The 55,685-nt window shown below is 55.3% G+C and carries 55 protein-coding genes and 1 riboswitch (1 of these 56 running past the window's edge); of the genes, 33 read left to right on the top strand and 22 right to left on the bottom strand.

Annotated elements, in window-relative coordinates:
- The 3 genes from galE to modE all read right to left on the bottom strand — a co-directional run.
- Nucleotides 1-153, bottom strand: the start of a protein-coding gene (gene galE / locus WFK85_RS21745; RefSeq protein ID WP_336709354.1) for a UDP-glucose 4-epimerase GalE. 864 nt of this gene lie to the left of the window's left edge; 153 of the gene's 1,017 nt are visible here — the first part of the coding sequence; its start codon is at nt 151-153; its stop codon lies beyond the left edge, outside the window.
- A gap of 209 nt (nt 154-362) precedes the next feature.
- Nucleotides 363-1,841, bottom strand: coding sequence for a molybdate ABC transporter ATP-binding protein ModF (modF, locus tag WFK85_RS21740; RefSeq protein ID WP_008456204.1), 1,479 nt, complete (start codon nt 1,839-1,841; stop codon nt 363-365).
- A 75-nt stretch (nt 1,842-1,916) separates the two neighbouring features.
- Nucleotides 1,917-2,708: a molybdenum-dependent transcriptional regulator gene (gene modE / locus WFK85_RS21735; RefSeq protein WP_166995320.1), complete on the bottom strand. Its 792-nt coding sequence runs from the start codon at nt 2,706-2,708 to the stop codon at nt 1,917-1,919.
- Between the two features lie 299 nt (nt 2,709-3,007).
- Here modE and WFK85_RS21730 point away from each other — a divergent pair, with 299 nt between their 5' ends.
- The 5 genes from WFK85_RS21730 to modC all read left to right on the top strand — a co-directional run bounded on the left by WFK85_RS21730 (nt 3,008) and on the right by modC (nt 7,525).
- Nucleotides 3,008-4,570 (top strand): AbgT family transporter, encoded by a 1,563-nt coding sequence (locus tag WFK85_RS21730; RefSeq protein ID WP_336709356.1) that lies wholly within the window; start codon nt 3,008-3,010, stop codon nt 4,568-4,570.
- A gap of 91 nt (nt 4,571-4,661) precedes the next feature.
- The gene (locus WFK85_RS21725) at nt 4,662-4,814 is read left to right on the top strand and encodes an AcrZ family multidrug efflux pump-associated protein (RefSeq protein ID WP_166995324.1); all 153 of its coding nucleotides are present in this window, start codon (nt 4,662-4,664) and stop codon (nt 4,812-4,814) included.
- Between the two features lie 187 nt (nt 4,815-5,001).
- Entirely contained in the window at nt 5,002-5,778 is a 777-nt protein-coding gene (gene modA, locus WFK85_RS21720; RefSeq protein WP_166995326.1) for a molybdate ABC transporter substrate-binding protein, read from the top strand.
- Nucleotides 5,775-6,467, top strand: coding sequence for a molybdate ABC transporter permease subunit (gene modB / locus WFK85_RS21715; RefSeq protein WP_008456216.1), 693 nt, complete (start codon nt 5,775-5,777; stop codon nt 6,465-6,467). Before modA ends, modB begins: the two co-directional genes overlap by 4 nt.
- Nucleotides 6,467-7,525 carry a molybdenum ABC transporter ATP-binding protein ModC gene (modC, locus tag WFK85_RS21710; protein ID WP_336709390.1) on the top strand — a complete coding sequence of 353 codons (1,059 nt, stop codon included), beginning with the start codon at nt 6,467-6,469 and terminating at the stop codon, nt 7,523-7,525. Before modB ends, modC begins: the two co-directional genes overlap by 1 nt.
- Here the strand turns inward: modC and WFK85_RS21705 are convergent, their stop codons facing one another.
- Complete coding sequence (locus WFK85_RS21705) at nt 7,526-8,356, bottom strand: pyridoxal phosphatase (protein WP_166995328.1); 831 nt, start codon at nt 8,354-8,356, stop codon at nt 7,526-7,528.
- Nucleotides 8,357-8,484: 128 nt separating this feature from the next.
- Here WFK85_RS21705 and pgl point away from each other — a divergent pair, with 128 nt between their 5' ends.
- Entirely contained in the window at nt 8,485-9,483 is a 999-nt protein-coding gene (pgl, locus tag WFK85_RS21700; protein ID WP_008456226.1) for a 6-phosphogluconolactonase, read from the top strand.
- A 56-nt stretch (nt 9,484-9,539) separates the two neighbouring features.
- Here the strand turns inward: pgl and WFK85_RS21695 are convergent, their stop codons facing one another.
- The 3 genes from WFK85_RS21695 to bioA all read right to left on the bottom strand — a co-directional run bounded on the left by WFK85_RS21695 (nt 9,540) and on the right by bioA (nt 12,643).
- A complete protein-coding gene (locus WFK85_RS21695) occupies nt 9,540-10,808 on the bottom strand; it encodes a putative acyl-CoA thioester hydrolase (RefSeq protein ID WP_008456229.1) in 1,269 nt (422 codons plus the stop codon).
- Between the two features lie 145 nt (nt 10,809-10,953).
- Nucleotides 10,954-11,193: a hypothetical protein gene (locus WFK85_RS21690; protein ID WP_008456230.1), complete on the bottom strand. Its 240-nt coding sequence runs from the start codon at nt 11,191-11,193 to the stop codon at nt 10,954-10,956.
- 163 nt (nt 11,194-11,356) lie between these two features.
- A complete protein-coding gene (gene bioA / locus WFK85_RS21685) occupies nt 11,357-12,643 on the bottom strand; it encodes an adenosylmethionine--8-amino-7-oxononanoate transaminase (protein WP_336709361.1) in 1,287 nt (428 codons plus the stop codon).
- Nucleotides 12,644-12,732: 89 nt separating this feature from the next.
- Between bioA and bioB the strand changes: the two genes are divergently transcribed.
- From bioB to WFK85_RS21655, 6 genes are all read left to right on the top strand, one after another.
- Nucleotides 12,733-13,773: a biotin synthase BioB gene (bioB, locus tag WFK85_RS21680; protein ID WP_166995334.1), complete on the top strand. Its 1,041-nt coding sequence runs from the start codon at nt 12,733-12,735 to the stop codon at nt 13,771-13,773.
- Nucleotides 13,770-14,921, top strand: a complete 1,152-nt coding sequence (gene bioF, locus WFK85_RS21675; protein WP_336709363.1) for an 8-amino-7-oxononanoate synthase — start codon at nt 13,770-13,772, stop codon at nt 14,919-14,921. The genes bioB and bioF overlap by 4 nt, the downstream gene beginning before the upstream one ends.
- Nucleotides 14,905-15,663, top strand: coding sequence for a malonyl-ACP O-methyltransferase BioC (bioC, locus tag WFK85_RS21670; protein WP_166875736.1), 759 nt, complete (start codon nt 14,905-14,907; stop codon nt 15,661-15,663). Before bioF ends, bioC begins: the two co-directional genes overlap by 17 nt.
- Nucleotides 15,656-16,339 carry a dethiobiotin synthase gene (gene bioD, locus WFK85_RS21665; protein WP_008456251.1) on the top strand — a complete coding sequence of 228 codons (684 nt, stop codon included), beginning with the start codon at nt 15,656-15,658 and terminating at the stop codon, nt 16,337-16,339. The genes bioC and bioD overlap by 8 nt, the downstream gene beginning before the upstream one ends.
- A 177-nt stretch (nt 16,340-16,516) precedes the next feature.
- Nucleotides 16,517-16,777, top strand: a complete 261-nt coding sequence (locus tag WFK85_RS21660; RefSeq protein ID WP_166995340.1) for a hypothetical protein — start codon at nt 16,517-16,519, stop codon at nt 16,775-16,777.
- A gap of 15 nt (nt 16,778-16,792) precedes the next feature.
- Nucleotides 16,793-17,311, top strand: a complete 519-nt coding sequence (locus WFK85_RS21655; protein WP_166995342.1) for a helix-turn-helix domain-containing protein — start codon at nt 16,793-16,795, stop codon at nt 17,309-17,311.
- A 12-nt stretch (nt 17,312-17,323) separates the two neighbouring features.
- On the opposite strand, the gene WFK85_RS21650 is transcribed toward WFK85_RS21655, so the two are convergent.
- Nucleotides 17,324-18,034, bottom strand: a complete 711-nt coding sequence (locus tag WFK85_RS21650; RefSeq protein ID WP_166995344.1) for an ABC transporter ATP-binding protein — start codon at nt 18,032-18,034, stop codon at nt 17,324-17,326.
- A 791-nt stretch (nt 18,035-18,825) separates the two neighbouring features.
- On the opposite strand from WFK85_RS21650, the gene uvrB reads away from it, so the two are divergent.
- Nucleotides 18,826-20,841: an excinuclease ABC subunit UvrB gene (gene uvrB, locus WFK85_RS21645; protein WP_166995346.1), complete on the top strand. Its 2,016-nt coding sequence runs from the start codon at nt 18,826-18,828 to the stop codon at nt 20,839-20,841.
- Between the two features lie 10 nt (nt 20,842-20,851).
- On the opposite strand, the gene yvcK is transcribed toward uvrB, so the two are convergent.
- The gene (yvcK, locus tag WFK85_RS21640) at nt 20,852-21,760 is read right to left on the bottom strand and encodes a uridine diphosphate-N-acetylglucosamine-binding protein YvcK (protein ID WP_336709366.1); all 909 of its coding nucleotides are present in this window, start codon (nt 21,758-21,760) and stop codon (nt 20,852-20,854) included.
- Between the two features lie 208 nt (nt 21,761-21,968).
- A riboswitch (molybdenum cofactor riboswitch) is annotated at nt 21,969-22,103 on the top strand.
- On the opposite strand from yvcK, the gene moaA reads away from it, so the two are divergent.
- The 7 genes from moaA (at nt 22,059) to WFK85_RS21605 (ending at nt 26,193) form a co-directional block, all read left to right on the top strand.
- Nucleotides 22,059-23,081 carry a GTP 3',8-cyclase MoaA gene (gene moaA, locus WFK85_RS21635; RefSeq protein ID WP_166995348.1) on the top strand — a complete coding sequence of 341 codons (1,023 nt, stop codon included), beginning with the start codon at nt 22,059-22,061 and terminating at the stop codon, nt 23,079-23,081. Its footprint overlaps the riboswitch before it by 45 nt.
- Nucleotides 23,082-23,105: 24 nt before the next feature.
- Complete coding sequence (gene moaB, locus WFK85_RS21630) at nt 23,106-23,618, top strand: molybdenum cofactor biosynthesis protein B (protein ID WP_008456265.1); 513 nt, start codon at nt 23,106-23,108, stop codon at nt 23,616-23,618.
- 3 nt (nt 23,619-23,621) lie between these two features.
- Nucleotides 23,622-24,107, top strand: a complete 486-nt coding sequence (gene moaC, locus WFK85_RS21625; RefSeq protein WP_008456267.1) for a cyclic pyranopterin monophosphate synthase MoaC — start codon at nt 23,622-23,624, stop codon at nt 24,105-24,107.
- Nucleotides 24,100-24,345 carry a molybdopterin synthase sulfur carrier subunit gene (moaD, locus tag WFK85_RS21620; protein ID WP_008456269.1) on the top strand — a complete coding sequence of 82 codons (246 nt, stop codon included), beginning with the start codon at nt 24,100-24,102 and terminating at the stop codon, nt 24,343-24,345. Before moaC ends, moaD begins: the two co-directional genes overlap by 8 nt.
- Entirely contained in the window at nt 24,346-24,798 is a 453-nt protein-coding gene (moaE, locus tag WFK85_RS21615) for a molybdopterin synthase catalytic subunit MoaE (RefSeq protein ID WP_008456271.1), read from the top strand.
- A 90-nt stretch (nt 24,799-24,888) separates the two neighbouring features.
- Nucleotides 24,889-25,599, top strand: coding sequence for a Bax inhibitor-1/YccA family protein (locus tag WFK85_RS21610; RefSeq protein ID WP_008456273.1), 711 nt, complete (start codon nt 24,889-24,891; stop codon nt 25,597-25,599).
- 186 nt (nt 25,600-25,785) lie between these two features.
- Complete coding sequence (locus WFK85_RS21605) at nt 25,786-26,193, top strand: YbhQ family protein (RefSeq protein ID WP_008456275.1); 408 nt, start codon at nt 25,786-25,788, stop codon at nt 26,191-26,193.
- Here WFK85_RS21605 and WFK85_RS21600 read toward each other — a convergent pair.
- From WFK85_RS21600 to cecR, 5 genes are read right to left on the bottom strand one after another with little or no spacing between them, the layout of a single operon-like run.
- Nucleotides 26,155-27,261 (bottom strand): ABC transporter permease, encoded by a 1,107-nt coding sequence (locus tag WFK85_RS21600; RefSeq protein WP_166995351.1) that lies wholly within the window; start codon nt 27,259-27,261, stop codon nt 26,155-26,157. The genes WFK85_RS21605 and WFK85_RS21600 overlap by 39 nt on opposite strands.
- A gap of 10 nt (nt 27,262-27,271) precedes the next feature.
- Nucleotides 27,272-28,411: an ABC transporter permease gene (locus tag WFK85_RS21595; RefSeq protein ID WP_166995354.1), complete on the bottom strand. Its 1,140-nt coding sequence runs from the start codon at nt 28,409-28,411 to the stop codon at nt 27,272-27,274.
- Nucleotides 28,398-30,146 carry an ATP-binding cassette domain-containing protein gene (locus tag WFK85_RS21590; protein WP_166995355.1) on the bottom strand — a complete coding sequence of 583 codons (1,749 nt, stop codon included), beginning with the start codon at nt 30,144-30,146 and terminating at the stop codon, nt 28,398-28,400. The genes WFK85_RS21595 and WFK85_RS21590 overlap by 14 nt, the downstream gene beginning before the upstream one ends.
- Nucleotides 30,133-31,140, bottom strand: coding sequence for a secretion protein HlyD (gene hlyD / locus WFK85_RS21585; protein WP_166995356.1), 1,008 nt, complete (start codon nt 31,138-31,140; stop codon nt 30,133-30,135). The genes WFK85_RS21590 and hlyD overlap by 14 nt, the downstream gene beginning before the upstream one ends.
- Entirely contained in the window at nt 31,130-31,825 is a 696-nt protein-coding gene (cecR, locus tag WFK85_RS21580) for a transcriptional regulator CecR (RefSeq protein WP_166995357.1), read from the bottom strand. Before cecR ends, hlyD begins: the two co-directional genes overlap by 11 nt.
- A gap of 253 nt (nt 31,826-32,078) precedes the next feature.
- Between cecR and rhlE the strand changes: the two genes are divergently transcribed.
- From rhlE to WFK85_RS21545, 7 genes are all read left to right on the top strand, one after another.
- Nucleotides 32,079-33,476 (top strand): ATP-dependent RNA helicase RhlE, encoded by a 1,398-nt coding sequence (gene rhlE / locus WFK85_RS21575; protein WP_166995359.1) that lies wholly within the window; start codon nt 32,079-32,081, stop codon nt 33,474-33,476.
- 174 nt (nt 33,477-33,650) lie between these two features.
- Nucleotides 33,651-34,586 (top strand): tRNA dihydrouridine(16) synthase DusC, encoded by a 936-nt coding sequence (gene dusC, locus WFK85_RS21570; RefSeq protein WP_166995361.1) that lies wholly within the window; start codon nt 33,651-33,653, stop codon nt 34,584-34,586.
- Nucleotides 34,587-34,865: 279 nt separating this feature from the next.
- A complete protein-coding gene (locus WFK85_RS21565) occupies nt 34,866-36,194 on the top strand; it encodes an OprD family outer membrane porin (protein WP_336709369.1) in 1,329 nt (442 codons plus the stop codon).
- 24 nt (nt 36,195-36,218) lie between these two features.
- Complete coding sequence (surE, locus tag WFK85_RS21560; RefSeq protein ID WP_008456293.1) at nt 36,219-37,109, top strand: 5'/3'-nucleotidase SurE; 891 nt, start codon at nt 36,219-36,221, stop codon at nt 37,107-37,109.
- Between the two features lie 161 nt (nt 37,110-37,270).
- Nucleotides 37,271-38,110: a BglG family transcription antiterminator LicT gene (licT, locus tag WFK85_RS21555; RefSeq protein WP_008456295.1), complete on the top strand. Its 840-nt coding sequence runs from the start codon at nt 37,271-37,273 to the stop codon at nt 38,108-38,110.
- A gap of 136 nt (nt 38,111-38,246) precedes the next feature.
- On the top strand, nt 38,247-40,094 hold the full coding sequence (gene bglF / locus WFK85_RS21550) for a PTS beta-glucoside transporter subunit IIABC (RefSeq protein WP_336709371.1): 1,848 nt from the start codon (nt 38,247-38,249) through the stop codon (nt 40,092-40,094).
- A 15-nt stretch (nt 40,095-40,109) separates the two neighbouring features.
- A complete protein-coding gene (locus WFK85_RS21545; RefSeq protein WP_336709373.1) occupies nt 40,110-41,504 on the top strand; it encodes a glycoside hydrolase family 1 protein in 1,395 nt (464 codons plus the stop codon).
- A gap of 75 nt (nt 41,505-41,579) precedes the next feature.
- Here WFK85_RS21545 and WFK85_RS21540 read toward each other — a convergent pair whose 3' ends face one another.
- Nucleotides 41,580-42,500: a LysR family transcriptional regulator gene (locus WFK85_RS21540; RefSeq protein WP_336709392.1), complete on the bottom strand. Its 921-nt coding sequence runs from the start codon at nt 42,498-42,500 to the stop codon at nt 41,580-41,582.
- Between the two features lie 78 nt (nt 42,501-42,578).
- Here WFK85_RS21540 and WFK85_RS21535 point away from each other — a divergent pair, with 78 nt between their 5' ends.
- Complete coding sequence (locus WFK85_RS21535; protein WP_336709374.1) at nt 42,579-43,532, top strand: MBL fold metallo-hydrolase; 954 nt, start codon at nt 42,579-42,581, stop codon at nt 43,530-43,532.
- Between the two features lie 38 nt (nt 43,533-43,570).
- On the opposite strand, the gene yohP is transcribed toward WFK85_RS21535, so the two are convergent.
- From yohP to WFK85_RS21520, 3 genes are all read right to left on the bottom strand, one after another.
- On the bottom strand, nt 43,571-43,654 hold the full coding sequence (yohP, locus tag WFK85_RS21530) for a small membrane protein YohP (protein ID WP_008456306.1): 84 nt from the start codon (nt 43,652-43,654) through the stop codon (nt 43,571-43,573).
- Nucleotides 43,655-43,765: 111 nt separating this feature from the next.
- Nucleotides 43,766-44,503 (bottom strand): methyltransferase domain-containing protein, encoded by a 738-nt coding sequence (locus WFK85_RS21525; protein WP_166995373.1) that lies wholly within the window; start codon nt 44,501-44,503, stop codon nt 43,766-43,768.
- A 91-nt stretch (nt 44,504-44,594) separates the two neighbouring features.
- Nucleotides 44,595-45,062, bottom strand: a complete 468-nt coding sequence (locus WFK85_RS21520; RefSeq protein WP_166995375.1) for a nuclear transport factor 2 family protein — start codon at nt 45,060-45,062, stop codon at nt 44,595-44,597.
- 105 nt (nt 45,063-45,167) lie between these two features.
- Between WFK85_RS21520 and WFK85_RS21515 the strand changes: the two genes are divergently transcribed.
- The gene (locus WFK85_RS21515; RefSeq protein ID WP_336709376.1) at nt 45,168-45,737 is read left to right on the top strand and encodes a TetR/AcrR family transcriptional regulator; all 570 of its coding nucleotides are present in this window, start codon (nt 45,168-45,170) and stop codon (nt 45,735-45,737) included.
- Here the strand turns inward: WFK85_RS21515 and WFK85_RS21510 are convergent.
- The gene (locus WFK85_RS21510) at nt 45,734-46,297 is read right to left on the bottom strand and encodes a DedA family protein (RefSeq protein ID WP_008456314.1); all 564 of its coding nucleotides are present in this window, start codon (nt 46,295-46,297) and stop codon (nt 45,734-45,736) included. The two genes, WFK85_RS21515 and WFK85_RS21510, sit on opposite strands and share 4 nt — an antisense overlap.
- Before the next feature lie 356 nt (nt 46,298-46,653).
- Here WFK85_RS21510 and WFK85_RS21505 point away from each other — a divergent pair, with 356 nt between their 5' ends.
- Together WFK85_RS21505 and pbpG are read left to right on the top strand one after the other, a co-directional pair.
- The gene (locus WFK85_RS21505; protein ID WP_008456316.1) at nt 46,654-47,241 is read left to right on the top strand and encodes a Yip1 family protein; all 588 of its coding nucleotides are present in this window, start codon (nt 46,654-46,656) and stop codon (nt 47,239-47,241) included.
- Nucleotides 47,242-47,402: 161 nt separating this feature from the next.
- Nucleotides 47,403-48,344 carry a D-alanyl-D-alanine endopeptidase gene (gene pbpG / locus WFK85_RS21500; protein ID WP_336709378.1) on the top strand — a complete coding sequence of 314 codons (942 nt, stop codon included), beginning with the start codon at nt 47,403-47,405 and terminating at the stop codon, nt 48,342-48,344.
- On the opposite strand, the gene WFK85_RS21495 is transcribed toward pbpG, so the two are convergent.
- Together WFK85_RS21495 and dld are read right to left on the bottom strand one after the other, a co-directional pair.
- Nucleotides 48,345-48,899, bottom strand: coding sequence for a GNAT family N-acetyltransferase (locus tag WFK85_RS21495; protein WP_336709380.1), 555 nt, complete (start codon nt 48,897-48,899; stop codon nt 48,345-48,347). It lies immediately after the preceding gene.
- 113 nt (nt 48,900-49,012) lie between these two features.
- On the bottom strand, nt 49,013-50,746 hold the full coding sequence (gene dld / locus WFK85_RS21490; RefSeq protein ID WP_336709382.1) for a D-lactate dehydrogenase: 1,734 nt from the start codon (nt 50,744-50,746) through the stop codon (nt 49,013-49,015).
- A 176-nt stretch (nt 50,747-50,922) separates the two neighbouring features.
- On the opposite strand from dld, the gene bglX reads away from it, so the two are divergent.
- Nucleotides 50,923-53,220, top strand: coding sequence for a beta-glucosidase BglX (gene bglX / locus WFK85_RS21485; protein ID WP_336709383.1), 2,298 nt, complete (start codon nt 50,923-50,925; stop codon nt 53,218-53,220).
- Between the two features lie 75 nt (nt 53,221-53,295).
- Here the strand turns inward: bglX and folC are convergent, their stop codons facing one another.
- The gene (gene folC / locus WFK85_RS21480; RefSeq protein WP_336709385.1) at nt 53,296-54,579 is read right to left on the bottom strand and encodes a bifunctional tetrahydrofolate synthase/dihydrofolate synthase; all 1,284 of its coding nucleotides are present in this window, start codon (nt 54,577-54,579) and stop codon (nt 53,296-53,298) included.
- A gap of 279 nt (nt 54,580-54,858) precedes the next feature.
- Here folC and WFK85_RS21475 point away from each other — a divergent pair, with 279 nt between their 5' ends.
- Nucleotides 54,859-55,434: a YceI family protein gene (locus WFK85_RS21475; protein WP_336709387.1), complete on the top strand. Its 576-nt coding sequence runs from the start codon at nt 54,859-54,861 to the stop codon at nt 55,432-55,434.
- Nucleotides 55,435-55,685 lie beyond the last annotated feature (251 nt).

Below are 55,685 nucleotides of genomic sequence, written 5' to 3'. Positions count from 1 at the left end.
ATGCTTGCCGCCCAGACGTTCAATTTCTGGCAGTACGCTGCGTTTGCTGTTGCAGAGGTTATCGAGGATCACCACGTCATGACCGTTTTGCAGCAATTGTACGCAGGTATGACTTCCAATGTAACCGCTACCACCTGTGACCAAAACTCTCATTTTTCGCTCCATATAGCCTATGGGTTAAGATAACCATAGCATAACAGATGGCTGAAAAATGTGATATGCACCAGATTAGTGGTATCGTTTACACTAAGTCAATAATATGGCTAAAGCAGTATATAAGGCATTGTAAAACAGAGAGATAGAATAAAAGCGTACGGCTATTCCGAAAGTCAGGTCAGGAATAGCCGCCGCGTGTTGCGAGATTATGCGGGAAGAATTTTTTCCAGCTGGTAGCCGTATTTGTCGCCGTCGGGTATGAAGGTCAGCCGATGGGTAATGCACTGCGGCGCATCTTCGGCGTGGTGGGACACAAACAGCAGCTGCGTTTCTCCCTCGCCAATCAAAATATCGACAAAGCGGCGTATCAGCTGCCGGTTGAGCGGATCCAGCCCTTGCAGAGGCTCATCGAGGATCAGCAATGTGGGGTGCTTAACCAGCGCGCGGGCGATTAACGCCAGGCGCTGCTGCCCCCAGGACAAACTATGGAATGGCGCATCGGCGGTGGCGTTATCCATCCCTAACATATGCAGCCATTCGCGGGTCAGCTTCTGTTGACGATCCGAAACGGCCTGGTAGATCCCAATGGAGTCAAAATAGCCCGACAGAATAACGTTTCGTACGGTGGTGCTCACGCGGTAATCCAGATGCAGGCTGCTGCTGACGTACCCAATGTGCTTTTTAATATCCCAGATTGTCTCGCCGCTGCCCCGGCGGCGGCCAAACAGCGTTAGGTCGTTGCTGTAGCCCTGCGGATGATCGCCAGTGATCAGGCTGAGTAGCGTTGATTTTCCTGCGCCGTTAGGGCCGACAATTTGCCAGTGCTCGCCGGGGTTCACTGACCAGCTAAGTTTGTGCAGGATAGGGCGATCGTTGTATTCCACCACGCCATCGTTAAGCACAATACGAGGCTGGTTTTCCGGCAGCGTATAGCGAGCGGACGGATCGTCAGCTTCCGGGAGCGCCACGCCCGCCAGCTTCTCGCTGTGGGCCAACTGAGCGATGAGCGCCTGCTCAAGTAGCGCCTGCTTTTTACCACTTTCTGTCAGCGTGCAGTCCGCCAGCACGCCGGCAAATTGCACAAAATCCGGGATTTCATCGAATCGGTTCAGGACCAGAACCAGGGTGTAGCCCTGGGCGCTAAGCTGCTCGAGAAGGCTTGCCAACTGCTGGCGGGATTTCACGTCCAGCCCGTCGAACGGCTCATCCAGGATCAGCAGTTCTGGCTCTGACATCAACGCCTGGCAAAGCAGCGTTTTGCGCGTTTCCCCCGTCGACAGGTATTTAAAGCGGCGAGTGAGCAAATGTTCAATGCCAAACAGCGCGGCCAGTTCGCCGCAACGAGCCTCATCGACCACCTCTTCCTGTATAATTTCTGCGGTGGTGCGACCGGTGTCGTCTTCGTCGGCGCTGAGCATATCGGTGTTATTACGCTGCCATTCGTCGCTGACCAGCTTTTGCAACTGTTCAAAAGAGAGATGAGCAATGCGGGTGAAGCCGCAGTGGCGTTCGCCCTTCATGATGGGCAGGCTACCGGCCAGCGCACGGGCAAGAGCGGATTTGCCGCTGCCGTTCGCCCCAACAAAGGCCCAGCTTTCTCCGGCGCGAAGGGTAAGGTCGTTCAGGGTAAGGGTTTTTATGTCGCTAAGGTGAAACGTACCTTGCGAAATTTGCAACGCAGACATATTTTATCCCATTTTTTGCAGCGATGAGGCTAGAAATACGGCGTGTCTGCGCTGATGTCAATGAGAAGCGGACTTTTAGCAGAGTGTCGCGACAATCACCCTGTCTGCATTGAAATATGCTGTGACCTTAGCACCTTCTGCCAGCGCCTGTTGTTCTACGTGGATATTCGGCAGGGTGGCGCACAGCGTCTGGCCATCCGCCAACTGAACCAGCACTTCACTTTGTTCTTTGCCCTGCTCAATGCTGCTGATTTTGCCCGGCAACTGGTTATCGGCATTGCCCGCCGCATTAGCATCAGTGGTGACGTCTATCCACGGCGCTTTGATAAGCACCAATACTTCTTTGCCTTCGTCCAGCCCAAGCCGCTCTGCGCTTTGGCGGGTAATCGCCGCTTTCAGACGAGTTTCACCGTCAGCCAGCAGAATATCGACGTGCTGCTGAACCTGTTCGTCATCGCGTTTAAGTACCGTACCAAACAGCTGATTGCGGGCGCTTGTTTGCAGCGAAAAGCGGGAAATGGCGGCGAGCAGACTGTCTAAAGGCAGGGCATCATCCTGCAGAACATCAAAGGCCTTTTGTTGAATTTGCGCGAGCAGATCGTAAAGCTGAATAAGGCGCTCGCCGTACCGTGTCAGAACGGCACCGCCGCCGCCTTTGCCGCCGGTGGCGCGATCAACCAGGTTTGATTCTGCCAACTGGTTCATTTCGTTAATGGCATCCCAGGCGCTTTTGTAACTGATACCCGCCAGTTTTGCACCCTGGCTAATGGAGCCCGTGTGGCGAATTTGTTTAAGCAGCGCAATGCGTCGCGGGTCGGCGAACAGCCGTTGCTGGAGTTTCAGCGTTAATAAAATTTCAGCCTGCATAGTTTCTCCGCGCCGCAAACCGGCTCAGCGTTTCCCTTTGTAATCATGGGGAAAATTATATCAGCTCGCCGCCAGGGGACAAATCGTTCCTGATTGAGCACAGCAATTTCATGGTTACTGTTCGATTATATCGAATTAATAACCAGTTTTTGTCTGTTTATTAGATTTTAATTTTTATTAACCCGGTCTTATTCAGAGATTAATTTCATTAAAAGAATAGTTTCATCGTGTCATTACCTTTATTATCCCTGCCGTACATTGGATGACAGCACAGACATTTGTCGGGATTGGGGGCAACTATGAGTACGTCGACAACAAAAGGAAATGAGGCAAAAGATAACCGCTTACTGAACGGTTTTCTTAATGCCATCGAAAAAGCTGGTAACCGACTGCCGGAACCCGCGCTGATTTTCTTCTATTTTTTACTGGTTGTGATGGGGCTATCCGCCGTGCTGTCACAGCTGGAGTTTGACATCGTTAATCCGGTAACGCAGCAGGCCGTGCAGGTCAATAACCTGCTTTCCGCCGAGGCGTTAACGCTTACGCTTTCTACGATGGTGACCACTTTTACCAGCTTTGCTCCTTTAGGCATTGTTCTGGTGGCGATGCTGGGCGTCGGCGTTGCCGAAAGCTCCGGCTTTATTAACGTTGCGCTGAAAAAAATGCTGCGCGTTACGCCGAAAAAACTGCTGACGCCGATGCTGATTTTTGTCGCTATGTTTAGCCACGTCGCGGCGGATGCGGGATATGTGCTGGTGATCCCTCTCGGTGCCATTATTTTTATGTCTGCCGGGCGCCATCCTTTGGTGGGGATCGCGGCGGCATTTTCCGGCGTATCCGGTGGCTTTGCGGCCAATATGGTGCCAACCGGGAACGACGCGCTGCTGCAAGGTTTCACCCAGGCCGCGGCTCAACTGCTCGACTCAACGTATACCGTGAACACGCTGTGTAATCTGTTCTTCGGGATCGGCTCAACAATATTGATTACTCTCGTTGGCTGGTGGGTGACGGAGAAAATCGTCGAGCCCCGGGTCAGTAAAATGGCGGTTGATGGCGACTTTAAGCATGATGAAGATATGTCCAGCGTCACGCCAGAAGAGAGCCGGGCATTCCGTCGTGCGGGGCTGGTGATGCTCCTTAGTTTGCTGGGGCTTGCCGCTGTTGCCTGGCCTGAAAGCTCAACGCTGCGCAGCCCTGAAGGCGCGTTAACCGACTTCGGCGCGCCTATCATGAAGTCAATCGTGCCGCTTATCTTCCTTATTTTTATCCTGCCGGGCATTGTCTATGGTTTTGCGGCAGGTACCTTTAAATCGGGGAAAGACGTCATTGGGGCAATGAACGACTCAATGAGCAAAATGGGTTCTTATATGGTGATGGCGTTTTTCTGTGCGCTGTTTATCAAAGCCTTCAGCGATTCGAATATTGGTACGCTGGTGGCGCTGGCGGGGGCGGACGGCCTGAAAGCCATGGCGCTGCCGGGAGAGGCGACAATCATCGGTATGGTGCTGCTGACGGCGCTGGTTAATCTGCTGATTGGTTCGGCTTCGGCAAAATGGGCGCTGCTGTCGCCTATTATGGTACCGATGCTTATGGCCGTTGGGATATCGCCAGAGCTTACGCAGGCGGCATTCCGCATCGGTGATTCTTCCACAAACATTATCACGCCGATGATGGTGTTCTTCCCGCTGATCGTGATTTACTGCCAGCGCTATGTGAAAGGCGCTGGCGTGGGCACGCTGGTGTCGATGATGATGCCTTATTCTATCGCCTTCCTGGTGAGCTGGAGCCTCTTCCTGCTGGTATGGTGGGGGCTTGAAATGCCGCTTGGTATTGCGGCACCTTATACCTGGTCAGCCGTATAAGCCGAGGCGGTCGGGCAAATGGCACAAAAGGAGAGTGCGTTTTTCTCAACTGACGCTAGAATAATCACTCTCGCTTTTGCCGGAGGCAACTATGTTCGAGTTATTGAAAAGCCTGGTGTTTGCCGTGATCATGGTGCCGGTTGTGATGGCAGTGATCCTCGGTCTTATCTACGGATTGGGTGAAGTGTTTAACGTCTTTTCAAAAGTCGGTCATCGCGACCAACAGCCGAAACAGCATCACTGATTCCCTGAAGGCCCGGCATTTGCCGGGTTTTCTCTTTCTGCCGCCTTAGTGCCCTCTACATACGCTCTTTCCGTTGATCTCCGTCAAGAACTTTAAAGCCCTTCTTCTTTCTGCCGATAAATTCTGTATCTTCCGCATTGCAATCGTTATATTTCACGTTACATAACGAAACAAACGGAGTGAAAACATGAATCAACGTTGGGTTCGCCTCGCCCTGGGTGCGGCATTATCTGTTTCTCTGGCAGGCCAGGCACTGGCTGAAAGTAGTAAAATTACCGTCTTTGCGGCGGCGTCGTTAACCAATGCGATGCAGGATATTGCCACGCAATATCAGAAAGAGAAGAAAGTTGAGATTGCTTCTTCTTTTGCCTCTTCTTCCACGCTCGCTCGCCAGATTGAAGCGGGGGCGCCGGCAGATCTGTTTATTTCTGCCGATCAGAAATGGATGGATTATGCTGTTGAGAAAGACACCATCAAAACGGACACTCGCGAAACGCTACTGGGTAACAGCCTGGTTGTCGTCGCGCCAACCGCCAGCAAGCAGGGCGACATCACCATTGATGCGAAAACCGACTGGGCATCGCTGCTGAAAGGTGGCCGTCTGGCCGTGGGCGATCCCGATCATGTTCCTGCGGGGATTTACGCCAAAGAGGCGCTGCAAAAGCTGGGCGCATGGGACAGTTTATCCAGTAAACTTGCTCCGGCGGAAGATGTCCGTGGTGCGCTGGCGCTGGTTGAGCGCGACGAAGCGCCGCTGGGCATCGTTTACGGTTCTGACGCCGTCGCTGGAAAAGGCGTAAAAGTCGTGGGCACCTTCCCGGAAGATTCCCACAAGAAAGTGGAATACCCGATTGCGATTGTGAAAGGCCACGATAACCCGTCAGTGACCGCGTTCTATAGCTATCTGAAAGGACCGGAAGCGGCGAAAGTCTTCCAAAAATACGGATTTACGACGAAACAATGATATTGAGCGATCCCGAGTGGCAGGCGGTACTGCTAAGCCTAAAAGTCTCATCTATTGCGGTACTCTTCAGCCTTCCTGTCGGGATCTTCTTTGCCTGGGTGCTGGTTCGTTGCCGCTTCCCGGGCAAAGCCTTGCTCGATAGCCTGATTCATCTTCCCTTAGTCCTGCCGCCGGTGGTGGTGGGCTATTTGCTCTTGGTGGCTTTTGGCCGCCGCGGTTTTATTGGTGCCTGGCTGTATGACTGGTTTGGCATTACCTTCGCCTTTAGCTGGCGAGGGGCGGTGCTGGCGGCGGCGGTTATGTCTTTCCCGCTGATGGTCAGGGCAATCCGCCTTGCGCTGGAAGGGGTTGATCTCCGTCTTGAGCAGGCCGCCAGAACGCTGGGCGCAGGGCGCTGGCGTGTCTTTTGCACCATTACTTTGCCGTTAACGTTGCCGGGTATTATTGCGGGTACCGTGCTGGCCTTTGCCCGCTCGCTGGGCGAGTTTGGCGCGACAATTACTTTTGTGTCCAACATTCCCGGTGAAACCCGAACGCTGCCTTCGGCCATGTATACCCTGATTCAAACCCCCGGCGGAGAAAGCGCCGCCGCACGTTTGTGCCTGATTGCTATCGCGCTGGCGATGGCCTCGCTGCTGGTGGCCGAATGGCTGGCGAGAGTCAGCCGCAAGCGTATGGGGGCAAACTGATGCTGGAACTTAACTTCGTTCAGACGCTGGGTACGCACCGGCTGGAAATCAACGAAACCCTGCCGGGCCAGGGCATCACGGCTGTTTTTGGCGTTTCTGGGGCAGGGAAAACCTCATTAATCAATGCGATTAGCGGCCTGACTAAGCCGGAGAAGGGGCGTATCGTGCTGAACGATCGCGTTCTGAGCGATGCCGAAAAACAGCTTTATCTGCCGCCGGAAAAACGCCGGGTGGGCTATGTCTTCCAGGATGCGCGCCTGTTCCCGCACTACCGAGTTCGCGGCAATTTAAAATACGGCATGGCAAAAAGCATGGCCGGCCAGTTTGATAAGCTGGTGGCATTGCTCGGCATCGAAGAGTTGCTGGAGCGTTTTCCCTGGAGCCTTTCCGGCGGTGAAAAGCAGCGTGTTGCCATTGGACGGGCACTTCTGACCGCGCCGGAACTGCTGCTGCTGGACGAGCCGCTAGCCTCTCTGGATATTCCCCGTAAACGTGAATTGTTGCCTTATCTCCAGCGGCTCGCCCGCGAGATCAATATTCCCATGCTGTACGTGAGCCACTCGCTGGAGGAAATCTTACATCTGGCGGATAAAGTGCTGGTGCTGGATGCGGGAAATGTTAAAGCGTTTGGTAACCTTGAAGAGGTTTGGGGCAGCAGCGTGATGCATCCGTGGCTGCCTAAAGAGCAGCAAAGCAGCGTGCTGAAAGTGACCGTGCTTGAGCATCATCCTCATTACGCTATGACGGCGCTGGCGCTTGGCGATCAGCACCTGTGGGTGAACAAAATCGACAAACCGGTGCAGGCCCCACTGCGCATTCGCATCCAGGCTTCTGACGTCTCGCTGGTGCTTCAGCCGCCGGTTAACAGTAGTATTCGTAACGTGCTGCGGGCAAGGGTTGCCCAGTGCTTTGACGACGAAGGGCAGGTGGAGGTTCAGCTCGAAGTGGGCTCCCGCACGCTGTGGGCGCGCATCAGCCCCTGGGCCCGGGACGAACTGGCGGTAAAACCCGGCCAGTGGCTGTATGCGCAAGTGAAAAGCGTGTCGATCGCAACCTGATTACAGCACGTACTTATAAAGCGTTTCGGCGATTCCGGTTTCCAGATTCGTGCCGATAGTCATATCGGCGCGGGATTTAATTGCGTCGTCAGCATTGCCCATGGCGACGCCCATCCCGGCGCTTTCCAGCATGCTCAGATCGTTGTAGTTGTCACCGAACGCAATCACCTGATCCATGGCCAGACCCTGAGACGCTACCCACTGAGCCAGACGGGCGCCTTTACTGTTGCCTCGCTGGGCGACGTCAACCTGATCGTGCCACGACCACTCGCAGGAGAGATCCAGTTCGCGCTCTACCTCAACGGTAAACTGCTTGAGCTTAGGAATATCTGAATCCGTCAGGGCGAATTTCCAGATAGCCTCCACATCCTGAGCCGCCTCTTTGAGTGAAGGCACGCTACGGAAAACCGGCCGCTGCTGTTCAGGTAATGATTGCGCCCAGGTTTGGGTGCGGGCGACGTGGGCTTTGACGTGTTCTGAGCTTTCGAGATAAAGCATCGCATCGTCGACGTACATCAGGCCATGTACCCGGTGAGCTGCCAGTAAATCCACCATTTGTGCGGCCTGCTCCGGGCGAAGAGGATCGGACGCCAGAACCTTTTTTGCATGATAATCATACAAATAAGTGCCATTGCAGCAAATTGCAGGTGTATCCAAAGCCAGTGCCTGATAAAAAGGATGTATGGCGACATGATGGCGACCCGTTACGATAACCACTTTCACGCCCGCTTCGCGAGCTTGCTGAAGGGCCGTAATGGACTCCGGGAGAATGGTTTTTTGCGGGGTCAGTAGGGTGCCATCGAGATCGAGAGCAATTACGCGATAACTCATTTAGGGTTCCAGTCATTATTCATAAGGTTCGTTCCGATGGTACACCGCTCACGCTATAGCGCAAAATAGCTCGCGCCGTGAGCCGGCCTTATGATGCTTACTTACGACGTCAGGAGGAAAGTAAAGTCATGAAACAGACAGTTTATACCGCCAGCCCGGAAAGCCAGCAGATCCACGTCTGGACGCTGCATGCCAGCGGTGAAATGACCCTTGTGCAGGTGGTTGATGCCCCAGGGCAAGTTCAGCCGATGGTTATCAGCCCGGATAAACGCTTCCTTTACGTTGGCGTGCGCCCCGAGTTTCGCGTAGTGGCTTACCGCATTACGCCGGATGATGGCTCTCTGACAGAAGCTGGCGTGGCACCTCTGCCGGGCAGCCCAACCCACATTTCTACCGATCGCAAAGGCCGCTTCCTGTTCAGCGCGTCATACAACGCGGCAAACGTGGCGGTGATTAGCCTTGAAAACGATGGCCTGCCGGGCGAAACCGTCGATGTGGTTGAAGGGCTGGACGGCTGCCACTCGGCGAATATTTCCCCGGATAACCGCACGCTCTGGACGCCTGCGCTGAAGCAGGATCGTATCTGCCTGTTCACGCTGTCCGATGACGGCAAGCTGGTGGCGCAAACGCCTGCTGAGGTCACGACGGTTGAGGGCGCAGGCCCGCGCCACATGGCATTTCACCCGAACCAGCAGTATGTGTATTGCGTGAACGAGCTGAACAGCACCGTTGATGTCTGGGAACTGCGCGACCCGCACGGTAAAATTGAATGTGTGCAGACGCTGGACTTTATGCCGCCTGGTTTCACCGGTACCCGCTGGGCTGCCGATATCCACATCACCCCGGACGGTCGCCATCTTTATGCCTGTGACCGCACCGCCAGCATCATTACCGTCTTCAGCGTTTCCGAAGATGGCAGCGTGCTGAATATCGAAGGCTACCAGCCTACGGAAGAGCAGCCTCGCGGCTTCAACGTTGACCACAGCGGTAAGTACCTGGTTGCCGTTGGGCAGAAATCCCATCATGCCGCCGTGTACAAAATTAACGGCGAGCAGGGGCTGCTGGAAGAAAAAGGCCGCTACGCCGTCGGGCAGGGCCCAATGTGGGTTGTGATTAACGCGCACTGATTGTCAGCCATAAAAAAACCTCGCCGCGGCGAGGTTTTTTCTTACTGAGCTAAAAATTACTTCTCTTCGACGACCGGGCTGCCTACACCACGGTTATTGAACTCCCACATGCGGTTGAAGCTCGGGTCATTCAGATCGCGTTTGATCGCGCCTTTATCGTCTTTGGTGCCAATGTTGCCCGCGAACGGACGCTTGGACTCCAGCGCATCACCCCACGGTTTAGCCGTGTTGAAACCTTCGTTGATCACGCTGTCGCGGATTACAACCTGGCCATTTGCGGCCTGGCCTAAATCCCATGAGCGACCCAACTGAGCGTCACCGGCTGCGGTGAAGCGGCTGTTGATTGCCAGGAAGCCGTAGTAGATGTTTGGCAGCGTGGCTGGTGCGAACACGGAACCTTCTTTGGTGCGGCTGTTCACCAGGCGGAAATCAGTGTTATCAAACACCACGGCACCGCGGCCTGCGACCACATCCACATCACCTTCAATGTAGCTGTTGGTTACCAGCGTACGCGGCTGACGATTGGTCAACATGCGGTTCTGAACATCGCTGTTGGTGACGAAGAAGGTGTTCTGGCGGCCCAGCAGGTGAACGTTATTCAGCTGTACTTTATCGCCATCGCTGCGCAGCGCCACGGCCTGGTGATTGCCGGCGTCCACGCTGTCACCCAGGGTGTTCTGGATGGTCAGGTTCTGGAGCTGCAGGCCATTATTCTGTGACCAAACGGCAGCGGAACACATCACGCCCACGGTCGCGCCGCGGCGGCTCTGGCAGTTATCGAACATGTACCAGGCGGGTTTCCCTGGCATGTATTTCCCGCCCGGGTTAACGGTGCGACGCCAGGTTGTCGGGTCGATTTCAGAGTCCAGCGTCAGGCCGATTTTGACATCATCTGCGTTGCCGGAAGTGCCGTACAGCGTCACGCTACCGGAAGCTGCAGGAATATACACCGTACCTTCATATTGACCCGGCATGATGGCGATATACAGGCGAGAGCTGCTGTGCTTGATAATAGCCGCGTCCACCGCGGCCTGGACTGATGTGTGAGTGACGCCAGGCGTACCGGCAGGGCCAACCACGAAATCAGGCTGCTGAGGCGTGCGAATCGAGGACGGCGTCCACGGGGCTTCATTTGGGTTCATCGCGGTGAAGTAGCGCGCTGCCACAAAATTCTGTGCTTCGTCAGCCGCCAGGATCGGGCGGGACTGGGTTCCCGGCGCCACCTGAGTAGACGGTTTGTCCTGGGGTGGGGTTGAGCTACATGCACTCAGCGCCACGGCGAAAGCCAGGGCTGCGGCGCGACGAGAAACCGATAATGTGTTCAAGGTTGCTCCTTGCTGTACGGTGGAATAGAGGGTTATTTCAAAACCTGCTTTTTATACTAAGTTGAGCGAAACGGGAAGCCGATTTGTGCAAATCGGCTTCAGAAAGGGGGGAGAGGGTATTTTTCGGCGATGAAAAAGCGATTTGTTATTCTTTTTCTACTTCGTACTGACCGTTTTTTTTGCGAATAATATATTTGTGGTCATCATCGCAGGAGACGGTAAGTGAACCTCCGAATGCGGCGGGGTACACGCTGTTCACGGTATCGCACTGATAACCCGCCTGGCGAATCACTGACTGTGTCTCCGCCTTTAGCTGGGGCGAGCCGGTATCGGCCAGGGCGCTGCCTGCCATCAGGCAGAAGCTGAGTACAACGGTTCTCTTCATTTCTGTCTCTCTGTGATGTGAATCTGGTGAAAGGTTAATCGGCAGCGAGACGGGAAGGGATTAATAACTTAACTGGATTTATTTGAGTAAATTCATTCCAGAAATCGATTAGCGGAAGGGCAGACCAGGCCGGCAAGCGATACCGACCCGGTTGAAACAGAAACTAGTGGAAAAACTCAGGATTTTTTACCGCCTGCGCGACGGCCACAATTAATTTATCCAGCTGTTCAGGGCCGATGATATAAGGCGGCATCAGGTAGATCAGGCGGCCAAACGGCCGGATCCACACGCCCTGTTCGACAAAGAAACGCTGCAAAGCGGCCATATCTACAGGCCGGCGTGTTTCCACCACGCCAATAGCACCCAGTACGCGCACGTCGGCTACGTTTTCGTTCGCCGTCAGCGGCAGCAAACCTTCCCGAAGCTGCTGCTCAATCGCCAGAACCTGCTGCTGCCAGTCTCCTTCCGCCAGGAGCGCCAGGCTTTCACTGGCAACCGCGCAGGCGAGCGGGTTCCCCATAAAAGTAGGGCCGTGCATAAAGCAGCCGGCTTCACCGTCGCTGATGGTTTCTGCGACATGGCGGGTGGCAAGTGTTGCGGAGAGCGTCATTGTGCCGCCGGTTAGCGCTTTGCCGAGACACATAATATCCGGTGAAATATCCGCGTGGTCGCAGGCAAACAGTTTCCCGGTGCGGCCAAAACCTGTCGCGATCTCGTCGGCGATCAGCAGAATCCCCTCCCGGTCGCACATGCGGCGGAGGCGGCGCAGCCATTCAGGGTGGTAAAAACGCATGCCCCCCGCGCCCTGGACGACAGGCTCCAGAATAACGGCGGCAATCTCTTCGCGATGAGCAGCCATCAGGCGGGCAAACGGCACGATATCCATCTCGTTCCATTCATCACCAAAGCCGCACTGCGGAGCAGGGGCAAAAAGATGCTCAGGCAAATAGCCCTGCCACAGGCTGTGCATCGAGTTATCAGGATCGCAGACTGACATCGCACCAAACGTATCGCCGTGATAGCCATTGCGGAAGGTCAGAAAACGCTGGCGAGGCTGTCCCCTGGCGTGCCAGTACTGCAGCGCCATTTTCATGGCGACCTCAACGGCGACGGAACCGGAGTCCGCCAGAAACACACATTCCAGCGGGGCAGGTGTCATCGCGACCAGCTTGCGGCACAGCTCAACGGCAGGTGGGTGCGTAATACCGCCGAACATCACGTGTGACATGCTATCAATCTGGCGCTTCATGGCCTGATTCAGTCGCGGGTGGTTGTAGCCATGAATAGCCGCCCACCAGGAGGACATGCCGTCGACGAGCATGCGTCCGTCAGCCAGCTGCAGCTCACAGCCCGCCGCGGCCACAACGGGATAAACCGGGAGCGGCTGGCTCATCGAGGTGTACGGGTGCCAGATATGTCGCTGGTCGAACGCTAAATCATCAGGGGTCATAGGGTGACTTGTAAACCATTTGAAAAACATTTAGGTTTACGAGTATAACGTCAATCGAATTCCCATAACACCCCTTTTGGAGAGGCCCCATGGCTCACCACGCACGCTGGACAATGTCGCAGGTCACTGCTTTATTTCAAAAACCTTTGTTGGATCTGTTGTTTGAAGCGCAGCAGACGCATCGCCAGCATTTCGATCCCCGACAGGTACAGGTCAGCACCTTGCTGTCTATAAAAACCGGTGCTTGCCCGGAAGACTGTAAATATTGCCCACAAAGCGCCAGATATAAAACAGGCCTGGAGTCTGAACGCCTGATGGAAGTTGAGCAGGTGCTGGACTCCGCCCGCAAGGCTAAAAACGCAGGTTCGACACGTTTTTGTATGGGGGCCGCCTGGAAGAACCCGCATGAGCGCGATATGCCTTACCTTGAGCAGATGGTGCAGGGCGTTCGCGCTATGGGGCTGGAAACCTGTATGACGCTCGGTACGCTAACCAATGAACAGGCGCAGCGCCTGGCCTCCGCTGGGCTGGACTATTACAACCACAATCTGGACACCTCCCCGGAATTTTACGGCAACATCATCACAACCCGAACCTATCAGGAACGTCTGGACACGCTGGATAAAGTTCGTGATGCAGGGATCAAAGTTTGCTCCGGTGGGATTGTCGGCCTGGGTGAAACCGTCACCGACCGCGCCGGACTGCTGCTGCAATTAGCGAATTTGCCAATGCCACCAGAAAGCGTCCCTATCAACATGCTGGTGAAAGTGAAAGGCACGCCTCTGGCGGATAACGAAGACGTGGATGCCTTTGATTTTATTCGTACCATCGCGGTGGCCCGCATCATGATGCCAACCTCCTACGTGCGCCTTTCCGCAGGCCGCGAGCAGATGAGCGAGCAGACGCAGGCAATGTGTTTTATGGCCGGTGCAAACTCTATTTTCTACGGCTGCAAACTGCTGACGACGCCGAACCCAGAAGAGGACAAAGATCTGCAGCTGTTCCGCAAGCTGGGGCTTAATCCGCAGCAAACCACCACCGAAATGGGTGACAACGAACAGCAGGAGCAGCTCGCCGGGCAGATCCTGAACGCCGATACCGACAATTACTACAACGCGGCGGCGGTATGAGCTGGTCACAGCGAATCTCCGGGGCTTTAAGCGAACGGCGGACCAGCGCCAGCCTTCGCACCCGACAGGCCAATACGCTCGGTAACGGGCGTATTTTTTCGGCCAACGGTCGGGAATATTTGAATTTTTCCAGCAACGATTATCTGGGACTGAGTCATCACCCGCAGATTACGGAGGCCTGGCAAAAAGGCGCGACGCAGTTCGGCGTTGGCAGCGGCGGGTCTGGTCACGTCACGGGGTATAGCCGTGCACATCAGGCGTTTGAGGAACAACTGGCGGATTGGCTCGGCTTTGAGCGAGCGCTGTTGTTTATCTCCGGCTACAGCGCAAACCAGGCGGTGATCTCCGCGCTGGCGCAAAAAACGGACACGTTTATCGCCGATAAACTTTGCCATGCCTCAATGATGGAAGCGGCGATGCAAAGTCCGGCTCAGCTACGCAGATTTCATCACAACGACGTTCAGGCCCTTGCCACGCAGCTCGGTAAACCGCATGAAGGTGAACGGCTTGTCCTGACCGAAGGCATATTCAGCATGGACGGGGACAGCGCGCCGCTGGCTGAAATAGCACAGGCAACAAGACAAGCAGACGGTTGGTTAATGGTCGACGACGCGCACGGTATTGGTGTCCTCGGCAAAGAGGGGCGTGGCAGTTGCTATCGGCAAAAAATCAAACCGGATATTCTTGTCGTCACCTTTGGCAAAGCGTTTGGCGGCAGCGGTGCGGCGGTATTGTGCGACGAAGACGTTGCAACTTACCTGCTGCAGTTTGCCCGCCACTTGATATACAGCACCGCGATGCCACCGGCGCAGGCCGTGTCGCTTCAGGCCGCGTTAAAGGTGGTTCAGCATGGAGATGAGTACAGAGCAAGGCTTGCTGAAAATATTCTGCGTTTTCGGCAGGGTGCTGCCCGACTCTCGCTGAATCTGGCGGATTCAGGTAGCGCGATACAACCTCTGATTGTGGGGGAGAATCAGCGCACGCTGGATCTCGCCTCCCGCCTGAAAGAGCGGGGCTTCTGGTTAACAGCCATTCGCCCGCCTACCGTTCCCCCCGGCAGCGCCCGCCTGCGCATCACCCTTACGGCAGCGCATACTTCTGGCGACATAGACGCATTGCTGGAGGCGCTTTATGACGCAGCTTGTTGATAAAGCCGCCGTCGCCGCAGCGTTTAGCCGGGCGGCAGGCAGCTACGAGCGTTTCGCCGAGCTGCAGCGTATCTGCGGTGATAACCTGCTGGCCGAGCTGGAAAACCGCCGTGCCGTAAGCGTGCTGGATGCAGGCTGCGGTACCGGCTGGTACAGCCGAATTTGGCGGGACAAAGGAAGCGAAGTGCTGGCGCTGGACATCTCGAAAGCGATGCTTGAGCGGTGCCAGCAAACCCAGTCGGCGCATCGCTTTCTTGAGGGGGATATCGAGTCTATTCCGCTGGCGGATGACCAGGTGGATCTGGCCTGGAGTAATCTTGCCGTTCAGTGGTGCAGCGATCTGCAGCAAGGCTTATCCGAGCTTTATCGCGTGACGAAACCGGGTGGATGCATTGCGTTCAGCACGCTTGCGGCAGGTTCACTGCCTGAACTGCACGAGGCCTGGCGCGGGGTAGACGAACGGGCGCATGCCAACCAGTTTTTATCCCTGGCCGAAATTGACCAGGCGTGTCGCCCATGGCGTTACGTATTAACCAGCCGCACCGTCAGCCAGCGTTTTCCTGACGTCATGAGCGCCATGCGTTCGCTAAAAGGCGTTGGGGCAACACACCTGCACGATGGCCGCAAAAACACTCTGCTGACGCGTGGGCAACTGCAGCGGCTCAGCGAAGCGTGGCCCCGGCAAGACGGGCAGTTCTCTCTTAGCTGGCAGATAATTTTTGGAGTAATTGAACGTGATTAAAAAATGGTTTGTGACCGGCACCGACACTGAAGTTGGGAAGACCATCGCCAGCTGCGCGCTGCTTCAGGCGGCGAATACCGCGGGGTATCGCTCTGTGGGCTATAAGCCTGTGGCCTCTGGCAGTGAAATGACCCCTGAAGGCATTCGCAACAGTGATGCGTTAGCGCTGCAGCGCAATAGTTCGGTTAAATTGCCGTATGAGGAGATCAATCCGTTGGCTTTTCTTGAGCCGACCTCCCCGCACATCATTAGTGCTGAAGAGCAGCGCCCCATTACTTTTTCTGCTATGTCTGAAGGTCTAAAGAATCTTACCGGAAAAGCCGACTGGGTTCAGGTTGAAGGGGCTGGAGGCTGGTTTACCCCGCTGTCTGACACCACGACATTTGCCGAATGGGCCATCAGCGAGCAACTGCCGGTTATTTTAGTGGTGGGCGTGAAACTTGGCTGCATTAATCATGCAATGCTCACGGTACAGGCGGTGCTGGCCGCTGGTTTACCGCTGGCGGGCTGGGTAGCAAACGGTGTTCAACCCGCAGGAAAAAGGCATGCGGAATATCTTGCCACGCTCAAACAGCGGCTGCCGGCCCCGCTGTTGGGGGAAATTCCCTGGCTTAAGGGGATCAGCGATCAAACCGAGCTTGGTCACTACCTCGATCTCTCCGTTATTACGATCTAAGCCGCAAGGCGACTGCAACAAAAGCCAGGCCCGCAGCAAAGCCTCGGGCTGGCTCCCGCTTTAACCTTTTCCCCACAGACAAAGATTCATTCCAGGCTGCAACGTCTATAGAGTATTTCATACTTTGAGTTGTCATATGACAACCTTTTATGAGATGCTTTTTTAGCCGGAGGAGATATGGCCAGAAAACGGCACCCGCAAAAAGAGATAGAGGCGGCATTAAGCTACGCAGAATGCCAGGGTTGGCGGGTCAAAGAGGGCGGTTCGCATTGCTGGGGAAAAATGTATTGCCCCTGGAACGATAAAACATGCCGGTGCGGCGAGTTTTGTATCAGCTGTGTCTGGAGCACGCCTCGCGACGCAGAGAACCATGCCAGACAAATTCGCAGGCTTGTGGATGGATGCGCCAATAGGGCATCACGTAGCGTCCTGCATTAACAAGGAGAAGGCTCCATGGCGGAATACACGTTCACGCTTGTTTTTACTCTACCAGAAGGGAAAAAAGATCCGGAGAAGTGGATTGCTGCGCTGGGCGCAGGAGGGTGTGATGATGCCCTCGTTGGCATCGGTGTGACGGGGCGTATTGCTCTGAATTTCATCCGCGAGGCCGACACAGCAGAAGAAGCCTTACTGAGCGCGCTGAAGGACGTTTCAGGCATTATTCAAGGCGCGTTATTGGTTGAAGCTGCCCCTGATTTAGTGGGATTGAGTGACGTAGCGGAACTGCTAGGCGTATCCCGGCAGTATATTCGCAAAGTTATGGTTTCCCGGGAGGCGTTTCCAGCGCCGGTACATGACGGGAAAACTGCACTATGGAATCTCGACGCGGTTTTACGCTGGATGAACAGCTCTGGCGTGAAGTCCATACCTTCGCCTTTGCTGGATATCGCGAAAGTGACGCGGCAGTGCAACCTGCATCGGGCGATGACGGAGCTCAACCCGGTTTTTCAGGAAAAATTGAAAAATTTGTAGTAGAGACTGCGTTCAGGGATCTAACCAGCCCGCCACGAGCTTGTCGTCCAACTGGGAGACATTCCCTTGCGCGACATTTCGGCCTTTATGCAACAGGCAAAACTTGTCTGCAACCCGGCGTATAAAAGTCAGCCGCTGTTCGACCAGTAAAATGGTCAGGCCGAAGTCGCGGTTTAAGCGCCGGATGAGGTTGCCCATTTCTGTGATAAAGCGGTGCCCTCCGCCGAGAGTGGGTTCATCCAGTATCAGCAGTCTGGGCTCTAAAACCAGTGCCCGGGCAAGCGCTAACTGTTGCTGCATATCCCCGCTAAGTTCGCCGCTTTTTACCTGCCGAAGGCTATAGAGCTCGGGAAAAAGGTCATCAATCAGCGCAGGAATGACCCGGGGTCGATGATGTCCCGCCATCATCGCTATCTGAAGATTTTCCTCAACGCTAAGCTGGGAGAAGATGCGCCTGTCCTGGGGAACGTAGCCGATTCCAAGCGCAGTTCTGCGCTCCACGGGTTTATTCACCAGGTCTTCAGGCGGCTGTCCCGCCTGTTGCCACAGCATACTGCCGCTTTGTACTGGCAAATAGCCGGTAATGCAGTTTACGAGCGTGGTTTTGCCCTGCCCTGGCGCGCCAAGCACGCAGGTGCATTCTCCCGGGGTCAGCTCGAGGTCGAGGTTCCACAGTATGTGGTGGTCACCGTAAAACTGATTAACAGCACGTAAGCTAAGCATGGCTCATCTCCTGGGTTGGGGAGTCGTTTCCCTCCTGGATATGCTGCAATTAGCTTGCCAGCTTGGTGATAATGCCTGAAAGCATCACGCTATTCAGGATAAAACTGAGTATCGGTTTCCTGAAAGGATAAAGCTGATGCGCAAGATGAGATCTCGCTGCACTCGACGGGTGCTAAAAAGTACGAATTTGGTGCAATAAAATGCCTTTTAACCTCAGGATATATCTCGATTTCGGGATCTTGCTCAATATGGCCGGGTATAGCGAAATCGAATGAATAAAAGCAAAAAAATTAGCGAAATTTTTTTTTCGCCCCTGGCACAGGAAGATCAGGGATTTTTCCGAGTGGCTAAGCAAAAGGGCTTGCTGCAGTTATCCACCATTCCTGTGGATAACCTTGTGCATTAGAGTTAGAAAACTTGACGAAAGCGAGAGCGGGCGCGGCCTGCGGCCAAATTGGCGCGAAACCGGTCTTTGTGAAATATTCATTTGAATTCAAGTTGTTAAATAAAAGCAACAGTTGCAATAAAACTGTCAAACATTCGGCCCGAGGTATCCTTACCTCCCTTGACAAATGTTAAAAGGCGAAAAAATTTGGGGATAACCGGTCGTGGCTGGAGATTTATCTGGTGAAGGGGCAAATTCTGGGCAAACAAAGTGGCAAAAAGCAGTCGTTAGCAGGCGTAGTAAAAATGAGAACTGGTGTTTTATACAGTTTTTATACTGGCAAAAATCCTGCTGCCGGGTAAAATTACTCTCCGGCCCGCTCGTTTCTTCATCAGGTAGCCCGTTCATGAGTAAAGCGTTCAAACTGAATTCCGCATTTAAACCTTCTGGCGACCAGCCTGAAGCAATCCTTCGCCTGAAAGACGGGCTTGAAAACGGGCTGGCGCACCAGACGCTGCTGGGCGTAACGGGATCGGGTAAAACCTTCACGGTAGCAAACGTGATAGCCGACCTTCAGCGCCCCACGATGGTACTGGCGCCAAATAAAACGCTGGCGGCGCAGCTTTACGGTGAAATGAAAGAGTTCTTCCCGGACAACGCCGTTGAGTTTTTTGTCTCTTACTACGATTACTATCAGCCTGAAGCTTATGTGCCAAGCTCGGACACCTTCATTGAAAAAGATGCGTCGGTGAACGAACACATTGAGCAGATGCGTCTGTCGGCGACCAAAGCGTTGCTTGAGCGGCGGGACGTCATCGTGGTGGCATCCGTGTCGGCGATCTACGGTCTGGGTGACCCGGACCTGTACCTGAAGATGATGCTTCACCTGACGAAGGGTATGATCATCGATCAGCGGGCGATCCTGCGCCGTCTTACGGAGTTACAATACACCCGCAACGATCAGGCATTCCAGCGCGGTACGTTCCGCGTAAGAGGGGAGGTGGTCGATATCTTCCCGGCTGAATCAGACGATCTTGCGCTGCGTGTAGAGTTGTTCGACGAAGAGGTTGAGAGGCTGTCGCTGTTCGATCCACTGACCGGGCAAATCGATCAAACTATTCAGCGTTTTACTATTTACCCTAAATCGCACTACGTTACGCCGCGCGAGCGTATTGTGCAGGCGATGGAAGATATCAAAGTTGAGCTGGCCGAGCGCCGCAAGTTCCTGCTGGAAAATAATAAACTGCTGGAAGAGCAGCGTATTGCCCAGCGTACCCAGTTTGATCTCGAGATGATGAACGAGCTGGGTTATTGTTCGGGCATTGAAAACTACTCGCGCTTCCTCTCCGGGCGAGGGCCTGGCGAACCGCCCCCAACGCTTTTTGACTATCTTCCGGCAGATGGCCTGCTGGTGGTGGATGAATCCCACGTCACCATTCCGCAAATTGGCGGCATGTATCGCGGCGACCGCGCCCGTAAAGAAACGCTGGTGGAATATGGCTTCCGCCTGCCGTCGGCGCTGGACAACCGACCGTTAAAATTTGAAGAGTTTGAAGCCCTGGCCCCGCAGACCATCTACGTTTCAGCGACGCCGGGCAACTATGAGCTGGAAAAATCTGGCGAGGACATCGTTGACCAGGTTGTTCGTCCTACGGGGCTGCTCGATCCGGTGATTGAAGTGCGTCCGGTGGCAACGCAGGTAGACGATTTGCTTTCTGAAATTCGTAAACGTGTGGCCATCAATGAACGCGTGCTGGTGACGACATTAACCAAGCGGATGGCGGAAGACTTGACCGAATATTTAGAGGAGCATGGTGAACGCGTACGCTACCTGCACTCGGATATCGACACCGTGGAACGCATGGAGATTATCCGTGATTTGCGCCTCGGTGAATTTGACGTTCTGGTGGGGATCAACCTGCTGCGAGAAGGTCTTGATATGCCGGAAGTGTCGCTGGTTGCCATTCTGGATGCGGACAAAGAAGGTTTTCTGCGTTCCGAGCGCTCGCTTATTCAGACCATCGGCCGTGCGGCGCGTAACGTTAACGGTAAGGCGATTCTCTACGGCGATAAAATCACGCCGTCAATGGCCAAAGCGATTGGTGAAACCGAACGCCGCCGTGAGAAGCAGCAGCGCTACAACGAAGAAAATGGCATTACGCCGCAGGGCCTGAACAAACGAGTCGTGGACGTTCTGCAGCTTGGCGAAGGCATGGCGAAGACCAAAGGGCGGGTTAAAACCAAAGCACGTAGCGTGATTGAAGATGATGAAGTTGTGCTGACGCCGAAAGCGCTGCAGCAGAAAATTCATCAGCTTGAAGCGAATATGCTGGAACACGCGCAAAATCTGGAGTTTGAAGAAGCGGCGCAGATTCGCGACCAGCTTCACAAGCTGCGCGAACTCTTTATCGCCGCCTCATAAGCGGCGAGGTTTACCCGAGCTGCTGCACGGCCTGTTCGAGGGCCGCCCGCAGCAGCTGGCGGTCGTGGCGATACCGAATGTCACTGGCTTCCAGCGGCTGTTGAATAACCAACCTGTCGCCCACTTCGCTGGCGTCAACGTGTGGGCCAACCAGCACGGCATCGATAACGCGTTTTCCGATATGCTGTTCCATCAACTCAAGCTTTTGGCGCAGGGAAAGGCTGGCTGCGGCAGGGCTTAGCTCTTTGCCCAGGTTGCCGATATACACCATCGGCGCTGGCGTGCGGCGCAGCGCCTGATCCATCTCTTCAAGCAGCAAAATCGGCATCAGGCTGGTGTAAAAGCTGCCGGGGCCAATCAAAATTAAATCGGCTTCAGCGATGGCTTCTAAGGCTTCACGCGTGGCCGGGACTTTCGGGTAGACCGCCAGATCCTGCGGTGGATTGAGCAACTGGTCGATACTCACTTCGCCATACACGGCGTTGCCCTGGTCGTCGGTAGCCATTAAATCGACCGGATGCTCCGACATCGGAATCAGCTGCGCATCGACCTTTAGCAGGTTGCGAATTAAATTGATTGCCTCCAGCGGGCGCACGCTGAGGTGATCCAGCGCCTTTAACATTAGATTTCCGAGGTTATGGCCTGAAAGTTCGCCGTTACCGCCAAAACGATACTCAAACATTGTTGATGCCACGCTTGGTTCAGTGATCAGCTGATTCAGGCAGTTGCGCATATCTCCCCAGGCAATCCCGCCCTCAGAGCGTCGAATACGTCCGGTTGAGCCGCCGTTGTCGGTGGTGGTGACGATGCCGGTTAAACGTGAGCCGAGGGATGAAAGGGATGACATGACGCGACCCAGGCCGTGCCCACCGCCCAGCGCGACAACCCGATCAAGATCTGCAAGCGTGCGATTACGCATAGAAAAGATAATCCTTAAGAGGCATACAGGCGCTTAAGGTAGCGTAAAAGCGCCAAAAAGACGATTCTTGCTCTGTGGATAATGATACATATCAAAGTAAAAGTTAGCTTTTTAAGTACTCTGTAGCGAAATTAAGCAATTATCTCGTTATGTATAGATTTATATAGCGAAAACTGATATAGCGCGAAGCCAGATGTCGCGCTACTATCGCAGTAACACACACTCAAGCCATGGTACCTAAGTCACAAGATAAGGTGCCCTGGCCGCAGCCCCTGAGGTTGCCAGGGTGCAGGAAGAAATGACTGCATCTCCCGTATTTGGAAAGGTGTATTCAGTGTCCCAGCTTACCGATGCTTTTGCGCGTAAGTTCTATTACTTGCGCTTATCAATTACCGACGTCTGCAACTTTCGCTGCAGCTATTGCCTGCCCGACGGCTATAAGCCGCACGGCGTGGCCAATAAAAGCTTCCTCAACGTCGATGAAATCCGTCGCGTTACCCGGGCTTTTGCTGCTCTGGGTACCGAAAAGGTGCGCCTGACGGGCGGGGAACCTTCTTTGCGCCGCGACTTTACCGAAATCATCGCCGCGGTGCGTGAAAACACGTCTATTCGCCAGCTTGCGGTGACGACCAACGGCTATCGCCTGGCCCGGGATGTTAACGCCTGGCGTGATGCGGGGCTGACTGCCCTGAACGTTAGCGTCGACAGCCTGGACGCTCGTCAGTTTCATGCCATTACCGGCCAGGATAAATTTCGGCAGGTGATGGATGGCATTGACGCGGCTTTCAACGCGGGGTTTGAGCGAGTAAAAGTGAACACCGTGCTGATGCGCGACGTAAACCACAATCAGCTCGAGACCTTCCTTGCCTGGATCAAACCGCGCCCCATCCAGCTCCGCTTTATTGAGCTGATGGAAACCGGAGACGGCGGCTCGCTTTTCCGCAAACACCATATTTCCGGTAAAACCATTCGCGACCAGCTGCTTGAGCGAGGCTGGGTTCACCAATTGCGTCAGCGCAGCGATGGTCCTGCCCAGGTGTTCTGCCATCCCGACTACAAAGGCGAAATCGGGCTCATCATGCCGTATGAGAAAGATTTCTGTGCCAGCTGCAACCGGCTGCGAGTTTCGTCCGTCGGTAACCTGCACCTCTGCCTGTTTGGCGAGCAGGGAATTGCGCTGCGGGATCTGTTGGCGGATGACGCCCAGCAAAGCGAACTGGAGGGACGTATCTCTTCTGCGCTGGCGCAGAAAAAGCAAACCCATTTCCTGCATGACGGTAACACCGGCATCACCCAAAATCTGTCGTATATCGGCGGCTAGAGCCTGCCCACAAGGAGAATATCGATGAGTCAGGTAAGCGCAGAGTTTATCCCGGCACGTATTGCTATTTTGACGGTGTCCAGCCGTCGTGGTGAAGATGACGACACTTCGGGTCATTATCTGAGTGAAGTCGCCACGGAAGCGGGGCATCAGGTGGTAGACAAAGCTATCGTCAAAGAAAACCGTTATGCCATCCGGGCCGCAGTTTCGCAGTGGATTGCCGATGAGCAGGTTCAGGTGGTGTTGATCAACGGCGGCACCGGGTTTACCGACGGAGACCAGACGCCGGAGGCGCTTCTCCCGCTGTTTGACCGGGAAGTTGAAGGTTTCGGCGAGCTGTTTCGTATGCTCTCCTTTGAAGAGATTGGCACCTCTACGCTGCAGTCACGCGCCGTTGCGGGCATGGCGAACAAAACGCTGATTTTCGCCATGCCGGGCTCAACGAAGGCCTGCCGAACCGCCTGGGAAAATATCATTCAGCCTCAACTGGATGCCCGTCAGCGCCCGTGCAATTTCCACCCACATATTAAGAAGTAAGTTATGTCGCATTTGACCCATATTAACGCCGCCGGGGAAGCACATATGGTGGACGTGTCCGCCAAGGCTGAGACGGTTCGTGAGGCCCGCGCCGAAGCGTTTGTGACCATGCAGCCGGCAACGCTGGCGATGATTGTTGACGGCAGCCACCACAAAGGTGACGTTTTTGCCACCGCACGTATCGCGGGGATCCAGGCCGCTAAACGCACCTGGGAACTGATTCCGCTGTGCCATCCGCTTTTACTGAGCAAAGTAGAAGTGCAGCTTGAGGCTCAGACTGAGCAAAACCGAGTTCGCATCGAGTCCGTGTGCCGCCTGACGGGAAAAACCGGCGTAGAAATGGAGGCATTAACTGCGGCCTCCGTCGCCGCGTTGACCATTTATGACATGTGCAAAGCCGTACAAAAAGACATGGTCATCGGCCCTGTCCGTCTGCTGGAAAAGAGCGGCGGAAAATCCGGCGATTTCAAGGTGGCAAACGATGCTTAATGTTCTGTTTTTTGCCCAGGTACGCGAACTGGTCGGCTGCGACAGCCTGGCGCTGGATGAAGCCTACGGCGATGTGGAGCAACTGCGTGCGGCATTGGCCGACAGAGGCAGCCGGTGGGCGCTGGCGCTGGAGTCCGGCAAGCTGCTGGCCGCGGTCAATCAAACGCTGGTGAGCTTTGATCATCCGCTGGCGAAGGGCGACGAAGTGGCCTTTTTCCCACCGGTGACCGGAGGTTAAGTGGACAGCACCCGTATTATTGTTGGCCGCGAGAATTTCAACGTCGGCGAAGAGTATCAGTGGCTTTCTCAGTGCGATGAAGACGGTGCGGTCGTGACCTTCACCGGTAAAGTTCGCAATCACAACCTTGGCGACAGCGTCAGCGCCCTGACGCTTGAACATTATCCGGGCATGACCGAAAAAGCGCTGGCTGAAATTGTCGCCGAGGCCAGAAGCCGCTGGCCGCTGCAGCGCGTGACGGTGATTCACCGCATCGGCGAACTGTGGCCAGGCGATGAAATTGTCTTTGTCGGCGTGACGGGCGCGCACCGCAGCTCAGCGTTTGAAGCCGCCCAGTTCATCATGGATTACCTGAAAACTCGCGCCCCGTTCTGGAAACGTGAAGCGACCGCCGAAGGCGACCGCTGGGTCGAAGCCCGGGACAGCGATAAGCAGGCGGCTAAACGCTGGTAGGCTACGCGGTCTGCGGGATGTGTTAATCTTAAAGCGGGTGAGCCAAACAGCTCGCGTCAGAAGTTTAATTCACAACACAGAGGAAGCATCATGGACCGATTCCCGCGTCCCAATGAGACTATCGTGCAGCGTGCCAATACGGGCCTTCAGACCTTTATGGCGCAAGTTTACGGCTGGATGACCTGCGGTCTACTTTTAACCGCCTTTATCGCGTGGTACGCGGCGAATACCCCGGCGGTGATGGAGTTTGTCTTCTCCAGTAAAATCACTTTCTTTGGTCTGATCATCGTTCAACTGGGGCTGGTCTTTGTGCTCTCCGGCATGGTGCACAAGCTGAGCGCTGGCGTGGCGACGTCGCTGTTTATGCTTTACTCGGCGCTGACCGGGTTGACCATGGCGAGCATTTTCCTGGTTTATACCTATTCGTCCATCGCCAGCACATTTGTGGTGGCAGGCGGGATGTTTGGTGCCATGAGCCTCTATGGCTATACCACCAAACGTGACCTGAGCGGCTTCGGCAACATGCTTTTTATGGCGCTGATCGGGATTGTACTGGCTTCGCTGGTTAATTTCTGGCTGAAAAGCGATGCGCTCATGTGGGCCATCACCTACATCGGCGTGGTGGTTTTTGTGGGCCTGACCGCATACGACACGCAGAAACTGAAAAACATCGGCGAGCAAATTGATACCCGCGATGCACAAATGCTGCGTAAATACTCAATTCTGGGTGCCCTGACGCTGTATCTGGACTTCATCAACCTGTTCCTGATGCTGCTGCGTATCTTCGGTAACCGCCGCTAATCTACGCATTCCCTCCCCTTCGCGGGGAGGGAGTTTTCCCCGCAGTTTTGCTTTTCCTCGCGCGACTTTTACCTGCCTGAACGGAAATAAATTGCAATATCTGTCACAAAAAGGGGGCGTATTGAGGAAATTTCCGTACACTTGCGTACTCTGATTAACAGGAAGAAATACTCCAGGAGATAAAGCATGAAGTGGCAACAACGTGTAAGAGTGAGAACCGGACTGGGTTGCTGGCAGATTATGCTGCATCTTGCGGTGGTCGCTGCGCTGCTCGTTGGCTGGAAAACCGCGACCCTGATCCCCGTGGGCGTAGGGCTGTGCCTGCTTTATGTCGCCACCGTGGTGCTGATGTTTATCTTCCAGCGTTTTCACACCGGTTTGCTGCGCGATATCGGTGATTTTCTTGAAGAGCTGACTACTACATGGTATTTCGGCAACGCAATGATTGCGCTGTGGCTACTGTCTCGAGTGGTACAGAGTCACCTTCTTCTGGCGCTCGCCGGCCTGGCAATGCTCGCCGGGCCAGCTATCTTCTCTCTGCTCGCGAAAGACAAATCACGCAATCTTACGCCTAAACATCCAGTACGCCGCTGAACCCGTCGTGGCCGCAATCACCAGCAGCGGCCACAAACTCTGCCAGACAATCCCAAAGCTCGCATCCTTCAGGTAAATCTGCTTGGTGATATCGGTAAAATGACGAATCGGGTTTATCCACGTCAAATCCTGCAGCCACACCGGCATGTTTTCCACCGGTGAGACATAGCCGGAGAGCAGGATCGCCGGCATCATAAAGACAAACACGCCAATAAACGCCTGCTGCTGGGTTGAGCAGAGGGCGGAAATCAGCAGCCCGAACCCCACCAGCGACAGCCCGTAGATAATCATCGTGAAGTAAAACAGCAGCAGCGAGCCGGAGAAGGGGATGTGGTAGCCCCAAATTCCTACCGCCAGCACAATGGTGGCCTGCACCAACGCGACAATCTGCGCGGGAACCGCTTTGCCAATAAAGATTTGCCAGGTGGCCAGGGGAGAAACCAACAGCTGATCGAGCGTGCCTTGCTCGCGTTCCCGGGCCACGGAGAGGGACGTTACAATCATCACGCCGATGGTGGTAATCATCGCAATCAGCGACGGCACCACAAACCATTTGTAATCGAGGTTAGGGTTATACCAGTTGCGAATAGTCAGCTCGCTGTTGTTGGGTTTAGGCAGGCCGGTCATCAGCTCTTGCTGATAGTTATTGACGATTTGCTGGAGGTAATTCGCGGCAATCTGCGCGCTGTTTGAGTTACGCCCGTCGAGCAGAATCTGCAGCCTCGCCGGATTCTGACTGGCAATATCGCGCGAGAAATTTGCCGGGAAACGAATCAGCAGCAGGGCTTTTTGGTTGTCTATCGTCGGCTGTATTTCCTGCGGGCTTTTCAGCAGCAGCACGTGGCTGAAGGCGCTGGCACGGGCAAAGCGCTGGGTCAGCTCAATCGAATGGTTACCGTTGTCTTCGTTATAAATAGCGATGGTGGCATTGGTGACCTCAAGCGTGGCGGCAAACGGGAACAAAAGCACCTGCAGCAGCACCGGCAAAATCAGGATGGCGCGGGTCTGCGGCTCGCGTAGCAGCGACTGCAGCTCTTTGCGAATCAACGTCCATAAACGATAAAACATGCTTCCTCCCTTAATCGAGCCGACGTTTGGTTTTCAGCGCCGTCAGGCCGATAAACATCACCGCCGAGGCAATCAAAAACAGCATGTTGACGATCAACACCGAGGTGATATTCCCCGCCAGGAACAGGCTTTGCAGGGTGCTGACGAAGTAGCGCGCCGGGATGACGTAGGTCACCGCCCGGATAATCGCCGGCATACTGTCTATCTGGAAAATAAAGCCGGACAGCATGATGGACGGTAAAAATGCGGCGTTCAGCGCGACCTGCGCGGCGTTAAACTGGTTGCGTGTAATGGTGGAGATCAGCAGCCCCATGCCCAGCGTGCTAAGTAAAAACAGGCTGCTGATCAGAAACAGCAGTAACAGCGAGCCGCGCCACGGTACGCCTAGAATAAACACCGTCACCAGCATACAAAGCAGCATGGCTAGCATCCCCAAAACATAATAGGGCACCAGCTTGCAGAGCAGCAGTTCGGTCTTCGTCACCTGCGTGGAAAGCAGAGCCTCCATGGTGCCGCGCTCCCATTCCCGGGCCACGACCAGAGAGGTCAGGATAGCGCCAATGACCGTCATGATGATGGTCACCGCGCCGGGAATTATAAAGTGCTGGCTGATGGCAGCGGGGTTAAACCAATAGCGCAGCTGCACTTCGATTAAGGGCTCAAAGTGCTCCCCGCGATCTTCCGCCCGCTGTTGCTGCCAAAGCTGCCAGATCCCCTGCATATAGCCCTGAACAAAGTTAGCCGTATTGGGCTCGCTGCCGTCGGTGATCACCTGAATCGGGGCCGTTGCGCCGGGGCGGGCCATGTTCTGCGCAAAATCGGGCGGAATCGTCACCATGCCGCGAATTTTCCCGGCCTGCATGAGCTGAATCAGCTGCTCGCGGTTATCGCTGATGGTGGGCTCAATAAACGGCGAGGCGCTAATGGCGTGGGTGAAATCCAGCGCGTCTTCGCTCTGCTGCTCGATCAGCACGCCGACGTGGAGGCGGCTGGAATCGAGATTAATGCCGTAGCCGAAGATAAACAGCAGCAGAAGCGGGATAACTACGGCGATTAACCAACTGCTGGGGTCGCGCACGATTTGCCGGGTTTCTTTCACGCACAGGGCGCGGACGCGGCGCCACGATATCCTTTGGCTATGTTCGCTCATCGCTGTGCTCCTTATCCCACTCGTGAATCAGCCCGATAAACGCCTGCTCCATGGTGGGGTCGGGCGTGTCGTCATCCGCTATCTGCTGTTTTAGGTCGTCCGGCGTGCCGCTGGCAATCAGCTTGCCTCGGTAGACCAGCCCGATGCGGTCGCAGTATTCGGCCTCATCCATAAAGTGAGTGGTCACCATCACCGTCACGCCTTTCTCTACCATGCTGTTGATATGCAGCCAGAACTCGCGGCGGGTAATGGGATCCACGCCGGATGTCGGTTCGTCGAGAAACAGAATATCCGGTTCGTGCATCAGCGAGCAGGCAAGCGCCAGCCGCTGCTTAAAACCCAGAGGCAGAGAATCTGTCGTGCTATTGGCGATAGGCTGCAGCGCAAATGCCTCGCTCATGCGGGCAATTTTGTCCTGCTGAACGCGCCCGCGAAGGCCATAAACACCGGAGAAGAAACGGAGATTTTGTGCCACGGTCAGGTTGCCATAGAGGGAGAATTTTTGCGCCATGTAGCCCAGGTGCTGGCGTGCTTTGCCGGAGCTGGTTTTCAAATCCATGTCCAGCACCAGTGCTTTGCCCGAAGTGGGGACTAACAAACCACACATCATCTTGAAGGTGGTGGACTTGCCGGCGCCGTTAGGGCCAAGCAGCCCGAAGATTTCACCGCGCTTAACGGCAAAGTTAACGTGGTCGGTGGCGGCAAAGTCGCCGAATTTTTTGGTTAGCTCTTCGGCCTGAATCACCGTCTCACCTGACTTGCCGTCAACGGTATGAAGAATATCGCCCAGCGGCGATTCGTTCGCGGCGGCGCCACCCAGTAAATCAATAAACGCGTCTTCAAAACGCGGGTCAGTTTCTTTCAGGCTGGATTCGGGCACGTGCAGGGCATTTGCCAGATCGTTCACTTTTGCCTCTTTGGCAAGGATCAGCCGCACAGAGCGCCCCTGAATCACGCCGTCGCTGACCTGCGGCAGCTTCAGCGCGCGCTGAAGTAGCTGGCGATTATTCTCCTGATCGTGGCTGACCAGTAGTGAACGCCCGGCCATCTTCTGCGTCAGCGCTTTCGGCGCACCGTGATAAAGCAGCTCGCCTTCGTTCATCAGCAGGATTTCTCGGCACTGCTCGGCCTCATCGAGATACGATGTGCTCCAGAGGATCAGCATGCCTTCGCCCGCCAGCTCGTGCACCATTTGCCACAGTTCACGCCGGGATATGGGGTCTACGCCTACGCCAGGTTCATCCAGCAAAAGGACTTTCGGCTGGCCGACGAGCGTACAGGCGAGACCAAGCTTTTGCTTCATCCCGCCTGAGAGTTTGCCCGCCAGCCGCTCGGTAAACGGCCCGAGAGAGGTGAATTCCAGCAGTCGGGCAAAGGTGCTTTTACGCTGCTCCCCGGTCACGCCGCGCAGGTCGGCATAAAGCTTCAGGTTTTCCATTACCGTCAAATCTTCGTACAGGCCAAATTTCTGCGGCATGTAGCCCAGTTCAGCGTGCAAAGCGCGATCGTCTTCAATCGGGTCGAGGCCGATCACCGAGGCTGCGCCTTCGCTTGGCTGCAGCAATCCAGCCAGCATCCTCATGAGCGTGGTTTTCCCCGCGCCGTCCGGGCCGACCAGGCCGGTGACTGCCCCGGCATGAATTTCGCAATCCAAGCTGGCGACGGCCGGTTTTTCAAGGCCAGGGAAACGCTTCACCAGCCCCTGCAGATGAATGACCGCGTCATTGCTGCTCATGCTGAGTTCCACCGTTGAATTTCACCGTAACGGGCATGCCCTGACGCAGTGCGTCATCTGCATCGGTCACGATAATGCGTAAGCGGTAGACTAAATCCGTGCGCAAATCGGGAGTTTCAACCGTTTTTGGCGTGAATTCCGCCGTTGGAGACACAAATCCCACTTTGCCATGGTATGGCTTGTCCGGGCGGCCATCGGTGTAAATCAGCAGTTCGCTGCCGGGTTTGGCCTGCCCGAGGTTGGTTTCGTCGATATAGGCGCGAACCCACACCGGGCGAGTGAGCGACAGGGTGAGTACCGTGCTGCCTGCGTTAAGCATGCTGCCGGGTTCAACGGCACGGGTCAGCAACGTGCCGTCAGAAGGCGCAATCAGAGTGGTGTCCTGCAGATCTAGCTGCGACTGAGCCAGCTGTGCTTTGGCTTGCTGAAGGCTGGCCTGCGCCTGAGCGATTTCCTGCGGGCGGTTGCCGCTGCGGTACTGACTGAGCTTATCCTTGGCCGCTTTCAGCGTGGCTTTTGCCTGGTCGCTGGACGAGCGGGCGTTGGCTAAATCATTCGCCGAGATGGTTTTGGTCGCCCACAACCCCTGCTGGCGCTGGTAGAAGTTTTGCGCGTAATCATAGGCCGCCTGCGCCTGGTTAACCTGCGCTGCAGCCTGGGCTATTTCTTCGTCACGGTAGCCCGCAATAATCAAATCGTACTTAGCCTGGGCGGCCGCAACGTTGGCTTCGGCCTGGCGCAAAGCGTTTTCATACGGTGCTTTATCTATCAGCCCCAGCGGTTCACCGGTTTTGATTGCATCGCCTTCATCTACCTCAAGCGCCGCGAGTCGCCCTCCCACGCGGAAGCTAAGGTTAACGGTGCGGATATCCACGTTGCCGTAAAGCGTTAGCTCGCTGTTTTGCTGGCTCTGATACCATTTCCAGCCGCCAAACGCCGCGGCCACGAGCACTAGAATCACAATGACGGCAATCACCGGCTTCTTATTGTTCATCACAAGCTTTTCCTCTGTTTACGGATAATCCCTGCAGGATGAAATCAACGTGGCTCAGCACCACGCGGCTTATTTGCTGCACTTTGGCCTGGTCAAACTGAGGCCAGCCGGTGCGCAACAGAATCGTTTCTCGCCCAAGCCGGAAGGCCAGCACCTGGCCGAGCAGCGTGTGGGTATGCAAAATAGTGTCGGTATCAAAAGGATCTCGCCCGGTGTAATGCGCCACCAGCGTGGTCAGCAGAGTGTGCATCGGGTCGATAACCTGCTGGTGAATAAGCTGATAAGCGGCGGTCGGGGAAAGCTGCTCGCGGGAGATAAATTTGCTCAGGTTGAGCGTGTCGTCGGCGGTCAGCAGGGCGATCATTTGCCCGAGCGCGGTATGAATAAGATGCCGTATTTTCTCTTTGTCCGGTTCGGGCTGGCAAAGAAGGGCTTCTGCGTGGGCAACATGCTCGTGAAAGTTACCGCTGATGAAATCGGCAATCCACTGAGCGGAAGCCATATACAGCGCTTCTTTGGAGCCAAAGTAGTAGGTGATCGCGGCAATATTTTGCCCAGCCTGGGCGGCGATATCTCGCGTGGTGGCATGCATGCCATATTCAGCGAATTGCGCGATGGCGGCGGTGATGAGCGTATTTTTAGCCTGCTCTCCGCGGCTGGTGACCGGCGTCGGCGAAGGTGTCATACCGACCTCTTAGAATGTTAATCAATCGATTGATTAAGAGTAAGCAAAGTTATCAACCCTGTCCAGTACAAGGCTTTATTCTGCTTGCGGAGAGGAAAATGAGAATTTATGCGGAAGATCACAAAAACTGCTACACTGCACGCGAACGGCGCCGTGGTTTGCGCCTCCTCTCTTCGCCAGCTTAGCGCTGGCGCGTGATGTTCCCCCTGGAAACTACACCGCACAATGCGGTCAGGGCGGTTCTGGAGTTCCTATGTCTTTTGATTCTCTCGGCCTGAATGCCGATATTTTGCGTGCGGTGGAAGAGCAGGGCTATCGTGAGCCTACCCCAATTCAGCGCCAGGCAATCCCGGTAGTCTTATCAGGCCGTGACCTGATGGCCAGTGCCCAAACCGGCACCGGCAAAACCGCAGGCTTTACCCTGCCGCTGTTACAGCGTCTGACCGACAGCGCGCCTCACCTGAAGGGCCGTCGCCCGGTGCGTGCGCTGATCCTCACCCCAACCCGCGAACTGGCGGCGCAGATTGGTGAGAACGTCCGCGACTACAGCAAATATTTAAATATCCGCTCGCTGGTTGTCTTTGGCGGCGTGAGCATTAACCCGCAGATGATGAAGCTGCGCGGCGGCGTGGATGTGCTGGTAGCAACCCCAGGCCGTCTGCTGGATCTTGAGCATCAGAATGCGGTGAAACTCGATCAGATCGAGATTCTGGTGCTGGACGAAGCCGACCGCATGCTGGATATGGGCTTCATTCATGACATTCGTCGCGTGCTGGCTAAACTGCCTGCACGCCGCCAGAACCTGCTGTTCTCCGCAACCTTCTCCGACGACATTAAAGCGCTGGCTGAGAAGCTGCTGCACAACCCGGAAGAAGTGGAAGTGGCTCGCCGCAACACGGCGTCTGAGCAGGTCACGCAGCACGTTCACTTTGTGGACAAAAAGCGCAAGCGGGAACTGCTGTCGCAGATGATTGGCGAAGGCAACTGGCAGCAAGTTCTGGTGTTCACCCGCACCAAACACGGCGCTAACCATCTGGCAGAGCAGCTGCAAAAAGACGGTATCACCGCGGCGGCAATCCACGGCAACAAGAGCCAGGGCGCTCGTACACGCGCGCTGGCGGACTTCAAAAGCGGTGGTATTCGCGTGCTGGTGGCGACTGATATCGCGGCTCGCGGCCTGGACATTGAAGAACTGCCGCACGTTGTTAACTATGAGTTGCCGAACGTGCCGGAAGACTACGTGCACCGTATTGGCCGTACCGGTCGTGCGGCAGCCACCGGTGAAGCACTTTCTCTGGTGTGCGTGGACGAGCATAAGCTGCTGCGCGACATCGAGCGTCTGCTGAAGCGCGAGATCCCACGTATCGCATTGCCAGGTTTTGATGTTGATCCATCCATTCCGGCCGAGCCAATCGTCAACGGTCGTCAGCAGCGTGGCGGCGGTGGTCGTGGCGGCCAGGGCGGTCGCGGTGGTCAAAGCCAGGGTCAGGGCCAGCGTCGCAGTGGCAACGGCGGAAACGCGAATGCTTCCGGTGAGCGTAACAACGGCCCGCGTCGCAGCGGTAAACCGCAGGGCGAAGGTGCTGCGAAGCCGGCAGGGGATAATACCCGTCGCCGTCGCCCACCGCGTAAACCAGCGGCAGCGCAGTAAGTTTCATACCCTCACCCTAACCCTCTCCCTTAAAGGGAGAGGGGATTAAAGCCCCCCGCATTTCTTCTGCTTCTTTGAAGGTGGGAACTAGCGGAATCCCAGGTTTTCCGCCTCTCCCCTCTCGGGAGAGAGTCGGGGCGAGGGGAAAACTCCACACATATTATCGGATGCGTCATGCGTGTTCTTCTTGCCCCGATGGAAGGCGTTCTCGACTCGTTAGTTCGCGAACTTCTTACCGAGGTTAACGACTACGATCTCTGTATCACCGAATTTCTTCGCGTGGTCGATCAGCTGTTGCCGGTTAAATCTTTCCTCAAACTTTGCCCCGAACTCGATCACGCCAGCCGCACGCCATCCGGTACGCTGGTTCGCGTCCAGCTTCTTGGGCAATACCCGCAGTGGCTGGCTGAGAACGCAGCTCGTGCGGTCGAACTCGGCTCCTGGGGCGTGGACTTAAACTGCGGCTGTCCGTCAAAGCTGGTTAACGGCAGCGGCGGCGGGGCGACTTTGCTCAAAGATCCCGAGCTCATTTACCGCGGCGCGAAAGCCATGCGTGAGGCTGTGCCAGCGCATTTGCCGGTTACGGTAAAAATTCGCCTCGGCTGGGACAGCGGTGCGCGTCAGTTTGAAATTGCTGATGCCGTGCAGCAGGCGGGGGCGACAGAGCTGGTGGTTCACGGACGTACTAAAGAAGACGGCTACAAAGCTGAGCTGATCAACTGGGGTGCCATCGGTGAGATTCGTCAGCGGCTGTCGATCCCGGTCATCGCTAACGGCGAAATCTGGGACTGGCAAAGCGCACAGGATTGCCTTGCGGCTACGGGATGTGATTCGGTGATGATTGGGCGCGGGGCGCTGAATGTGCCAAACCTGAGCCGGGTTATCAAATACAACGAAGCGCGAATGCCGTGGGCCGAGGTTGTTACGCTGTTGCAAAAATACAGCCGTCTCGAAAAGCAGGGCGATACCGGGCTGTATCACGTGGCAAGGATTAAACAGTGGCTTGGTTATTTGCGTAAAGAATACGCCGAAGCAACGGAGCTGTTTACCCTCATTCGCACGTTAAAAACGTCCGGTGAAATCGCCAATGTTATTGGCGCGTTAAAATAATTTCTTTTAGATAACCCGTTAATTGAACTTTTAATTGGCGGGCATTTTCTCTAAATTAATTTATCTTCTTTCATTATTTCCTGAATAGAGTTCACAAAATTTCATTTTTATTTTATTTAGTGCTGGAGCTGGTTTCAGCATGATGCCACTATAGCCCCGAAAATTACACCAAGGATTGCTACTGTTTAACAGGCAAAACCTAAATTCATTCTCCGCGTGTCGGGAAATGAATTTAGGTTTTTTTTTGCTTTTTTTTTATTAAAACAAGGGACGTTTATCATGTACTCACGCACAAAAATAACCGGTGGCATGATGCTGCTGTTTGCCTTGGGAGGTATGCCCGATGCGTTGGCGAGCTATGCTCACTATGACGGTGGCCTGCTGACGAACAGCCATCTCGATGCCACCTTAAAAAATGTCTGGATGTTGAATACCACCGATGCAATGGCGGACCAGGGGATTGGCGATCAGAACGCCTGGGCTCAGGCGGTGCATCTGGACTGGCAAAGCGGCTGGCTGTGGGATCACGTAGGGGTCGATGCCTCGTGGTATGGCGTAGCGAAGCTGTACGCCAACGATGCCTTCTACGGTAGAGACTTGTTGCGGGACAAAAACGGCAAAGCAGAAGGCTTCAATAAGCTTGGGCAACTGTACGCCAAAGCGCGATGGGGCGACGCTGAGCGGCATCTCTCTCTTTGGGCTGGCTGGCGTCAACTCTATAAATTCGGCGCGTTAAACGTCACCCGCAGCCGTGCCGCCCCCAGTACCTGGGAAGGCGTTAGCGCCGAGTTTGCGTGGGACGATTTTAGCGCAAAGGCCGCCGTTGTGAACCGCTTTTCTGAGCGCGATGAGCCAGAAAAACGCCGCTTTCGTACCCTCAAAACTAACAAGCAAATTGACTACATTGCGACCAGTGAACTGAGCTGGTCTCCGGAAAAAGGTAGTAAAATCAGCTATATTGCCGCCGAGAGCTACAGCTATCTTCTCCGCCACGGGCTTGAAGCGAATGCCGCGGTGCCGCTTAGTAAAGATTTCAATCTCCTGGCACGAAGCACTTACTACTATGCTCGGGGCCTCAGCGATTGGGAGGGGGCTCGAGGGTTCAGCCGCAGCGCACAACATCTTTTTGCCCTTGTCGGCTATCAATACGGGCGAGCGGAATCTGGCCTCGGTTGGTCATACACCCGAGCGCCGCTGGATAACGGTTTAGGCCATTTTTATTGGCACTTTGGTAAAAACACCCGGGGTGCCTTTAATAGCAAAGCCGATGGCGAGGGCAATGACTACATTAATGACGGTGAACAAATGCTGTATTTATACAGCCAGTATCAGATCTTGCCTGAATTATTAGTGGGCATCTACGGCAATTATGGTTTTGGCATGCAATACAAAGGTGTTGATTTAAAAGAGTGGGAGTATGGGGGTTATTTTCTCTGGCATAGCCCGCAGGTTAAAGGTCTGAACGTATTCTCCGGGTTTGGGCCGAGCTATAGCTGGAAATTAACGCCTGGCAGAATGCCATCCCTGGACGAAAACAATCATAGTTTCCGCCGTGCGAAAGGCGTAGGTGGAAGCGTACGCGTTGAATATCGGTTTAATTTATTTTGATTACGTCATAAATAAGGAGTGAATATGAAAAAGAACATCATCGCCGGTCTGGTGCTCACGTTAGTTGCAGGTTCCGCTTTTGCCGCTGAGCGCCCCCTGCGTATTCTGGTCGTCAATGATGATGGCTGTGAGTCGGTTGGGACAACCTCACTGCAGGAGAAGCTGGCGGCCAAAGGATATGACGTCTGGATGGTGGCGCCGTCCACCAATCAAAGTGGTATTGGTTCGGCCATTACCTTTAAGCCGAATAAAATATTCGACGTTAAAAAGGTGGCCGACAAGCGCTACTGCTTCCCTGGCACCCCCGCCGACGCCCTTGACTTCGGCGTGCTGGGCGTGATGAAAGATACGCCGCCGGACCTGGTTATCTCCGGCGTGAACGACGGTCCCAATACCGGCGTTGCGCAGCTGAACTCTGGCACCATCGGTGCCGCAGCCCGCGCGGTTCGGTATGGTTATCCGTCGATTGCCGCCAGTATTGGCTATATTCTCAACGAGCAGGAGATGAAGGCCGGGTGGCCAAGTACGCATAAATTCTGGCCGGACTCAGTCGACTACGTGGTTGGCCTTGTGGATACGCTCGCGAAAACCTGGCAACCGGGTCAGCCGCTGCTACCCGCCGGTTCGGGGTTAAGCATTAACTATCCGCCGTTAGAAAAGCAGGCCATTAAGGGCATGAAATTTGTTGAAAATGAGCAAAATCCGGTGCCTCAGCACTACTACAAACTGTTGCCTGACGGTAAAGCACAGCAAATCATGAGTGAGAAAGTGTTGACGCCGGTGGACGCTGATACCGATACCGGCTGGCTAAACCGTGGATATATTACCTGGACCGTCTTTGACGGAGAGTGGAATGCGCCGCAGTTTGACGAACAGTATCGCAAACTGTTTGCAGCAGAAACCGCGGCTAACTAGTCAGGCAGTGTCGCGATCGCTATCACGGTTTTCGCCCTACGAGCTTGAGCGATATATCCTCCGTGATAGAGTGCATATGTTGGATTGTTACTGCGCTTAGCAGGCAAAACCTGATCATCTGGCTCTGCCAGAGGTCAGGTTTTTTTGTTTCTGGGGTAACCATGGAAATCGCCAAGATACTGAACAATAACGTAGTGGTTATTCTCGACGAGCACCAGCGCGAACAGGTGGTGATGGGGAAGGGGCTGGGCTTCCAAAAAAAGCCCGGAGATAACCTCGATCGCAGCCAGATAGAAAAAGTGTTTGCCCTGCAAAGCGATGAGCTGGTGGCGAGATTAAGCGAGCTGCTAAACCAGATCCCGCTGGAGGTGATGACCGCCTGCGATCGTATTATTCAACTGGCACGCGAACGCCTCGGTAAGCTACAGGAAAGTCTCTATATTTCGCTGACGGATCACTGCCACTTCGCGATTGAGCGGCAGAAAAAAGGCATGGCGATACGCAACGTGCTGTTGTGGGAAATCAAGCGGTTATATCCCAAAGAGTTTGCTCTCGGGCTGGAAGCCATTGGCATTATTCACCGGCGTCTCGGCGTACTGCTTGCTGAAGATGAAGCGGGGTTTATCGCGCTGCATCTGGTGACCGCCCAGCTTGAAGGCGAAATGCCGGAGGTGATGGATATCACCCGCGTAATGCAGGAGATCCTGCATATCGTGAAGTACCAGCTGCAAATTGAATACCAGACCGAGAGTCTGAGCTACCAGCGCTTTGTCACGCATTTGAAGTTTTTTGCTCAAAGAATGCTGAACCGCACCACCGTGGCGGATGATGATGAAGCTCTGCATGCGGCGGTGAAAGATAACTACCCGTTGGCGTGGCGCTGTGCAGAGAAACTTCAGCGGCATCTGGCCAAAAGCTACCAGCGCGAGCTGACCAACGAAGAAATTATGTTCCTCGCTATCCATATTGAGCGAGTGCGCAAAGAGAGCCGCAAGGCTTAAATAACAAAACGGATTGTGACTGCTTCGGCAGGCAAAACCTGAGCGTTAGCTTCCCTGCGGGGCGGCTGGCTCAGGTTTTTTTTTAACTTTACTCAGCAGACATCGCCCGCGGGCGGGACGTAAAAGGAACAGGGTTATGGACTATCAAGGGCTGGCGCAGGCTATCCTGAAACATGTCGGTGGCAAGGAAAACATCGTCAGTCTGGTGCACTGTGCGACCAGGCTGCGTTTCAAACTGAATGATTCCTCGCTCGCAGAGCCTCAGGCGCTGAAGAGCAACCCGGGTGTTATCACGGTGGTGGAGAGCGGGGGGCAATTCCAGGTTGTGATTGGCAACCACGTTCACGATGTTTATACGGCGGTCTGTGCTGCGGCGGGCATCAGTGAAGAGGCCGTAACAAAAGAAATCCAGGGCGAAAAAAGCAACTTATTGAACCGGCTTATCGATATCGTTTCGGCAATTTTTACCCCTTTCCTGGGCGTGATGGCCGCCTCGGGTATCCTGAAAGGGATGCTGGCGCTCAGCGTCGTTTGCGGCTGGCTAAATGCCGAGTCTGCGACCTATACAATCTGGTTCGCTGCCAGCGATTCGCTGTTTTACTTCTTCCCGTTGGTGCTGGGTTATACGGCCGGGAAAAAATTTGGTGGCAGCCCGTTTTTGACGATGGCCATCGGGGGAGCACTTACGCATCCGCTGATTATGCAGGCTTTCGAATCTGCCTCTCAGTCTGAACGTTTTCTTGGTCTGCCCGTCACCTTTATCAACTACAGCTCCTCGGTGATCCCAATTATCTTTGCCGCCTGGGTGAGTTGCTGGCTGGAAAAACGTTGCAATAAGGTATTCCCGGCAGCCATGAAGAACTTTTTCACGCCTCTGGTTTGCCTGGGCGCCGTAGTGCCGCTGACTTTCCTGATTATTGGGCCGGCAGCAACCTGGCTGAGCCAAATGCTGGCTCACGGCTATCAGGCTATTTATGCCTTTGCGCCGTGGCTGGCGGGCACCGTCATGGGGGCTATCTGGCAGGTCTGCGTAATCTTTGGCCTGCACTGGGGCCTGGTCCCTATCATGATCAACAACCTCAGCGTACTGGGGCAGGACACGCTGATGCCGCTCCTGCTGCCGGCGGTAATGGGGCAGGTCGGTGCCGCGCTGGGGGTCTTTCTCTCTACGCGTGATGCAAAGCTCAAAGTTCTGTCGGGCTCAGCGGTGACCGCGGGGATCTTCGGTATCACTGAACCAGCGGTGTATGGCGTGACGCTGCCTAACCGCCGTCCCTTCATTTTTGGCTGCATCGCCGGGGGCATTGGCGGGGCCATTGTCGGCTTTAGCCAAAGCCATCTTTATTCCTTCGGGCTGGCGAGTATTTTCAGCCTGGCGCAGATGCTTCCACCGGGCGGCATGGACAGCACCGTGTGGGGGGCCATCATCGGTACTCTGTTATCACTGCTGCTGGCCTGCGCGCTGACCTGGGCTTTTGGTCTGCCGCGCAGCGCGCCAGCTTCATCATCACCCACGGCCATTGCCGGAGATGAAGACATTCTGGCACCGATGAGCGGCACGGTACTGGCGATGGACCAGGTCCCTGATGCTACGTTTGCCGAGGGGCTGTTGGGTAAGGGCGCGGCCATTATTCCACTGACAAACGAAGTCCGAGCGCCGTTTTACGGCGAAGTCGCCTCGCTATTTCAGACCCGGCATGCCATTGGCTTGCTGAGCGACAGCGGCATTGAAGTCTTAATCCATATTGGCATCGACACGGTGAAGCTGGAGGGGCAGCACTTCACTGCCCACGTCCAGCCGGGAGACAAAATTAAACCCGGCGATCTGCTCATTACCTTTGACCGCGAGGCCATCCTCGCCGCCGGGTACGACCTCGCTACGCCGATAATTGTCAGCAATAGCGAGGATTACCGGGCAGTCACCCGTGTGACGCAGCAGTCCAGCATCAATTCAGGTATGCCGTTCCTGACGGTAGAACGTTAAGCAAAGGAGAGTGACATGACAGCATTTCCGAAGACATTTCTGTGGGGCGGGGCTATCGCCGCAAACCAGGTTGAAGGCGCGTGGCAGGAGGGCGGAAAGGGCATTTCTACCTCGGATGTCATGCAGCAGGGAGTATTTGGCCCATTGAAGGAGCGCGTGCCGGGAGACAGCGGCATTAAAGATATCGCCATCGATTTTTACCACCGCTACCCGCAGGACATTGCGCTGTTTGCCGAAATGGGGTTTAGCTGCCTGCGTATTTCCATCGCCTGGACGCGCATTTTTCCGCAGGGCGACGAGTCTGAGCCAAATGAAGCCGGGCTGGCGTATTACGACAAACTGTTTGATGAGCTGGCGCAGCACGGGATTCAGCCGATGGTGACCTTGTCTCACTACGAAATGCCGTGGTGGCTGGTGAAGCAATACGGCGGCTGGGGCAATCGCAAAGTCATTGACTACTTTGAGCGTTACGCCCGCTGTGTTTTCACCCGCTATCAGCATAAAGTGAAGCTGTGGCTGACCTTCAATGAAATCAACATGTCGCTTCATGCGCCGCTGACCGGCGTCGGGCTGGAAGGCGAGCCGAACAAAGGCGAAATTTATCAGGCTATCCATCATCAGCTGGTTGCCAGCAGCCTGGCGGTGAAAGCCTGCCACGAAATTATCCCGGAGGCGAAAATCGGCAATATGCTGCTGGGCGGCCTGATGTACCCGCTCACCTGTAAACCGGAAGACGTGCTGGAAACGCTGCAGGAAAACCGCAGCTGGCTGTTCTTCGGCGACGTCCAGTGTCGGGGCCGTTATCCTGGCTATATGCAGCGCTATTTCCGCGATAACGGTATTCAGCTTGAAATCAGCGAGAACGACCGCGAGCTTCTGAAAAACACCGTCGATTTTATCTCATTCAGCTATTACATGACCGGCTGCGTGACGGCAGATGCAGAACTTAACGCGAAATCCCGCAGCAATATTCTCAGCATGGTGCCAAACCCGCATTTGCCAGCGTCTGAATGGGGCTGGCAAATTGACCCGACCGGCATGCGCATCCTGCTCAATATGCTGTGGGATCGCTACCAGAAACCGCTGTTTATTGTCGAAAACGGCCTGGGGGCGAAAGATAAGCCCGAAGCTGACGGCACGGTCAACGACGATTACCGCATCAGCTATTTGAACGATCATCTGGTGCAGGTGGGTGAGGCGATTGAGGACGGCGTAGACGTGATGGGCTACACCAGCTGGGGGCCAATCGATCTGGTTAGTGCGTCGAAAGCCGAACTGTCGAAACGCTACGGGTTTATCTACGTTGATCGCGATGACCAGGGGCACGGCACGCTTGCGCGATCGAGAAAGAAAAGCTTCCACTGGTATAAAGAGGTGATTGCCACGAATGGCGGCAGCCTGAAGCGCTAAGCCGCTGAAATAAAGCCAGTTTGTCGTCAGACTAAAAGAGGGAAAATACGTTTTCCCTCTTCCCTTTCTGCTCTATTACGCCACATTCACCAGCCGCTGAATAAACCCGCGCAGCCACATCAGCGCGGCATCGCTGTTATGGCGCTGATGCCACAATAAAGCAACCTCAAACAGCGGAACGTCTACCGGAACCGGGCTTGCAGCCAAACCCCAGGTTTTCTGCCAACTGGCTGATAATCCTGCCGGCACGGTAGCCAGCGCGGGCATTTGCATCAGCAATCCCGGCAGCGCAGCAAAATGCGGGGTGGTGTAGCTGATATGGCGCGTCTGCCCGAGCTTTGCCAGCAGGGTGTCTATCTGGCTGCTGTTGGCTTCACGATAGCTGACCAGCACGTGCTGATGGGCGACATATTCTTCCAGCGGCAGCGGTGCACTGGCCTCGATGTGCTGTGGGTGCCAGAGCGTCACAAAATTCATGCTGGTCAACACTTCACGCTCCAGCCAGCGGGCGCTTTGGTTCGCCACGCTGATCGCCATATCCAGCTCGCCGCCTTCCAGCCTTTGGGCGTCGGTAAACGGGTCACTGGCGACAACGTTAATGCGCATTCCCGGCGCGTCCTGCTTCAGCGCGGGAATGAGTTTTGGCATCAGCCACATTTCCACCCAGTCGGTCATGCCGATGGTCACGGTCGCTTTGGCGCTGGCCGGGCAAAACTCAGCCTGCTGGAAAAGAGCGCTTTGCAGCTGCTCCAGCAGAGGCATCAGCTCGGTGTGCAGTTCGCTTGCGCGCGCGGTGGGCTGCATGCGGTGGCCGCTGCGAATAAACAGCGGGTCGTCGAACATATCCCGCAATCTTGCCAGCGCGCCGCTGACCGCAGGCTGCCCGAGGTGCAGCTTGTCGGCCGCCAGCGAGACGCTTTGCTCGCGGAACAGCACGGCAAAAGCGATCAGCAGGTTGAGATCGATTTTGCGGAAATCATTTTCTTTGATAGTCATCATTTCTCCAATCAATTGGCGTGATGATACGCCCGACGGGATACTGGCGGCAAGTTGAACACCTGCCTGGAGAATAAAATGAAAACTTTCCTCATGTTGCTAACGCTTTTAGGCGGCACAATATCCGTTTCTGTCCTTGCCACGCCGCAGGCTATAACGCAGCAGCAATCGCCTGGATATTACCGCATGATGCTGGGGGACTGGCAAATTACGGCGGTGTCGGACGGCACAGTAGTCGTACCGCTGGATAAATTGCTGACGCATATCACGCCGCAAAAGTTACGCCAGCGTATGGCGGAGGACGCAATGACGCCCGCCGCAGAAACGTCGATCAATGCCTTTGTTATCAATACAGGGCGCGAACTGATTCTGGTTGATACGGGAGCCGGGGAATTATTTGGCTCTGCGGGTGGGCACCTGCTGGAGAATTTACGGGCGGCAGGTATTGCCCCTGAAGATATTTCTCTGGTGCTGCTGACCCATATTCATGCCGATCATTCCGGCGGGGTGGAATACCGCGGCAAGCCTTCTTTCCCCAACGCGACGGTTCGCGTGGAGCAGAAAGATGTCGATTTCTGGCTCAACCCCGCACACCTCAGCGACGTAGAGCCGGGCCAGCGGCATACCTTTGCTGAATCTGAACGTTCGCTTCGCCCGGTCATTGACGCCGGTAAGCTCACCACTTTTCATGCACCCACAGAAATCCTTCCGGGCATCGAAGCCATTCCTGCCGCAGGGCACACGCCGGGTAGCGTGATTTACCGTGTTAGCCGCGGCGGCCAAAACATGCTGATGTGGGGCGATATTATTCATGCTAAAGCGGTGCAGATGCCCGATCCGGAAGTGGCGATTCATTTCGATGTTAACCAGCAGCAGGCAGTTGCCACGCGCGAGAAGGTGTTAAAACTGGCGGCTCAGGAAGGCGACTGGGTCGCGGCGGCGCACATTGCTTTCCCGGGAATTGGTCATGTGAAACAAGAAGGCAAAGCCTGGCGCTGGGTGCCGGTAAACTACAGCAGTAGATCGGATTGATAGCTAAAGGCGCCACAACAACGTGGCGCCACGCGTTTTTAAAAGATCATTTTGAATACGCCGGTCACCACCAGCAGCCCGATGAGGAAGATAATCAGAATGGCCCATAAAATAATTTTCATTAGCGCTCCTTACCTTTTAGTTGGTTCTTTTTGAGTATAGGCAAGGATACGAAGACGGGGGAGTTGCCTCCCCGTAGACGGAATAATCGAAAAAAAGGGTACGACTGAGCTTTAGCGTTGGGGTTTACCTGCCGCGAGCAGGAAGATCATTGGCCGTTCGGCCTCTTCTGCCAGCCCGGGGTTGAGGGCAATTTGTTCGGCCTCCGGGCCCCATTCGTCGAGCTTTTCAATCACAAAGCCGCTTTCAATCAGGGCGTTAATCCAGGTGGCCAGCTTGCGGTGCTGCTTCTTCACGCCTTCGGCAAACCAGTTGCTGAGACGCTCGCCTTCCTGCTGATAATGATTCACCGGCCAGCTGCGTTGCCCGGCCCGATCCTGCAGCCAGGTCTGCGTCGCGGGGGCGGTATAGATCGGGTGCTCGGCGGTAAAGACCAGCTTGCCGCCCGGCATCAGCGCCTGTTCAAGCGTGGCAAACAGCGGGCGAATGTCTTCCAGGTAGTGAAGCGCCAGCGAACTGTAGGCCAGATCGAGACTGTTTGCCGGCAGTTGCAGGGCGGAAAGATCCTCCAGGCGATATTCGATCCCGGGGCCTTCGGTCATTTCACGGGCTTTGGCGAGCATGAGCGTCGATACATCCAGCCCGACCGTTTTTGCCGCGCCGGCATCTCTTGCGTAGCGGCAAAACCAGCCGTAGCCGCAGCCTAAATCCAGCACCTGCTTGCCCGCCAGTGGCGGCAGCATCGCCTGAACTTTTGCCCATTCAGGCGCGCCATCCAGACCTTTAACAGAGCGGTCCAGCGTGGCATAGCCGGCAAAAAAGGCCGGGTCGTCATAGATATTTTGCGTCATAAATCCTCTTAATCACTGAGGCCATCATTGGCCAGCAGGAATTTTAGACGCGACGCCGTCGGAAAGAAAACCGGCTCCGGCGGCAAAACCGTTAAAAACCGAAATGACTGAGCTCAGGATGATCGTCCGGGCGGCGGCCCAGCGGCCAGAAAAAGGCACGCTCGCTCTCTTTGATTGGCGTGTCGTTGATACAGGCGTGGCGGTTAATCATCAGGCCCTGTTCATCAAATTCCCAGTTTTCGTTGCCAAAGCTGCGGAACCAGTTGCCGGAATCATCGTGCCATTCGTAGGCGAAGCGCACCGCAATGCGGTTCCCGTCGTGTGCCCAGATCTCTTTGATCAGCCGGTAGTCCAGCTCCCGCTGCCATTTGCGGGTTAAAAAACCGACGACGGCTTCACGGCCAGCAACAAACTCGGCGCGGTTGCGCCAGTGGGTATTCAGGGCGTAAACCTGCGAGACGCGTTCAGGATCGCGGCTGTTCCAGGCGTCCTCCGCCAGGCGAACTTTTTGTTTTGCCGTCTCGAGCGTAAACGGGGGAACCGGGGGTTTTACTGTCATGGTCTGCTCCTGTGAAATGTAGACAGGTCTGTCTACTCTTCCAGGTTACCCTGGGTAGACAGATTTGTCTACATACGTCATGATAGATTTTTAACAGGAGAAATCATGCCTACTGCAGCGACCCCCGGCGCCCGCGACCGTATTTTGCACACCGCGCACGACTTGTTTTACCGCGACGGTATTCGTGCCACCGGCATAGACCGAATCATCAAAGAAGCCAGCGTCACCAAAGTGACCTTCTACCGGCATTTTCCGGCCAAAGACGACCTGATCAGTGCCTTTCTGGACTATCGCCATCAGCGCTGGATGACGTGGTTTAGCCGCACGCTGGAAGCGCAAACCGGGGAAGGGAAAGGGTTGATGGAAGCGTTAGCGGCCACCTTGCAAAACTGGTTTGACGACGAGGCATTTCGCGGCTGTGCGTTTATCAACTCGGCGGTGGAAATGGCCGAGGCGCTGCCGGACACGCTGCCGATTGCCCGGGCCCACAAGCAGGCGATGGTGGAATGTCTGGCGGGTTATTTGCCCGATAATGCCGAGGGCAGGGAGCAGGCAGCAATGCTGGCGCTGGTGATTGACGGGGCGATAGTCAAAGCCCAGCGCGATGGCCGCGGCGAAGAGGCGCTTCTGCTGCTGCGGGCGTGGCTGGCGCTGCTGCCCGCAGCAGAGGGTTAATCCTCTTTTTGCCGGTACTTGAACCACAGGCGGACGGCCACGACCAGCACCACGGCAACAATAAGCCAAATCCAGTGGCGCAGGTGCGTATCCAGGCTGTGCAGCCACGGGCCGACGACTTCACCGCCGAGATAGCCAAGCGTCGTAAACAGCGTGGCCCACAGGATAGCCCCGCAGATATTCAGCGGGATAAACAGCTTTGGCGGCAGCTTGCTGGCGCCGATGATAATCGGCCCGACGATGCGAAACCCGTACATAAAGCGGCTGCCAATCACGAACAAATAGGGATGGCGGTTGATCAGCGCCTGCGCCTTGGCCACTTTCTTTTGATGCTTCTTAAAGCGAGCCAGCAGGGCGCTGCCGAAATGCCTGCCGACCAGGAACAGCACCTGATCGCCAATCATGCCGCCCAGTGCGACAGACAGGACGACTAATGGGAAGGTTAAAAGCCCCTGATGCGCGGCCACGCCGCCTAGCAGGGTAATGGTTTCCCCCTCTGCCATACTGCCGATAATCAGCGCGGCGTAGCCATACTGTTCTATTAAGCCATTGATATCCATTAAGCTGGACTCTCCTCCATGTATACCCGTCATACTTCAAGTGGCAGGTGCGTTGGCTGCATCCGCTCACCTCAGTCACATAGTTAGCTATGCTCCTGAGGATTCCCGGCCTTGCCGTGTTACTCGGCAAGCCTGGCCCCTCCGGAGTCAGCGTAGACGCTGTTCAAAAAGACCTGAAAGTCTTTTTGTCCTGCAACTCGAATTATTTAGGGTATGAAATTTTCCCTAAAGCATACAACTCATCGCCGCCAGGCTTGTACAGAATCGGAGATATTTTTCGTCTGGTTAAATAATAACCTGAAGGTGAATTATACTTGGAGTATCGCAAGCATTTGCGCCGCAGGTCCGGAGGTTGTATGAGCCATGTCTGGGGATTGTTTTCCCATCCTAATCGGGAAATGCAGGAAATTAAGCGCGAGAACGAGTCCGTCTCGCATCATTACACTCACCATGTGCTGTTGATGGCGGCCATTCCCGTCATCTGCGCGTTTATCGGCACCACGCAAATTGGCTGGAACTTCGGGGACGGCACCTACGTCCAGCTCTCTATGTTTACCGGCCTGTATCTGGGCATTCTTTTCTACGCCCTGATGCTGGGCGGCGTCGCGGTGATGGGGCGGGTTATCTGGTGGATGGCGCGTAACTATCCGCAGCGTCCGTCGCTTGCCCGCTGTATGGTTTTCGCAGGGTACGTGGCCACGCCTCTGTTCTTAAGCGGGATTGTGGCACTTTATCCGCTGGTCTGGCTGTGCGTGGCTGTAGGCGCCCTGGCGCTGGTCTACACCGGCTATCTGCTCTACGTTGGCGTGCCGGACTTCCTCGGCATCGACAAAGAAGAGGGGATGAGTTTTTCCAGCTCAACCCTGGCCATTGGCGTGCTGGTGCTGGAAGTACTGCTGGCCGTCGCGGTGATTCTGTGGGGTTATGGCTACCGTTTGTTCTGACGGGGCGAATTAACAGAAAGTTTTGATATAACGTTACGATTCTTAACTGGCAGTCAAGCGGGGCGGCGGAGTATGATTCCGGCGCCCCGCACGTTTATGTCATCCCGATGACGCTTAGCGGTGAGCCTCTACTTTTCCGGAATCATTACAGAAGTGTCACCATGCCGACAAAAATCCGTTTATCGTTGTTCAGCCTTGCGCTGATGATGACTGTGCCTTTTGCCCCGCAGGCAGAGGCCAGTAAGGTCGCCACCCACGCGGCCAGCGCCGGTCAGGAGATTGCCTCCGGCAGCGCCATGATTGTCGATCTGCAAACTAACAAGATTCTCTATTCCAGCCATCCGGATCTGGTTCGTCCTATTGCCTCCATCACCAAGCTGATGACCGCGATGGTGGTGCTGGACGCCCATCTGCCGATGGATGAAATGCTGAAAGTGGACATCAGCCACACGCCTGAAATGAAGGGCGTTTACTCTCGCGTTCGCCTGAACAGCGAAATCAGCCGCAAAAACATGATGCTGCTGGCGCTGATGTCGTCAGAAAACCGTGCGGCGGCGAGCCTGGCACATCACTACCCTGGCGGCTACGACGCGTTTATTCGCGCGATGAATGCGAAGGCGAAGTCCCTCGGCATGACCCACACCCGCTATGTGGAACCGACCGGCCTGTCGATTGAAAACGTCTCAACCGCGAGCGATCTGACCAAACTGCTGGTGGCGACGCAGAAATACCCTGTGCTGGGCCAGCTCAGCACCACGCATGAAGATATGGCCACCTTCCGCAACCCGGCTTATACGCTGCCGTTCCGCAACACCAACCATCTGGTGTACCGTGAAAACTGGAATATTCAGCTGACGAAGACTGGCTTTACCAATAACGCAGGCCACTGCCTGGTCATGCGCACGGTCATCAACGGCCGCCCAGTGGCGCTGGTGGTGCTGGACGCGTTCGGGAAATACACCCACTTCGCCGACGCCAACCGCCTGCGTTCCTTCCTGGAAACCGGCAAAGTAACCCCTGTTCCGGCGGCGGCGTTAAGCTACAAGCGCTCTAAAGCGGCGCAAATGGCCAGCAACACCGCAGCAGGTTCAGAAGAAGAGTAATCAGTCCGGCAGCGTCCCGTCTCCACCGTTGAGGGGGCGCTGCATCATCACCGTGTCCCGCCAGTCTCCCAGCTTAAAGCCAACGCTTCGCAAACATCCGACGGTTTCAAACCCGTGCTGACTGTGTAATTTGCAGGATCCGGTATTATTTTCCCCGTCGCCAATCACCGCAATCATCTGCCGCCAGGGTCCTTTTTCACACAGCGCGATGAGCTGGCTCAACAGGGCTTTGCCAATGCCGCGTCCGGTCATTGCGGCGTCGATATACACCGAATCTTCTACCGTGTAGCGGTAGCCGGGGCGAGGGCGGTACACCGTAGCGTAGCAGTAGCCCACCACTTGATTGTCAATCACTGCAACCAGCCAGGGCAGGCCATGAGCGCGAACCGCCGCCAGCCGCTCGGTCATCTGTTTTCCATCAGGCGGGGTTTCTTCAAACGATCCTTTGCCGTGCAGCACGTGCCAGGCATAAATCGTTGTTATCGCGGGGATATCGTCGGGGATGGCTTCCCTGATGAGTACGGCAGGGAAAGGCAGAGTTTCTACTGCGGACATCTTTCGCTCCTTGGGCAGAAAAAGGGTGAAGATAGCCTTCACCCTGCTTCATTAATCTATGCCCAAAAAAGCGTGAAACATAGTTTGCCCGTCATAGGAGAAACTTATCTCTGTCAGCCGTGCTCCTGCACGCTGTCGTCTTCGGCCCAGCTTTTACGCCGGGTTGTTTTGCCAATTCCAGGATTCATGCTGTTGGTCGGGTCGTTGGCCTTGTAGAACTGCTTCAGCGTTTCCGGCGCTTTGTAGAGATGGCCTACGTTATGCTCGGCGGGGTACTGCGCCCCGCGTTCGTGCAACAGCGCCAGCATCTGCTCTTTCAGCTCGTGCACGTCCACGCCTTTTTTGACGATGTAATCCTGATGGAAGACATGGCACATAAAGTGGCCGTAATAGAGACGGTGGATCAGCTTATCGCCGATCTCCGGCGGCAGCTCTTCGAACCAGTCTTCGTCGTTGCGGCGCAGCGCGATATCCAGCGCCAGAATATCTTCCACTTCATCCGCATGCACGGCGTGATAGCGGATGGCGGCCCCGGCGGCGGCAAAGCGGTGCAGGAAGGCTTTGCTGCCTTCTTCCGCAGTACAAACGAAGAAGTCGCCTTCGGCGGTTTTAAAATATTCGCTCAGCCATGCTTTGGCTTCATCGATCCCGTCCCCGGCCATTTTCAGCAGCAGGTGGTGAGGATATTTATCCCGCCAGGTTTTCATCCGTTCCGGCAGGTGCGCCGGGAAAACGCCGCCGAGCTTCTGCATAAAGCGGTCGGTAAAGTGCGGCTTAAACAGCGACGCCTTATCGAGCATCGCATCGGTGCGTCCTTTCATGGTGAAGAAGAACGGCATTTTGTCGGTGCCGAGCTTGTCGATCATCAGGAACGTGTCTTTGCCGTACTTCTCCGCGATGTCGTAAATATCGCGGTGCATATACTCCCCGGCAACCGGCAGATTTTCGAAGTTGGCCAGAATATGGCGGCGGATTTCGCCCAGCACGCGGGGCTGGTTGGTGCCGATGTAAAACACCTGCTGGCGCTTTTCCGCCTGGAAGGTATCGAGGCGGACGGCGAAGACCGCCAGCTTGCCCGCGCAGCCGGAGGATTCAAACAGGCGGTCCGGATCTGCGTTATAACGCGCGGGCGTGTCGGCCTCCACGTCGCGCACGCGGGTGACATAATCGTGGTCGTGAGCGTGGCGGCCATCGTGCTGCACGTCGCTGTCTTTCACGCGCTCATCGTCGAGCGCGCCAAGAATTTGTTCCGGCGTGGTGCCAAGGTTAATCCCCAGGTGGTTTACCAACTGCAGCTTGCCGCTTTCATCAATGCGCGCGAAAAGCGACATCTCGGTGTATGCCGGGCCGCGCTGTACCAGCGACCCGCCGGAGTTGTTGCAAATCCCGCCGATGACCGAAGCGCCAATACAGGATGATCCAATCACCGAGTGCGGCTCGCGCCCGAGCGGTTTCAGCGCTTTTTCCAGCGAGTAAAGCGTGGTGCCTGGGTAGGCTAGGACCTGCTCGCCCTTATCCAGCAGATGCAGCTTGTCGAGGCGCAGCGTGCTGATAATCACAATATCGCGATCGTAATCGCTGCCGCTGGGCGTTGAGCCTTCGGTCAGGCCGGTATTAGCGGCCTGCATAATAATGATTTTATCCGCCGCGACGCAGGCGCTTAATACGCGCCACAGCTCCAGCAGAGAGCCGGGGAAGACCACGGCCAGCGCTTCCCCCTGGCCGGAACGGAAGCCTTTGCGGTAGCGGGCCGTTTTGGCCGGGTCGGTTAAAACATGGTGCGAGCCAACGTGGCGAGAGAGTTCGTTTATCAGCGTTTTATTATCGGAAGTCATCAAAACAGACATGGATCCACTCCTTGTGATGGCATCAAAAAGCCTGTCGTTAAGCATAGCGCCGAAAAACGTGAGCGTAACGAGGAAATCTCCACGAAATCAGCAGCCAGGTTTGGCTACGCTCTTCTTACCGTGATGGCGATGTGGCAAACTGCACGCCTTAACAAAAGCTTGTGAGAGTGAATCCGATGAAATGGCTCTGTTCTGTAGGGATTGCCGTAAGCCTGGCGCTGCAGCCTGCGCTGGCCGACGAAATGTTTGGCCCGCACCCTTTAACGCCGGAAGCGCGTGATGCCTATGTCACCGACCTGCTGAAAAAAATGACCACCGATGAAAAAATCGGTCAGCTGCGTTTGATAAGCGTCGGCCCGGATAACCCGAAAGAAGCCATCCGCGAAATGATCAAAGCCGGGCAGGTGGGAGCCATTTTCAACACCGTCACCCGCGAAGACATTCGCATCATGCAGGACCAGGTGATGCAGCTCAGCCGCCTGAAAATTCCTCTCTTCTTCGCCTACGATGTGGTGCACGGCCAGCGTACCGTTTTCCCGATAAGCCTCGGCCTGGCGTCCTCGTTCAACCTTGATGCGGTCAAAACCGTGGGCCGGATTTCCGCCTATGAAGCCGCCGACGACGGCCTGAACATGACCTGGGCGCCAATGGTGGACGTCTCGCGCGATCCGCGCTGGGGCCGCGTGTCCGAAGGCTTTGGTGAAGACACCTACCTGACCTCGATGATGGGGCGCACCATGGTGGAAGCGATGCAGGGCAAAAGCCCGGCGGATCGCTACTCGGTGATGACCAGCGTGAAACACTTCGCCGCCTATGGCGCGGTCGAGGGCGGGAAAGAGTACAACACCGTCGACATGAGCCCTCAGCGCCTGTTCAACGACTACATGCCGCCGTACAAAGCCGCGCTGGACGCGGGCAGCGGCGGCGTGATGGTGGCACTGAACTCTCTGAACGGTACGCCGGCTTCCGCCGACAGCTGGTTGCTGAAGGATTTGCTGCGCGACGAATGGAAATTCAAAGGCATCACCATCTCCGATCACGGCGCGATTAAAGAGCTTATCAAGCACGGCGTAGCCAGCGACCCGAAAGACGCGGTGCGCATTGCGCTCAATTCCGGCATCAACATGAGCATGAGCGACGAGTATTACAGCAAGTACCTGCCGGAGCTGGTGAAAAGCGGTGCGGTGCCGATGAAAGAGCTGGATGACGCCGCTCGCCACGTGCTGAACGTCAAATACGACATGGGGCTGTTCAACGATCCGTACAGTCACCTGGGGCCGAAGGATTCTGACCCGGTCGATACCAACGCGGAAAGCCGCCTGCACCGCAAAGAAGCGCGTGAAGTGGCGCGTGAGAGCATGGTGCTGCTGAAAAACCGCCTGCAGACTCTGCCGCTGAAAAAGACCTCCACCATTGCGGTGATTGGTCCCCTGGCGGACAGCAAGCGTGACGCGATGGGCAGCTGGTCTGCCGCAGGCGTGGCCGCGCAGTCTGTCACCCCGCTGGAGGGCATCAAAAATGCCGTCGGCCAGCAGGGCAAAGTGGTGTTTGCGAAAGGTGCGAACGTTACTGATGAAAAAGATATCGTCGAGTTCCTGAACCAGTACGAACCGGCGGTCACCGTTGACCCGCGCACGCCGCAGGCGATGATCGACGAAGCGGTGAAGACGGCGAAAAACGCCGATGTAGTCGTGGCCGTGGTCGGTGAAGCCCAGGGCATGGCGCACGAGGCGTCCAGCCGCACCAACCTGACGTTGCCGCAGAGCCAGCGTGACCTGATTGCCGCCCTGAAGGCTACCGGTAAACCGCTGGTGCTGGTGCTGATGAACGGTCGTCCTCTGGCGCTGGTGAAAGAAGATCAGCAGGCGGACGCAATGCTGGAAGCTTGGTACGGCGGCACAGAAGGCGGTAACGCCGTCGCTGATATCCTGTTCGGCGACTACAACCCGTCCGGCAAACTGCCTATGTCCTTCCCACGCTCCGTGGGGCAAATTCCAACGTACTACAGCCACCTGAATACCGGCCGCCCGTACGATCCGGAAAAACCGAACAAATATACCTCCCGCTACTTCGATGAAGCCAACGGGCCGCTGTATCCGTTTGGCTACGGCCTGAGCTACACCACCTTTAAAGTCGGTGATGTGAAGCTTTCCGCCCCAAGCATGAAGCGCGACGGCAAAGTTGAAGCGTCGGTTACCGTTACCAACACCGGCGACCGCGCAGGGGAAACCGTGGTGCAGATGTACCTGCAGGACGTGACCGCTTCCATGAGCCGCCCGGTAAAAGAGCTGAAAGGCTTTAAGAAAGTGGCGCTGAAAGCGGGTGAAAGCCAGACGGTCAGCTTCCCAATCGACATCAGCGCCCTGAAGTTCTGGAACGCGAAGATGAAGTACGATGCGGAGCCGGGCAAGTTCAACGTGTTTATCGGCCTCGATTCTGCCCGCGTGCAGCAGGGTGAATTTGAGCTGAAATAAAGCAGAGCATTATTAGAATGCAGCCACCTTTAAAGGTGGCTGTTTTTTTAGGTGTAATCAATGCTTCGTTGAAAATTAGCGTATTCCCTGATTATTTTCGCTGGCAAGATTTAGCTCGTTTAATACTGGCGCAACAGAATAGAATGAGCCGCAAACGACAATCACATCGTCGGCACTGGCGTCAGCTTTAGCCGCTTCCCAGCCGGATAAAATATCCGGGAAGCTTTTTGCCTTCGGTAAATACTGAGCAATATCTTCAGCTTTAGAGCTTCTGGGGCCCGCCTGAATACCACAGCAATACCACTCTCCGTTGAGGTCTTTTAACTGTTCAATAGTGCCGTTGATATCTTTATTAATAAGCATACCGATTACAAAAAGGTACTTTCCCTTTATGGGGAAGTTACGCAATCTTTCCGCTAAATATGCCGCAGCATGCGGATTATGCGCCACATCTAAAATCACCGTCGGTTGATGGCTAATGACTTGAAAACGGCCCGGCAAATTGCCTTTATCAATGACTTCACTCAGCGCGGTAAGATCAAATTTAAGCCCGCTGACGCGCAGAGCCGCTAGTGCGGTAGCCACGTTATCGCGTGGCATTTTAGGCTGGCTCAGCGGCGCAATTTCGCCGAGGTTATCGCTAAACGCCCATGCATCTCCACGGTCTGTGACCTGCCAGTTGACGCCACGCTGATGGGGAATCGCGCCAATCTGTTCCGCATAGCGGAGCAATGATGCCGGTGCCTGAACTTGCCCAATCACCGCCGGACGTCCACTACGGAAGATGCCCGCTTTGATTTCGCCGATGGCTTCGGTGCCTTTCCCCAGCCAGTCTTCATGATCCAGTGCCACGTTGGTAATCACAGAGACATCCGGCGTGAGAATGTTGGTCGCATCGTCCCGGCCGCCCATGCCGACCTCAATGATGGCGACATCAACCTGAGCCCATTTCATCAGGCAAAATGCGCCTAGCGTATTGAACTCGAAAGGCGTGAGCGTCGTGGCCTCGCGCGCTTTTTCAATTTCAACAAAAGCAGCAATGTGGGCGGCGTCCGACAGCTCCTGGCCCTGAATGCGCACGGTCTCTTTATAATGCATCATGTGGGGGGAGCTGAAGACGCCCACTTTGTGCCCTGACAGCATCAGCAATTTTTCAAGGGTATGGCAGGTGGTGCCTTTGCCGTTGGTCCCGCCGACCAAAAAGACAAAAGGGGCGGGCCGTAAGACATTCAGTTTGGCTGCCACGTCCCTGATTCTGTCCAGGCCCATATCAATGACCTGCGAATGAAGGCTGTCGATGTAAGCCAGCCAGCGGGGTAAGTCTGCGGTGAGATCGGGTATGTTGGCGCGGTTGCTCATCAAATATTCCTTGGTTAAGCATCATCACTTTCTGGGACGAAAACTGAGGCAGGGCCATATTATCCAGATAAAGAAAAAATAGGATCCGGCAGTTGTAAGCAATAAATAATGAGTTTTTGAAGCTATCTTGAATATTTAATCCACCGACAATTTAAGCGGGTTTGTACCGGCACAGCATATTGTTTAGCATTTCACACCAACAAAAAACTCATAAAATAAAGATGAATAAAATGCGGCAGTGAAACGTTAGCTGAGTATGTCCGCTACCGGAAATACTCCATGCTTCGTATTCTTCTCAAAATAATCCTCGGTCTGTCGATTAGCCCCTGGCTTTATGCCGCGCCGGAAAGCTACAGCGTCCTTACGCCGCAAACGGCGATAGAACTTTCATGGCGCGCGTTTGGCGGGACTTCTCAGGCGCACCTCGACGGCGTCACTGGCTCACTTTTGCTGGATGCAGGGAACGACATGCACGACAGCATCAGCGTACGCATCCCGGCCGCAACGCTGCAGGCTTCAAACAGCCTGCTGACTTATCAACTGCAGAGCGGGCTATTCTTTGATACCGCACATTACCCAACGCTCTCGTTTAGCAGCACCAGGGTTGTGGCCCAGGGGGCCGGGCGTTACCGGATTTTCGGCCTGCTGCAGGTAAAAAATGTTCAGCATCCGGTGGTTTTGGAGGCGAGTCTGGATAACGCCCCCGCATTAACTTCAGGCCAAAATGCCCTCTCATTACGTGCCACAACGGTTATCTCCCGCGCCGCCTTTAATATGGATAAATTTGAGGCCGTGGTGGATGACAGTATTGCGATTGAGATTAAAATCCGCGCCAGGGTTAGTCTGGCTGGTTAGGAGCATATCTGCTCTGGCAGGGGATTGGCCAGGGAGTATTATTGCCAGAAAAATCTCTATTTATGCAGAGTCAGCTAAGGTTCCGTTCACTTCCAGCCCTGTTTCATATGTCATCACAGAGTCAGTGAACGTCTCAGGGGAGTCACCGTCACTCCCCTGAGAACCCGGACTCCCGGCGAAATAAATCGACCGCTGAAGCGGCAGACCTCCGTTTTATCTCCCAGTCCTGGGTCGGCTGAGATGCGTTCCCG

It is taken from the genome of Cedecea sp. VD22 (assembly GCF_037150195.1).
Lineage (GTDB): Bacteria > Pseudomonadota > Gammaproteobacteria > Enterobacterales > Enterobacteriaceae > Cedecea.
The sequence above is the reverse complement of the archived record's forward strand: the minus strand, read 5'-3'. Positions and strand labels throughout refer to the sequence as shown.

What these genes read in the sequence shown, in the direction of transcription:
- WFK85_RS21510 (WP_008456314.1), bottom strand. Translation starts at nt 46,297, where the DNA reads ATGGATATCAATGGCTTAATAGAACAGTATGGCTACGCCGCGCTGATT.
- modC (WP_336709390.1), top strand. Translation starts at nt 6,467, where the DNA reads ATGCTGGAACTTAACTTCGTTCAGACGCTGGGTACGCACCGGCTGGAA.
- WFK85_RS21600 (WP_166995351.1), bottom strand. Translation starts at nt 27,261, where the DNA reads ATGTTTTATCGTTTATGGACGTTGATTCGCAAAGAGCTGCAGTCGCTG.
- bioA (WP_336709361.1), bottom strand. Translation starts at nt 12,643, where the DNA reads ATGACCCCTGATGATTTAGCGTTCGACCAGCGACATATCTGGCACCCG.
- rhlE (WP_166995359.1), top strand. Translation starts at nt 32,079, where the DNA reads ATGTCTTTTGATTCTCTCGGCCTGAATGCCGATATTTTGCGTGCGGTG.
- WFK85_RS21690 (WP_008456230.1), bottom strand. Translation starts at nt 11,193, where the DNA reads ATGAAGAGAACCGTTGTACTCAGCTTCTGCCTGATGGCAGGCAGCGCC.
- dusC (WP_166995361.1), top strand. Translation starts at nt 33,651, where the DNA reads ATGCGTGTTCTTCTTGCCCCGATGGAAGGCGTTCTCGACTCGTTAGTT.
- WFK85_RS21495 (WP_336709380.1), bottom strand. Translation starts at nt 48,899, where the DNA reads ATGTCCGCAGTAGAAACTCTGCCTTTCCCTGCCGTACTCATCAGGGAA.
- bglF (WP_336709371.1), top strand. Translation starts at nt 38,247, where the DNA reads ATGGACTATCAAGGGCTGGCGCAGGCTATCCTGAAACATGTCGGTGGC.
- WFK85_RS21515 (WP_336709376.1), top strand. Translation starts at nt 45,168, where the DNA reads ATGCCTACTGCAGCGACCCCCGGCGCCCGCGACCGTATTTTGCACACC.
- dld (WP_336709382.1), bottom strand. Translation starts at nt 50,746, where the DNA reads ATGTCTGTTTTGATGACTTCCGATAATAAAACGCTGATAAACGAACTC.
- surE (WP_008456293.1), top strand. Translation starts at nt 36,219, where the DNA reads ATGAAAAAGAACATCATCGCCGGTCTGGTGCTCACGTTAGTTGCAGGT.
- WFK85_RS21520 (WP_166995375.1), bottom strand. Translation starts at nt 45,062, where the DNA reads ATGACAGTAAAACCCCCGGTTCCCCCGTTTACGCTCGAGACGGCAAAA.
- folC (WP_336709385.1), bottom strand. Translation starts at nt 54,579, where the DNA reads ATGAGCAACCGCGCCAACATACCCGATCTCACCGCAGACTTACCCCGC.
- modB (WP_008456216.1), top strand. Translation starts at nt 5,775, where the DNA reads ATGATATTGAGCGATCCCGAGTGGCAGGCGGTACTGCTAAGCCTAAAA.
- moaC (WP_008456267.1), top strand. Translation starts at nt 23,622, where the DNA reads ATGTCGCATTTGACCCATATTAACGCCGCCGGGGAAGCACATATGGTG.
- modE (WP_166995320.1), bottom strand. Translation starts at nt 2,708, where the DNA reads ATGCAGGCTGAAATTTTATTAACGCTGAAACTCCAGCAACGGCTGTTC.
- WFK85_RS21605 (WP_008456275.1), top strand. Translation starts at nt 25,786, where the DNA reads ATGAAGTGGCAACAACGTGTAAGAGTGAGAACCGGACTGGGTTGCTGG.
- WFK85_RS21475 (WP_336709387.1), top strand. Translation starts at nt 54,859, where the DNA reads ATGCTTCGTATTCTTCTCAAAATAATCCTCGGTCTGTCGATTAGCCCC.
- pbpG (WP_336709378.1), top strand. Translation starts at nt 47,403, where the DNA reads ATGCCGACAAAAATCCGTTTATCGTTGTTCAGCCTTGCGCTGATGATG.
- WFK85_RS21660 (WP_166995340.1), top strand. Translation starts at nt 16,517, where the DNA reads ATGGCCAGAAAACGGCACCCGCAAAAAGAGATAGAGGCGGCATTAAGC.
- modA (WP_166995326.1), top strand. Translation starts at nt 5,002, where the DNA reads ATGAATCAACGTTGGGTTCGCCTCGCCCTGGGTGCGGCATTATCTGTT.
- moaD (WP_008456269.1), top strand. Translation starts at nt 24,100, where the DNA reads ATGCTTAATGTTCTGTTTTTTGCCCAGGTACGCGAACTGGTCGGCTGC.
- WFK85_RS21650 (WP_166995344.1), bottom strand. Translation starts at nt 18,034, where the DNA reads ATGCTTAGCTTACGTGCTGTTAATCAGTTTTACGGTGACCACCACATA.
- WFK85_RS21545 (WP_336709373.1), top strand. Translation starts at nt 40,110, where the DNA reads ATGACAGCATTTCCGAAGACATTTCTGTGGGGCGGGGCTATCGCCGCA.
- WFK85_RS21505 (WP_008456316.1), top strand. Translation starts at nt 46,654, where the DNA reads ATGAGCCATGTCTGGGGATTGTTTTCCCATCCTAATCGGGAAATGCAG.
- WFK85_RS21705 (WP_166995328.1), bottom strand. Translation starts at nt 8,356, where the DNA reads ATGAGTTATCGCGTAATTGCTCTCGATCTCGATGGCACCCTACTGACC.
- WFK85_RS21655 (WP_166995342.1), top strand. Translation starts at nt 16,793, where the DNA reads ATGGCGGAATACACGTTCACGCTTGTTTTTACTCTACCAGAAGGGAAA.
- WFK85_RS21535 (WP_336709374.1), top strand. Translation starts at nt 42,579, where the DNA reads ATGAAAACTTTCCTCATGTTGCTAACGCTTTTAGGCGGCACAATATCC.
- uvrB (WP_166995346.1), top strand. Translation starts at nt 18,826, where the DNA reads ATGAGTAAAGCGTTCAAACTGAATTCCGCATTTAAACCTTCTGGCGAC.
- WFK85_RS21595 (WP_166995354.1), bottom strand. Translation starts at nt 28,411, where the DNA reads ATGAGCGAACATAGCCAAAGGATATCGTGGCGCCGCGTCCGCGCCCTG.
- bglX (WP_336709383.1), top strand. Translation starts at nt 50,923, where the DNA reads ATGAAATGGCTCTGTTCTGTAGGGATTGCCGTAAGCCTGGCGCTGCAG.
- modF (WP_008456204.1), bottom strand. Translation starts at nt 1,841, where the DNA reads ATGTCTGCGTTGCAAATTTCGCAAGGTACGTTTCACCTTAGCGACATA.
- WFK85_RS21525 (WP_166995373.1), bottom strand. Translation starts at nt 44,503, where the DNA reads ATGACGCAAAATATCTATGACGACCCGGCCTTTTTTGCCGGCTATGCC.
- WFK85_RS21730 (WP_336709356.1), top strand. Translation starts at nt 3,008, where the DNA reads ATGAGTACGTCGACAACAAAAGGAAATGAGGCAAAAGATAACCGCTTA.
- yvcK (WP_336709366.1), bottom strand. Translation starts at nt 21,760, where the DNA reads ATGCGTAATCGCACGCTTGCAGATCTTGATCGGGTTGTCGCGCTGGGC.
- cecR (WP_166995357.1), bottom strand. Translation starts at nt 31,825, where the DNA reads ATGACACCTTCGCCGACGCCGGTCACCAGCCGCGGAGAGCAGGCTAAA.
- pgl (WP_008456226.1), top strand. Translation starts at nt 8,485, where the DNA reads ATGAAACAGACAGTTTATACCGCCAGCCCGGAAAGCCAGCAGATCCAC.
- WFK85_RS21725 (WP_166995324.1), top strand. Translation starts at nt 4,662, where the DNA reads ATGTTCGAGTTATTGAAAAGCCTGGTGTTTGCCGTGATCATGGTGCCG.
- bioC (WP_166875736.1), top strand. Translation starts at nt 14,905, where the DNA reads ATGACGCAGCTTGTTGATAAAGCCGCCGTCGCCGCAGCGTTTAGCCGG.
- WFK85_RS21540 (WP_336709392.1), bottom strand. Translation starts at nt 42,500, where the DNA reads ATGACTATCAAAGAAAATGATTTCCGCAAAATCGATCTCAACCTGCTG.
- hlyD (WP_166995356.1), bottom strand. Translation starts at nt 31,140, where the DNA reads ATGAACAATAAGAAGCCGGTGATTGCCGTCATTGTGATTCTAGTGCTC.
- moaA (WP_166995348.1), top strand. Translation starts at nt 22,059, where the DNA reads ATGACTGCATCTCCCGTATTTGGAAAGGTGTATTCAGTGTCCCAGCTT.
- yohP (WP_008456306.1), bottom strand. Translation starts at nt 43,654, where the DNA reads ATGAAAATTATTTTATGGGCCATTCTGATTATCTTCCTCATCGGGCTG.
- bioB (WP_166995334.1), top strand. Translation starts at nt 12,733, where the DNA reads ATGGCTCACCACGCACGCTGGACAATGTCGCAGGTCACTGCTTTATTT.
- WFK85_RS21590 (WP_166995355.1), bottom strand. Translation starts at nt 30,146, where the DNA reads ATGAGCAGCAATGACGCGGTCATTCATCTGCAGGGGCTGGTGAAGCGT.
- WFK85_RS21610 (WP_008456273.1), top strand. Translation starts at nt 24,889, where the DNA reads ATGGACCGATTCCCGCGTCCCAATGAGACTATCGTGCAGCGTGCCAAT.
- WFK85_RS21565 (WP_336709369.1), top strand. Translation starts at nt 34,866, where the DNA reads ATGTACTCACGCACAAAAATAACCGGTGGCATGATGCTGCTGTTTGCC.
- bioF (WP_336709363.1), top strand. Translation starts at nt 13,770, where the DNA reads ATGAGCTGGTCACAGCGAATCTCCGGGGCTTTAAGCGAACGGCGGACC.
- moaB (WP_008456265.1), top strand. Translation starts at nt 23,106, where the DNA reads ATGAGTCAGGTAAGCGCAGAGTTTATCCCGGCACGTATTGCTATTTTG.
- licT (WP_008456295.1), top strand. Translation starts at nt 37,271, where the DNA reads ATGGAAATCGCCAAGATACTGAACAATAACGTAGTGGTTATTCTCGAC.